The 57,671-nt window shown below is 43.7% G+C and carries 46 protein-coding genes and 1 pseudogene (1 of these 47 running past the window's edge); 43 read left to right on the forward strand and 4 right to left on the reverse strand.

The window, feature by feature from the left end:
• The 14 genes and pseudogenes from G367_RS26590 to G367_RS0105415 all read left to right on the forward strand — a co-directional run.
• A pseudogene (locus tag G367_RS26590) lies at positions 1 to 186 on the forward strand (hypothetical protein); the annotation flags it as partial.
• A gap of 113 nt (positions 187 to 299) precedes the next feature.
• Positions 300 to 686: a DUF2057 domain-containing protein gene (locus G367_RS0105340; protein ID WP_020412076.1), complete on the forward strand. Its 387-nt coding sequence runs from the start codon at positions 300 to 302 to the stop codon at positions 684 to 686.
• 103 nt (positions 687 to 789) lie between these two features.
• Complete coding sequence (locus tag G367_RS23150) at positions 790 to 1,164, forward strand: DUF4288 domain-containing protein (protein WP_020412077.1); 375 nt, start codon at positions 790 to 792, stop codon at positions 1,162 to 1,164.
• Between the two features lie 56 nt (positions 1,165 to 1,220).
• Positions 1,221 to 1,562, forward strand: a complete 342-nt coding sequence (locus G367_RS0105350) for a cupin domain-containing protein (RefSeq protein ID WP_020412078.1) — start codon at positions 1,221 to 1,223, stop codon at positions 1,560 to 1,562.
• 94 nt (positions 1,563 to 1,656) lie between these two features.
• A complete protein-coding gene (locus tag G367_RS0105360) occupies positions 1,657 to 2,172 on the forward strand; it encodes a hypothetical protein (RefSeq protein ID WP_245556661.1) in 516 nt (171 codons plus the stop codon).
• A gap of 101 nt (positions 2,173 to 2,273) precedes the next feature.
• Positions 2,274 to 2,567 (forward strand): hypothetical protein, encoded by a 294-nt coding sequence (locus tag G367_RS0105365; protein WP_020412081.1) that lies wholly within the window; start codon positions 2,274 to 2,276, stop codon positions 2,565 to 2,567.
• A 132-nt stretch (positions 2,568 to 2,699) separates the two neighbouring features.
• Positions 2,700 to 2,975, forward strand: a complete 276-nt coding sequence (locus tag G367_RS0105370) for a DUF7710 domain-containing protein (protein WP_020412082.1) — start codon at positions 2,700 to 2,702, stop codon at positions 2,973 to 2,975.
• A gap of 89 nt (positions 2,976 to 3,064) precedes the next feature.
• Entirely contained in the window at positions 3,065 to 3,295 is a 231-nt protein-coding gene (locus tag G367_RS0105375) for a hypothetical protein (protein ID WP_020412083.1), read from the forward strand.
• 106 nt (positions 3,296 to 3,401) lie between these two features.
• Positions 3,402 to 3,890, forward strand: a complete 489-nt coding sequence (locus G367_RS0105380) for a hypothetical protein (protein ID WP_020412084.1) — start codon at positions 3,402 to 3,404, stop codon at positions 3,888 to 3,890.
• 103 nt (positions 3,891 to 3,993) lie between these two features.
• Positions 3,994 to 4,269, forward strand: coding sequence for a hypothetical protein (locus G367_RS0105385; RefSeq protein WP_020412085.1), 276 nt, complete (start codon positions 3,994 to 3,996; stop codon positions 4,267 to 4,269).
• A gap of 159 nt (positions 4,270 to 4,428) precedes the next feature.
• A complete protein-coding gene (locus tag G367_RS0105390; RefSeq protein ID WP_020412086.1) occupies positions 4,429 to 4,734 on the forward strand; it encodes a hypothetical protein in 306 nt (101 codons plus the stop codon).
• 2,109 nt (positions 4,735 to 6,843) lie between these two features.
• Entirely contained in the window at positions 6,844 to 7,071 is a 228-nt protein-coding gene (locus G367_RS26015) for a hypothetical protein (RefSeq protein WP_157533361.1), read from the forward strand.
• Positions 7,072 to 7,738: 667 nt separating this feature from the next.
• Entirely contained in the window at positions 7,739 to 8,581 is an 843-nt protein-coding gene (locus G367_RS0105400) for a substrate-binding periplasmic protein (protein WP_157533362.1), read from the forward strand.
• An 846-nt stretch (positions 8,582 to 9,427) separates the two neighbouring features.
• The gene (locus G367_RS0105415) at positions 9,428 to 9,745 is read left to right on the forward strand and encodes a hypothetical protein (protein ID WP_020412091.1); all 318 of its coding nucleotides are present in this window, start codon (positions 9,428 to 9,430) and stop codon (positions 9,743 to 9,745) included.
• 707 nt (positions 9,746 to 10,452) lie between these two features.
• Here the strand turns inward: G367_RS0105415 and G367_RS0105420 are convergent.
• Positions 10,453 to 12,063 (reverse strand): PGAP1-like alpha/beta domain-containing protein, encoded by a 1,611-nt coding sequence (locus G367_RS0105420; protein ID WP_020412092.1) that lies wholly within the window; start codon positions 12,061 to 12,063, stop codon positions 10,453 to 10,455.
• A 618-nt stretch (positions 12,064 to 12,681) separates the two neighbouring features.
• Between G367_RS0105420 and G367_RS24910 the strand changes: the two genes are divergently transcribed.
• From G367_RS24910 to G367_RS0105560, 28 genes are all read left to right on the forward strand, one after another.
• Positions 12,682 to 14,298 (forward strand): pentapeptide repeat-containing protein, encoded by a 1,617-nt coding sequence (locus G367_RS24910; RefSeq protein WP_020412093.1) that lies wholly within the window; start codon positions 12,682 to 12,684, stop codon positions 14,296 to 14,298.
• A 499-nt stretch (positions 14,299 to 14,797) separates the two neighbouring features.
• On the forward strand, positions 14,798 to 15,073 hold the full coding sequence (locus tag G367_RS23160; RefSeq protein ID WP_020412094.1) for a transposase: 276 nt from the start codon (positions 14,798 to 14,800) through the stop codon (positions 15,071 to 15,073).
• Positions 15,074 to 15,211: 138 nt separating this feature from the next.
• Positions 15,212 to 15,964 carry an IS3 family transposase gene (locus tag G367_RS23165; protein ID WP_157533363.1) on the forward strand — a complete coding sequence of 251 codons (753 nt, stop codon included), beginning with the start codon at positions 15,212 to 15,214 and terminating at the stop codon, positions 15,962 to 15,964.
• A gap of 498 nt (positions 15,965 to 16,462) precedes the next feature.
• Positions 16,463 to 17,293 carry a glycerophosphodiester phosphodiesterase family protein gene (locus G367_RS0105440; RefSeq protein ID WP_020412096.1) on the forward strand — a complete coding sequence of 277 codons (831 nt, stop codon included), beginning with the start codon at positions 16,463 to 16,465 and terminating at the stop codon, positions 17,291 to 17,293.
• A 1,144-nt stretch (positions 17,294 to 18,437) separates the two neighbouring features.
• On the forward strand, positions 18,438 to 19,202 hold the full coding sequence (locus G367_RS0105445; protein ID WP_020412097.1) for a substrate-binding periplasmic protein: 765 nt from the start codon (positions 18,438 to 18,440) through the stop codon (positions 19,200 to 19,202).
• A gap of 2,297 nt (positions 19,203 to 21,499) precedes the next feature.
• Positions 21,500 to 22,291, forward strand: a complete 792-nt coding sequence (locus G367_RS0105450) for an ABC transporter permease (RefSeq protein WP_020412098.1) — start codon at positions 21,500 to 21,502, stop codon at positions 22,289 to 22,291.
• The gene (locus tag G367_RS0105455; protein ID WP_020412099.1) at positions 22,288 to 22,995 is read left to right on the forward strand and encodes an ABC transporter ATP-binding protein; all 708 of its coding nucleotides are present in this window, start codon (positions 22,288 to 22,290) and stop codon (positions 22,993 to 22,995) included. Before G367_RS0105450 ends, G367_RS0105455 begins: the two co-directional genes overlap by 4 nt.
• 129 nt (positions 22,996 to 23,124) lie before the next feature.
• Positions 23,125 to 24,243, forward strand: a complete 1,119-nt coding sequence (locus G367_RS0105460) for a KpsE/RkpR family capsule polysaccharide export protein (protein WP_157533364.1) — start codon at positions 23,125 to 23,127, stop codon at positions 24,241 to 24,243.
• 93 nt (positions 24,244 to 24,336) lie between these two features.
• Positions 24,337 to 25,971, forward strand: a complete 1,635-nt coding sequence (locus tag G367_RS0105465; RefSeq protein ID WP_020412101.1) for a polysaccharide biosynthesis/export family protein — start codon at positions 24,337 to 24,339, stop codon at positions 25,969 to 25,971.
• Between the two features lie 300 nt (positions 25,972 to 26,271).
• Positions 26,272 to 27,210 carry a glucose-1-phosphate thymidylyltransferase RfbA gene (gene rfbA / locus G367_RS0105470; RefSeq protein WP_020412102.1) on the forward strand — a complete coding sequence of 313 codons (939 nt, stop codon included), beginning with the start codon at positions 26,272 to 26,274 and terminating at the stop codon, positions 27,208 to 27,210.
• A 126-nt stretch (positions 27,211 to 27,336) separates the two neighbouring features.
• Complete coding sequence (rfbC, locus tag G367_RS0105475; protein WP_020412103.1) at positions 27,337 to 27,885, forward strand: dTDP-4-dehydrorhamnose 3,5-epimerase; 549 nt, start codon at positions 27,337 to 27,339, stop codon at positions 27,883 to 27,885.
• 138 nt (positions 27,886 to 28,023) lie between these two features.
• The gene (gene rfbD / locus G367_RS0105480) at positions 28,024 to 28,911 is read left to right on the forward strand and encodes a dTDP-4-dehydrorhamnose reductase (protein WP_020412104.1); all 888 of its coding nucleotides are present in this window, start codon (positions 28,024 to 28,026) and stop codon (positions 28,909 to 28,911) included.
• Between the two features lie 44 nt (positions 28,912 to 28,955).
• Positions 28,956 to 30,065, forward strand: coding sequence for a dTDP-glucose 4,6-dehydratase (gene rfbB, locus G367_RS0105485; RefSeq protein ID WP_020412105.1), 1,110 nt, complete (start codon positions 28,956 to 28,958; stop codon positions 30,063 to 30,065).
• 14 nt (positions 30,066 to 30,079) lie between these two features.
• Positions 30,080 to 31,948, forward strand: coding sequence for a glycosyltransferase family 2 protein (locus tag G367_RS24915; RefSeq protein ID WP_169337096.1), 1,869 nt, complete (start codon positions 30,080 to 30,082; stop codon positions 31,946 to 31,948).
• A 10-nt stretch (positions 31,949 to 31,958) separates the two neighbouring features.
• Positions 31,959 to 33,197, forward strand: coding sequence for a glycosyltransferase family 4 protein (locus G367_RS0105495; protein WP_020412107.1), 1,239 nt, complete (start codon positions 31,959 to 31,961; stop codon positions 33,195 to 33,197).
• On the forward strand, positions 33,190 to 34,137 hold the full coding sequence (locus G367_RS0105500) for a hypothetical protein (protein WP_020412108.1): 948 nt from the start codon (positions 33,190 to 33,192) through the stop codon (positions 34,135 to 34,137). The genes G367_RS0105495 and G367_RS0105500 overlap by 8 nt, the downstream gene beginning before the upstream one ends.
• A gap of 7 nt (positions 34,138 to 34,144) precedes the next feature.
• The gene (locus tag G367_RS0105505) at positions 34,145 to 35,281 is read left to right on the forward strand and encodes a polysaccharide pyruvyl transferase family protein (protein ID WP_020412109.1); all 1,137 of its coding nucleotides are present in this window, start codon (positions 34,145 to 34,147) and stop codon (positions 35,279 to 35,281) included.
• Between the two features lie 36 nt (positions 35,282 to 35,317).
• Complete coding sequence (locus G367_RS0105510) at positions 35,318 to 36,262, forward strand: alginate O-acetyltransferase AlgX-related protein (RefSeq protein ID WP_020412110.1); 945 nt, start codon at positions 35,318 to 35,320, stop codon at positions 36,260 to 36,262.
• Positions 36,263 to 36,272: 10 nt separating this feature from the next.
• Entirely contained in the window at positions 36,273 to 37,208 is a 936-nt protein-coding gene (galU, locus tag G367_RS0105515; protein WP_020412111.1) for a UTP--glucose-1-phosphate uridylyltransferase GalU, read from the forward strand.
• Complete coding sequence (gene galE, locus G367_RS0105520) at positions 37,205 to 38,263, forward strand: UDP-glucose 4-epimerase GalE (protein ID WP_020412112.1); 1,059 nt, start codon at positions 37,205 to 37,207, stop codon at positions 38,261 to 38,263. The genes galU and galE overlap by 4 nt, the downstream gene beginning before the upstream one ends.
• 136 nt (positions 38,264 to 38,399) lie before the next feature.
• A complete protein-coding gene (locus G367_RS24920; RefSeq protein ID WP_020412113.1) occupies positions 38,400 to 38,960 on the forward strand; it encodes a sulfotransferase in 561 nt (186 codons plus the stop codon).
• Positions 38,961 to 39,101: 141 nt separating this feature from the next.
• A complete protein-coding gene (locus G367_RS23180; RefSeq protein ID WP_020412114.1) occupies positions 39,102 to 40,244 on the forward strand; it encodes a glycosyltransferase family 92 protein in 1,143 nt (380 codons plus the stop codon).
• Between the two features lie 124 nt (positions 40,245 to 40,368).
• Positions 40,369 to 42,633: a glycosyltransferase family 2 protein gene (locus G367_RS0105535; RefSeq protein WP_157533365.1), complete on the forward strand. Its 2,265-nt coding sequence runs from the start codon at positions 40,369 to 40,371 to the stop codon at positions 42,631 to 42,633.
• A 270-nt stretch (positions 42,634 to 42,903) separates the two neighbouring features.
• On the forward strand, positions 42,904 to 44,637 hold the full coding sequence (locus tag G367_RS0105540; protein ID WP_020412116.1) for an SLC13 family permease: 1,734 nt from the start codon (positions 42,904 to 42,906) through the stop codon (positions 44,635 to 44,637).
• A gap of 5 nt (positions 44,638 to 44,642) precedes the next feature.
• Positions 44,643 to 45,575, forward strand: coding sequence for a glycosyltransferase family protein (locus G367_RS0105545; RefSeq protein WP_026304935.1), 933 nt, complete (start codon positions 44,643 to 44,645; stop codon positions 45,573 to 45,575).
• A 104-nt stretch (positions 45,576 to 45,679) separates the two neighbouring features.
• Positions 45,680 to 47,617, forward strand: coding sequence for a capsule polysaccharide biogenesis protein (locus G367_RS0105550; RefSeq protein WP_211214884.1), 1,938 nt, complete (start codon positions 45,680 to 45,682; stop codon positions 47,615 to 47,617).
• A 1,029-nt stretch (positions 47,618 to 48,646) separates the two neighbouring features.
• On the forward strand, positions 48,647 to 49,891 hold the full coding sequence (locus G367_RS0105555) for a capsule polysaccharide biogenesis protein (RefSeq protein ID WP_020412119.1): 1,245 nt from the start codon (positions 48,647 to 48,649) through the stop codon (positions 49,889 to 49,891).
• Positions 49,892 to 50,082: 191 nt separating this feature from the next.
• Positions 50,083 to 51,861 (forward strand): DEAD/DEAH box helicase, encoded by a 1,779-nt coding sequence (locus tag G367_RS0105560; protein ID WP_020412120.1) that lies wholly within the window; start codon positions 50,083 to 50,085, stop codon positions 51,859 to 51,861.
• 86 nt (positions 51,862 to 51,947) lie between these two features.
• Here the strand turns inward: G367_RS0105560 and G367_RS0105565 are convergent, their stop codons facing one another.
• Positions 51,948 to 52,487, reverse strand: coding sequence for a cytochrome b (locus G367_RS0105565; protein ID WP_020412121.1), 540 nt, complete (start codon positions 52,485 to 52,487; stop codon positions 51,948 to 51,950).
• Between the two features lie 73 nt (positions 52,488 to 52,560).
• Positions 52,561 to 53,529: a LysR family transcriptional regulator gene (locus G367_RS0105570; protein ID WP_020412122.1), complete on the reverse strand. Its 969-nt coding sequence runs from the start codon at positions 53,527 to 53,529 to the stop codon at positions 52,561 to 52,563.
• Between the two features lie 180 nt (positions 53,530 to 53,709).
• Here G367_RS0105570 and metE point away from each other — a divergent pair, with 180 nt between their 5' ends.
• Positions 53,710 to 55,944, forward strand: a complete 2,235-nt coding sequence (gene metE, locus G367_RS0105575; RefSeq protein WP_020412123.1) for a 5-methyltetrahydropteroyltriglutamate--homocysteine S-methyltransferase — start codon at positions 53,710 to 53,712, stop codon at positions 55,942 to 55,944.
• A gap of 82 nt (positions 55,945 to 56,026) precedes the next feature.
• Here metE and G367_RS0105580 read toward each other — a convergent pair whose 3' ends face one another.
• Positions 56,027 to 57,671, reverse strand: the 3' portion of a protein-coding gene (locus G367_RS0105580; RefSeq protein ID WP_020412124.1) for an amidohydrolase family protein. Its footprint extends 407 nt past the window's final position; 1,645 of the gene's 2,052 nt are visible here — the last part of the coding sequence; its start codon lies off the right edge, out of view; the stop codon is at positions 56,027 to 56,029.

Raw genomic sequence — 57,671 nt, forward strand, 5'->3', positions numbered from 1 at the left:
CATATGGACTATCGCCAAGCATCGCTATTCTATGAGTTTATTCACCCACGAGGGGGTATAAAGTTACTTCGGGCTATAGAAAATGGAGAGAAATTTGGTAATGCATTCTTGTCTGTGTATGGAAAAACACCGGAAGAAATGTTTCGGCAGTTTAAAGCAGAAATTAGTCCAAATGAATCACAGTAAAGCATTTAACAAATGGCGGCAATTCGCACGCTGCGCGTGCCGGACTCAGCACTACGTGCTTCGCCGTTGCGCCAGGCGTTATGTGTAATCGATAAGTTGGTGAGGCCCTAGTAATGAGAAGAGTAATATTGTTAACAGTATTTCTAGCGGCATGTGCTACGACTCCAGAGATGTATCAACCGAATTTAAATAAAGCGGTCTTGGTTGCCCAAAATGATGCTTGGGGAAAGTCATTTATTCCACTAGAAACCCAAGCCAATACACGGATTGAAGCAATTGATGGTGAGAAGGTATCGGATTTCTTCAATAGTACAAAAAATATTTCCATTGATCCTGGAGAACATAAGGTAGTGGTTTCTTGCTATCTACGAAGGGGAGGACTTCATCAAAAAGCGGAGCACGAGTTCATCCAAACTTTCAAGAAAGGCATAGTGTACGTTTTTGCGGGTAAGCTCGGTAAGGGCGCAGAATGTGAAGTTGATATTGAGCAACGTACATAACAATTACAATCAGATTGCTACGGGCCTTTGGCCCTTCGCGGGACGGCCTACGCTGCGCTCCAGCCGACCCTGTTGTAGCCATTATGTTCCCCAAGGGTAAAGTATGAAAAAGAAAGATCGAAGCCCTGTAGATTGGTATCTAGTGTCAGCAATACTTTCCTTCGAGAAAAATACCGAGGAAAGCCATGATTATAGAAGTGTCTGGGAAAACACTTACTTAGTAAGAGCAAACTCTCCACAAGTCGCTTTTGATAAGGGACTTATGTTTGCAAAAAATGATGAAGAGAAAATCGAGTATAAGGGTAAACCCGGCACGTGGAAGCTCAAGGGAATACGAGAAGTTCTTCCAATCTATGAATCACTTGAAGATGGCTCTGAAATAATGTGGACTGATCGAGGAAAAATGAACTTTAGCGAAATAGATTCAAAAGTAATTTCAAAAGAAGAATTTGAACAAAAGCTAAACGAAGAAACATAACCAGCAAAGGCTGTGGATGCTTCGCACCACAGCTTTGGGCGTTAAGCAATCAAACCATGAAACCAGTAAATACGAATAATTCTGAACACTACAAGTGGGGAAACGGCTCTGACGGTTGGCATCTATTAAAATCAGATAAGCTAAGTGTAATTGAAGAAAGGGTTTCCCCTGGTGAATCTGAAGTTCGGCATTTCCATAAACACTCACAGCAGTTCTTTTATGTGCTTTCAGGAATCGTCACCATAGAAATATCGGAAGTTCGTCATACAGTTGAATCAGGCCAAGGCATCCATGTTCCAGCAGGCATTCCCCACCAACTGATGAACCTGAGCACTAGTGAAATCAGGTTTTTAGTTATCTCTGAACCTCGGAGCCATGGAGATCGTGTAAGTGCTTAACAAAACCAAGCAAAATCGGCAGCGCAGAATGCGCGCTGCCTGGACCTCGCAAAAAGCGCTCGGCCTTTGTTGGCAGCGTTAGGTGCTCGTACATATGAGAATCTTCGTATTACTTTTAAGCCTTATTTTTTCACCTGTACTATTCGGTGAAAGTACTGGCTGGAGTACATATATTAGCGAGTATGGCTGGGCTACGGTTTCCGATACACATCAGGGAGAGCGTTCACTCTCAGAAGCAATCGCTCTTGTTCCTGATGACGTTTGGCTAAAGCACTTTCGAACATTCCCATCGGGGGAGGATGTTAAAATGCAAAAGGAGCTGCATAATTTCCTAGTATCAAAATATCCAGAACTTCACAATGAAGCCTTAGCGTCGGCTGGAAATATGCACAATCCTAAGGTGGTCTTCTTACGCGCAGCCTTTCAAGAGGCGTTGATGTCAACAAGCTTGGTCACACGAATTAACGCATCACTCAAGTCGAGGTGCGAGCGCATTACATCGGCCAGCTTCGAGAAGTTTACAATTCGTAAAAACGGCAATCAGCCTACCTATAATGCTATGGTTTGGCTTAGTTCCGAAAAATGCACCCAACAAGGCGATCAAGACTGACGGCTATTCCGTCGCTTGTTTATGTGGCGGTCGCTACGCTGCCACAACACAATCAACTACATAGCTGCAGCTTACCGCGACGTTAAGTTTCAGGAGTAATAATGGACCCAATAGTAATTGGTTTAGTTTATGCAGTAGCAGGATCGGTGATTCTGTGTCTTGCATTAAAACTATTCAAGGTTGAATTTAAATTGTGGCAACCAATTCTAGCAAGTGTTGTTGCAGGGTTGTGTGCAGCGTTAATACCTAATAATGGTGCAGGAATCATATCGCTAGCAGCTTTACTTGCAACTATGAAGTTTACAACAGATGAAGATTGGGAGGACTTGATGTACCCAGTATTCATCACTAGATTCGCATTAGTCCCAGTCTTAATGATGTTTGGCACATGGTAAACTTAACAAATTACTCAAGTGCGTTCCGGCCACAAAAAAGCGTGACCTCCACCGGACAGCCTTTTATGCATTGCTGTCGCACTGCACAAAAGTTTGCCGCTTAACAAGGCGTTATGCCTATGAGAGAAATTAATGAGTAAAGAGTGTGTTTGGGTATTTCATTCCGCTGGTGCTCGATTCGCAGGCGGAACTTTCTCAAGCGTAGAGTCTGCTGAGCTGTGGATTGGAACTCATAAACTAACGGGTGTTCTTACCTCTTATCCTCTTGATACGGGTGCTTATGAGTGGGCTGTTAAAAACGAATATTTTCAACCCAAAAAAGAGAAGCACAGCACGGCAGAGTTTATAGGTGGGTTTACGTCAGCTAATCAGGAGCATTATCACTATGAAAACGGGCAACAAGCATAACAAGGCGTGGTAGCGAGGGCGCTGCGCGCAGGGACAGCTTACACTACGTTCCAGCTGCCCCTGCACTCAGCGTTATAAGTAATAGAAAAATGGAACCTGAAGAACTGAAAAGGAAGTTAGATGTTGTTGCAGCGACTTGCATGCAGCTATCTAGGGAGTTGCAGTCTATCGATGCACAGTTAAGTCTGAATATGGACCGAACGGAGATTCGGGAAATAATTGGTAATCTCCATTGGGCGGCTGAGAATACTACTGTGCTTGGACTCCACCAAGTCGGAGAGGCGCTAGAAGATAATATGGGTACCGGTCTGAATGGTTGAAATTATTTATAACAAGCGCCGGCACAAATGCGCGCTTCGCGCTGTGGGCTCGCAACAAGTTGCTCGCCTGTGCGGCGGGCGTTAGAGCTCTCTAGGTAGTTACGAAATGGTATCTGAAGGTCCTGTGTTCTCATTGGGAGAATATATCTCTGAGCACAAAGATGATGATTGTGGTACGTGGGAGAATGGTCACGCTCCTTATATTGAGTATGTTCTAAATCAATTTAATGAACAGGAATCAAAGGAATTCAGTGAAAAGATATGGATGTGGTCAGATTTTCACTTGTATATGCTGGCAGATCCAATTCTCTTTTGTAAAAATGAATATATTGATCGTTATTTTTTATATTCAAAAATATTTGGTCAGGTTGGTGATGTGGAATACTTGGAATACTTAGCTGAAAACCTACGAGCTGTTATTCTTAACTCGAAAATGAAAAATATGGATAGTGATTTTCTGAGCAGGATAAAGAGCAATCTAGTTAAGATAATTGAAACAACAGATAACCCGAATTGGGCCGATGCACATAATCAATTAATCAACTTATTGATGGAAGAGATTCTGAAGAATGACGGGGAGAAAGCATGTCTCTAGTGGTAGCTAAAATTCGTCAAATTCTAACTCCACCGGACAGCCTACACAGCGTTCTGGCTGCCGTTTAGCAAAGCGTTATGAATCGAGTAGATTTTTGAGGATTATGAGTAATAAAGTTATTTTTATAATGGCCTTTTTTATGGTTGTTTGTGGGGTAGGTTGTGCAAGCCAAGAGGATCTTCTCCATGCTGATCTTTGGTCTGATGATTCATATATAAACACTCCTAAAAACAGTGAGGCTGCACAGGATCTAGGCAAAACACCTCGGGCTAGAATGTTGGAACAACGAAATATTGATAAAGAGAGAAAGAATCAATCATTAAAAGATCAGTTACTTGATGATTTAATTTTGGGTAAAGATGGAAAGATTAATTTTTAGCCTAATGTCAGTAGTACTCAAAGTATAATGTCTCCGGCAAATCCATACAAAGCCATTAGATTCACTCTGGCCAAAAAGTACGTGGCCTCCACTGGACTACCTCCGCGTTGCTCCGGCACCCGTTTATGGCGGCGTTACCTAGAAAAAGAAAATCGAATCATGAAAGAACCAGAACTAATCGTCATCCTACTAAATCTAGTTATCGTGCTTATTGCATATTTCATGATTTATCCTAAGTTAGCAGGGGCAGATGGGAATAAACTAGCAATTAGTGATATTTTTGCATCAGGCATATCGATAATAATAGCTGGCACCTTGTTCTGGAATTCAGGGAAAGAATTTAATGCCTTGTTTTTTAAGCTGAACTGGTTTTGGTTTACGTTATTCACATATGCTGCAATAGAGATACCTTTAATGCTTTGGTATCACAAAAGAAACAATGTTTGGGAATCGTTCAGCAGCTAAGAAGCACATCAAACATCTTCCAGCCGAAATTGGTAATAAAATTATTTTCAGAAACAATCTAAACTTTTGCAGGGGGACTCTTTTCCTGGGGGGTATCCGGAAGAAATGGGAGATGACATCGCCAGCCTATACGACTGGGTAGGATATTTTCCGAAGGTGGCGACTTGAGTGCGAATAAGCCTGTTTTCCCTGATGTCAAAATGTATCTTGTGTTTGGCGGGCTAGACATTGAGTATTGAAACCAGTGTTTTTTCATATAAAATTATAGCGTTACATTTTTGTGTGCGGAAGACTGGCAGTGTTGAGGTCAGCGGTTCGATCCCGTTTAGCTCCACCAAATTTCCCTTGTCTATCAAGGGATTGCGAGAAGAGGTCTGCAGTCTCTTGTCCGGTTGACTAAAATGTGAACAAAAAATCTCAGAAATAAAAAAAGGCCTTGTAGGCTCTTTTTTTATTTCCAAAATTTTCTCTCCTTCAAGCTCCTATCAAGTTCAAATTACTTACATTCTCTGTGATATGTATATTCCAGTGTTATCAATTTTGAATTGGGTTGCTTCCATATTCGTTGTAGTGAGGATTGGAAGGAGTGTCATATATTTTATTTAATTGTATCAATTAAAGGTGGAGAAAAGGTTAGTTACTATCGCTGGTGCTTTCCGGCAATTGGTGGCTGAGATTTTTAGGGATGTTATGCAGAGTGTTATAAAGAAACCTCCAATGAGTTAACAGTCATATATCGGATTGAGTAAAGGGATAGCAATGGAATGTAATTTTCAGAGGTTGAAAGCGCACATTTTACCACTCTCAAATTCGCAGAATTTTCATGCAGCTAAAAATGAATGGAAGTCAGTAGGAATAGAGATTTAAGAGAGTTCGGAAAATTGCCCATGCGGCCCGGCAATTAAAGAGTATTGCGACATTGAAAATTAATTTCAGAAATGTTTGGGGAGCTTTAAATATATGAAATAAACCTTTAAATTCAGGATCAGACTATACACTACAAGGCTCTTTTTATCACTACAGTTGAATACTATATCAATGAGGCGACTGTGTGCCTTAGACGTAGGTTACCTTGCCGATACTACTCGATGTACAAAGCGTCCTTCACCATTGAACCAATAAGAAACCAGTAGAGAGAGGCACAGTTCTAAATCACGACAACCCCAAACGCGGCACACGCTTGCCAGGAAACTGAGTTACAACGGAAAAATTCCGCACCGAAGCCAATGTCTCCGCCCAGGCTTAAATCCCCGAATCCCCGAATCCCCGAATCCCCGAATCCCCGAATCCCCGAATCCCCGAATCCCCGAATCCCCGAATCCCCGAAATTACCGATAGTTTCCCCGATTACTGAATATCCTAGCCCGGCCAGTGAGTGTAAAACTCGATTGGCTCGCCACCTGGCGCAACTGGCTAAAGCGCAAAAAGTACTTAGCTCCGGAACCCTGGACGGTAGGAAGTCGGTCAGTGCTGGGCCTCAGTCATGTAGAAATTGCGACGGACACCAACTGATAAAACCTAATCACTAAGGAGAGCTCACCATTCCAGAAGTTATCGAAAGGAATTCCACAACCAAGCCCAGCAGCCCTCTGGCCGTATTCCACACTAAGTCCACACACCTTGTGGAGGTTGTGTTCGCGAATACGGCGGTTGCTCAATACTAGATAAACCAACCCATTTAAATTCCTAGGCACATATCACCAAGATAATATACACGCGGATGAAAGGCGGTTTCAGGAATATTACGAGAGCATACCGCAGGCTGTGTGATGGGGGACTTGGCTGGTTTTTGGTTTGAGATGAGATTCGATAGTGCTAGACAAGCTTGGCAATACGCTTTTGATGGCTCTATAGTTGCCCTTAATTATGGGGCCATAAATTCGGTTCATATGGGAGCTGGGCGAGCAGGAATGTTGTAGTTCGAGGAGAGTTACAAGGGACGGCTAATCAAGTGATTTGTTGAGTTAATACTCCAGAGATAAGCGCTAAAGAAACCTCGGGAAGTAAGGACAATGGCAACCTCATTGTGGATTCTTGTGAGAAAAACTTTTAATTAAAAGTGTAGTTGCCAAGCTGCGACATAGTAATCCGTTGGCTTACTTCTGGGGTATGGCCGCCTATCTCCGTACAGACTCAAGAATCAAAGAGCGAGCGATGTTACCTCAGTACTTAATGTCTGAGTTTGATAAGTGGAAAGAGTCACTCCCGCGAGAGAGGGTTGGCCAGTACGCATTATTTTGTGTCAATGACTGTGTCTTGCGTGAAGTAAATGGACGCCCGGTAAATATTCGTCATGCACGTAAAGTCTTGGGGTGCGGCAATAAACGCCGGGATTAGGAGTCGGTGAAGTTTTGGAACCGCCTACAGAGGCGTCTGGGCCCCTTGCAAGTAACGGTGATTGAATAAACCAGAGCTATAAAAATTTCCCAGGCATATTGCTCCAGATTGCTTCAAGAGCATGCTAAATATAGCTTGAAAGTGTGCTTGTTTGCTTTCTGGTGTTAAGAGCTTAAAAGGGAGTAGTCCAAAGCTGATCCCGGGTGGGCAGGGGCTTTGGTATTTTGCCTTGTATCGTTGCCTTTGCACGGGAAGAGGGTGCCAACCAATAGTGAATATGTCCTTAGAGCAGTAAAGGGGTGCAAAAGCCAGGATAAGGTAGAGGCTGAGTTAAAGGTATTCTGGCTTCGCTACTTCCGTAGATGGGACCTGCAGGATGTTGTTACGGTGGTTAAAAGTCAGTCGCCATTATTAGGACTTTATGCCAAGTCATTGAGTTGAGTATTTAAATAGCATTCAGAATGTAGGAGAGGTTTCAATGACTTCAGGGAGTAATTTTAGACATCTTATTTAATATATACAGATGTTATTTAAGGCTGACATGAAAATTACTGTACTGGTGGAGTTTGGTGCTAGTTATTGTCTAATTAGAATTCAGGATCCAATATCTTAGCCTACTCTACTATTTAAATCTTCACAAAATTCCAGGTTATTACTGAGTGCTGATATGCAAAACATTAGTTTAAAGCAGCTACTCATGCTCGCTATTCTACTTGGCTGTACTTTATTTACTTTCGCGGCGGATAAATTGGCTCTGGGGAAGCCCTTAAAAGTTGCCATTGAATTTGATACGCCACCTTATGTAGAAAATCATGCAAAGGAAGGATTCGAGGTGGAGGTAATAAAGAGATCCCTACCTATGTATTCAGTAACTTTTGTACAGTTGCCCTGGAAGAAAATCTCGGAAGCCATCAAAGATGGAGTTGCAAATGTTGAAGCAAATGCAACTGAGGGGGTTACACATAAAAATCCTGATGATTATTATTATTCAAAAAACTATATAGGTTTTGTGAACTCTGTGATTAGTCACAAAAGAAAAGCATATGAAATAGAAAGTGTGGAAAACCTTGCTGAACACAAAATCATTATTTGGAGAGGTGCTCATCTTAGCCTGGGTCCTGAATTTAATCGCATTACCGAAGCTTTGAGAGCCAATGAAAAAAAATCAAATAATGTTAAACAAACTGATGCTAAAAAAATGTACATCGAGGCAGACGATTCACCCACTCAAGTTAAATTATTTTGGGGAGATCCTGCTTCAGTAACTATCATGGACGAAGCTATTTTCCGTGAACTATCCGTTAAACTATCCGATAAACAAGAGCGTTCTATGGAAGAAGTGAAATTTCACAAACTTCACCTACCTGTTACTAAGTTCAAGATGGCATTTAAAGATTGTAAGACCAGAGACGATTTTAATAAGGGACTGAAAAAAATTTGTAGTAGTGGTGAATATGCTAAACTAATGGAGAAGTATGGCATTCCGCCAAAGGCGAATATCTGTGAGTGAGGTGTGCATTATGAGTAAAAGCTCAAAATAGATAAGACGGTAGCGTGGTATCTTTGGTGCAAAAAAATCCTGATGTAAATTTATCCCAAAGCTGTCAGTGTTTACAGTTAACTGTGGAATAATTAATCTCTAATGAACTGTCGAATTCTAATGTAGTAAATAAGAACTCCTCCTTAAATCGGCCTTTGAGGCAGTTTATTTTTCCCTGAAAATACACAATTTTTATACTTTGGTGACCCCGAATCTATTTCAGGCGAGTGTAGCCGCCCTACAGTATGGAGCTACAGATACTCTCCGCTATTTCTGCCATTTTAGACCTTTTTGGAAAAGCCATGGATAATGCACTTCCTGACAAGAGTGAGTTTAATCGTCTCAAGACTGAAGTGGACTAAGCTAATTACGATGAACCTGGAGAAGCTTAAGTAGGCCTTTCAGGTGATTACTAAGGAAGCTAAAGGTGATTCATGGATACAGAGAAATTGGCGATAGCTAACAATGTTCAAGTTCGTAGAACTGACCGTGGCACCCTGCTGGGGTGGCCAGCGCCAAACCTCGACAAGAAATAGACCCTTGCTCTCCTGGAGATAGCAAAAATCGGCCTCGGTGGCTAAGTCGTGGGGCGCAGCGCTGAGAAGGCCATCAAAACCTGGAAGCAGCCATGACTTTCCAGGTAGCGGTAAAGGAAATAACAGAAAAGATAGGTTATCTCGCTGTTATTGGAGTGGGCAGTTTTGCCGAGTGGCTTGCAGATAAGCTGGCTTGACGTTTCTGGTGTATTAATAACTACATCAATCCTTACAATCATAAGCGATTAAAACTGCAGGAAAGGCAGCGAGGAAAGTTCTGATGGAAGTCACTGTCACTTTGGATACTTCAGCGTTTGATCATTCTCTTGTTGATTTGCAACGCGCACTAACTTATGCCAGCCCTTTAGATCTAGACAATGTAGCTTTTAAGATCAGGTGGGAAGAGCATTCAGGATTGGGCTGGGTCTTTATGAGCCCAACCAAACTAATCCCGAATTTCGTATTGGTTGAGAAAGCTACCAAGCACTCTAATGTTGACAAAATCTATATAAGTGACCCTACCACCAAGGGCACGGAACCAAGTAAATACTTGGTCTTAACGATAATTGGATTCAGTCGTAATGAGAAAAGGTTTTAGCGAACACTATGCTATACCAAGCTACTGCAGCTGGTGCAGTAAATCCAAGCGAGGATCACCCAAGAGTTACTTTTTTCTCTTTTATAGAGTGTTCTTAGGGTTTTTTAGTGGAAAAGCGCAGAAAATATTATATTGACAACCCAGATAAAGGGTAGTTAGTTGATTAATATCATGCCAGAAAAGTTATAAATGGAATGGACATAGCGAGAAAAATTGAGGGGTATGTCAAGGAGTTTTAGCACGCGCTTCTTGAGGTTGGAGCAGTCGCTTAAAACATGATTTACCACTTACTATTAAGTTGGTGACTGTATATCTTGTTGGCTACCGATGAAGTGAAAATAGCTACTTAGATGTAGTGGATTGAACTGAATCCTAAAGTTATTGGAATTAAAGAGGAAGCTCAGTCTGGAGTTAAATTTATCAGGTGAAATAGAAGAAATAGAATTAGATAGACATTTTCATATGACCTAAAATTACGTAGCGGCAGGAAATTTTGATAATGCAATTTTACATTATAGAGGAATTAAGCGTACGTATTCGTAAATACGATCATATCTATGCTGAATATGGGAAAAGGTTGCTTTGGAGCAACTAGAACTACTAAAAAAAGAAGAGGTGGGGCTAATGTCAACGTAATATTTTGGGTTATGGTCACAGATTTCAACGTAAAATCTTAACTGTGTTGAAATACAGTAAGTCTAGTAAGTTCATATCCAGGGACGAACTTCGAGTTTCAAGCTCCCGGTAATCCCAGGTCGAGACCCTTGTTTAATTGGAATACTATAACTATAACCCAAAACTGTATCACCATCTTTAATCGCAGTGGCCTCTAAAGGCTTGGGATTCATACTAAGGGTATTTTCCCTATCAGAGTACATTATACGCCAACCACCAGGTGCATTAGCGTTCGGAACCGCCTCAATGGGTATCAGCTTGCGAAAGATGAAGTCTCCTTCGTAATGACGCTTCATAAAAAGAACATGGTCTACCTCATAGTCAGGCATCATAACTTTTAAATCAATTGCAAAACAAACTGAGTTTGAGTGTTCGTTATCGATTTCAAGATCTGAGTCTGAACTTTTTTCCGGGTCAAGAAATACGGAAAAGAGATGCGGGCTCATGGAGCGATTAGGAACACGTTTTGAGTTATTACCCTTACTAAAAAGTTCATTATATTTGCGGAATATTTCAGAATTTTCACTCACCATCCGGCGAGTAACTTGCCATTGATAACGACGTATACTCACAGCAACCTCAAATTGATAAGCGGCCTCTATTTTCTTACCTCTATCGTGAGCCTCCTTTAATGGCTCTGGTAGTGTTAAATTATCAATGTCAAGAATTCCATCAACACGTAATTTACCAAATAGAAAGCGGGTAAGATTTTGGTATCCTTCTTCGGAATTAACGATACCGTAATGTCCAGAATGACTGCGATGTACAAACGCTCGAGGGGAGGCTACCTTTTTACCATTCTGATCATATCCATGAGTTGTTGCGTTTTTAATTTGTACTAAACCATCACTTGCGGGGCCAACAGCCCAAGAGGAGCCTCCTCCTAGTACTGTATAGTCATCTGAATTAGTTCCGACTAAATTAAATATTCGATCGGGCGGAAAATTTTCAACAAGAGAGACATCGGAGGTATCATCTAAGTTAAAATAATCAGCCATCTTTCTTCGGTTAAAATTACTTGCGTCACCGAAAGATAGCCAACCTGGTATGTTACGTATAATTCGTATGTCTATTCCACTGTGTGGGGTAGCATAAGTAAAAACTTTATCTACTGCTTTGCGGGCATTATGAGTGCTTAAACTTTCATTCTGTAAGAATGAGCGGCAAATGAGCCCACCCATCGAATGGGCTACAAGGTGAACTTTAAAGTTCGATTTATTAACGTTGTTTACTTTATTTGAACAGACTTTCTCTCGTAACAGGAGAATAAGTTTACCTAGCCCTGCAGCAAAATGTTCAATGGATGGAGTTTTTCCATCTCCGAAGTCTTTTGATGCTTCCTCATAGTATCGATATGTAACAACACAACGATACGGAATGGGATTGTCTTCACATTCTCCCACTACTAAGTCTTCTCCATTTTCAAGAACATCTTCGTAATTGTATTCACTAATCAGCCTTAAAAGGGGTGACTCAAAATAGTAGGCCTTAAATCCCCCATCAACAGCACGCCGCATTTTAGTTGACCCAGTATTGAATCCCATATAAGGGTCGGCTACCGCATCCTCAATAGCAGATCGAGTAAGTGCAAAACCACGGACATAAATAATAGGATGAAAAGGATGGTGTGAATTATTAGTCATCGTATACCTCATCACACATTTACATGACAATTGCAACTACTTTTAGAGACAGAAAGTATATAACAAAAGCTGATAGAAATAAGGATCATAATATCTTCGGATATTAAGAAAAAGAATAGCAGTTTATTGCTTTTTCATATAGATCAATTGAGTATTACTGTGCAAAAAGCAAAGTAAATTAGCTAAGACGAAAATTAAGAGAGTATATTTTCATCTTATGTACAAGACAGTAGGTTAATCAGTTAGTACTTTTTTGTATATCTTGGGGACAGATATATTGTTAAAGGAAATCGACGTTAGTTGGTTAGCCACCTTGTTAGTAAAAATATTGATAAGATGATTAATATCAATTTGTTATAGATGCCAAATTAACTTTGCAAGATAAAAAGAATAACTTCTTCGAGGTGGCTACGATTCGATATCGAATGTTCGATTTGATTGTCAAGGAATAGATCGATAGATATAAATCATGGGATAAATTTACACGAATAATTCTCTTTGGAGCTAAACTATTTTTCAAGATTTTAATTTGTAAAACCTGTCTAATTTATTTCTATCTTTAATCTTACCAACGTTTTTTATGAAAATATATGTATACAATATAAGGTGCTTTTCGCTATGAAAAAGACATGGCTTTGGTTAACGATGGAACTTAAAGATCGCACATTATGGGAGTGGCTGCAATTGCTAATCGTTCCCATAGCCCTAGCACTAATGGGGTTTTATTTCACTATTCATATGGAACGTAATCAGGATAAAATAGAGCAAAAAAGGATTGATCAACAGAAGGAGATTGAAAAAGAAAGGGTTCAACAAAACAGACTAATAAATTATCTAAATACAATGACTGACCTTTTAGTCAGGAGCAACTTGATATGCGTATTAAATAAACGAACCGAAGAAAGTCAAATAAAAGAAATGAGAAAACAAGAGGTGATTAAAAAAGTGTATGAAGAAGCTCAAAAAGAAAAGTTGGCTAAACAAAAAAAAATATTAGAGAAAAAGGGACTAGCTAAACAGCAAGAAGTGGTTAAACAGCAAGAGATATTGGAGCAAAAAGGAAAAGAAAAAAAAGAGAAATATGAACAAAAAGATAGAGCAAAAGAAAGAGAAGTTTCCGAAGAGGGGAGAATTAGCAAAAAATTTGAAACAGCTAAACAACAACAAAGAGCCAAAGATAGAGAAGATGAACAAAAAAATCTTAAGAAGAGATGTGATAAGTTACATCCAGAAGAGAAAGAGAAAGCAGAATCTGCGCTTGATGCAGCTATAGCTCTAACGAAAGTTGTGATAAAAGATATGGATGGGCCAAAGAATTCTGAGGTGTTAAAGTTTCTCTCTGTTTCAAATCTTTCAATGCTGTCACATATAGATAATATGTTCAAAGGGATAGATTTTAGCGGGGGCGATTTAGAGGGGGCAAATTTAAGTTCATTTAATTTAAAGTCAGCTAATTTTAAATGCGCAAATCTGAAGGAGGCCAACCTAACTGATGCCATTCTGGAATCCGCAAATTTAGCATGTGTTAACCTAAATAAGGCAAATTTAAGTTTTTCAAATTTGATGAGAGCCAATCTAACAAATGCTCAAGCTAAGTCGGCTAACTTCTATCAAGCAAACTTAACAGATGCGAATATGAAGGGAGCAGATTTAAGTGAGAGTGCGTTCGTAAAGGCGGCCCTAAAACACACAGACTTAGAGAAAGCGAACTTAAATCATGCGTATTTGGAAAGTGCATCTCTTGGTGGAGCATGGCTGAGATATACAAATTTTTATGGAGCAATATTAAGAGATTCTGATCTACAAGGCGTATTATCATATGGATCTGATTTTTCAAGCGCAGATTTGACCAATGTTAATGCCAGTGTGGCGAAAATAATAAAATCAAGCTTTTCCCGCGCTGTTTTAAGTAATGTTAATTTTACGTGTGCAATAGTTGTTGGATCAGACTTCTCAAATGCTAAAAATATGAATGCTTTTGAACTTCAAAATATTACTTACAGCAGTAAACCTCTATGTGATAGGAAGATATTGTACAAGCTCGCTGGTAATGTTGTTGAAGATGAGGTTGGAGATTGTAGAACCTTATTTCCTGATAATTGGTATTCTAACGAGAATACATTAACTATAACCACAGAAACGTTATGTGATGTTGCATATAGTGATGAATACTTTAAATGTGCATCCAGGTGCCTTAAATTCTATGATAAAAATAAGGGTAAAGATTACTATTAATCAATATAGCTTGTGATAAGGTATCCTATAGTTTTGTAGTGAAGGTTAAATTTTTGAAGCTTTTTTATATACATATAAAACGGATTGTTTTATCACTATAGTAATCCTCTCAGCTTGTATAGGTGTTTTCATGTGTCATTTTTGTAGATTAAATAATGCACTTTAATATGGCCAATCAAAACTCATCGTTAGCTAACTTTTGTTGAATCGGGAAGACAGTAAGAAACTGTGATTTCGACAATAGTTTAAGGTACACTATTAAAACGATGTTAACTTCGTAACTTACTTTTTTCATCATGTTATACCTTTTTTTCAATATTTAAATAGTGCCAATCAAAGTTATTAACTTTCGTTGTATTGTGTCTAAAGCCACATTTTGGCTTTGATTTAGACTTTATTCCCGTCTTTATTTTGGTTGGTTAGGTGTTTAGTGTAAGATTTCCTCACGTTTAATCGACACCTTGTATAGTTAGATTTCGGCCTAATACGGAGGTGTATCATGGACAAGAAAAGAACTCAGGCGTATACGGAGGAGTTCCGTAGAGAAGCAGTTAAGAGAGCGGAAGAGCCTGGAGCAGCAACGTCCTCCGTGGCACGAGAGCTAGGCGTCAGCGCACAGCAGATCTACAACTGGCGTTGTCAATTTAATCGACTGTCTGATAAGCAGTTCAATAGTTTAGACGGCTCCAACTATTCCAAACAGGAAAGCGCTGAAGTTCGCAAGCTCAAGAAGGAACTGCATGAAGCTCGTCAGGGTGTTGCCTTGACAGGTTGAACCTACAGCTGCGTACTTTTCGAACCACCAAGAGTAAAGTACGCACTGATACAAGAGCATGTAGGGTCATTCCCGGTTAGCTTGATGTGTCGTTGTTTAGAAGTCTCAAGATCGGGTTATTATCGATGGTGAGGGCGGTTGCCACCTCCTCGCACGATTAGAAAGATACCAACAATCGAGAAAATCCGAGAGACGTTTGCTGAGTTTAAAGGTCGTTATAGAGCGCCTAGAATCGATTGTGTGCTTCAAGAGTTAGGTGAGTCATGCTCACGGAACTACGTCGTTGTGCTTATGCAACAGGAGCATATTAAGGCGAGAAACGGCAAAGGCTTTCGATATAGTCAGCCCGTAGAGGGGAGCATTAATGTCTCCGCCAACTTACTTAAGCGTTGCTTTGATGTGGATCGACCAAATTGCCGCTGGACCAGTGATATTACGTATATCTGGGTTCTGGAGCGGTGGTTGTACCTCGCGGTAGTTATGGATCTGTACTCTCGACGTATTGTAGGTTGGGCATTCGACTCCCAGATGACCGATGAATTGACACGTCGAGCATTGAAAATGGCTCTAAAGAGACGACAAATAAAGCCTGGACTAATAGTTCACTCTGACAGGGGTGTGCAATATCGATCGCAGAAATACCAGGATCTCGTGTCTGAAAGCAAGTGCAAGCCGAGTATGAGTCGCCAGGCTAACTGTTGGGATAATGCAGCAATGGAATCATTCTTTTGCAGGCTAAAAGTCGAGCTGGTCTATGCCGGAACATTCGAAAGCGAAGAGCAAGCAAAATCTGAGGTGTTTGAGTACATTGAGATTTTCTACAATAGGGTTCGTAAGCACTCTGCATTGGGCTATGTAAGTCCAGCAGAGTATGAGCGTAGCTATACATAGTTAGAGTGTCTACTTTTAGTGGGCAAGACCAATAGTAAAATAACTTAAATTTGATTATAACGAACCCAAATGCAAAGGATAATTAATTGAGCTGAGAACAATCTATTGAAAAATATGTGCGCTAGTACCGATTATTCGGCTGAATCACTGTTGCGTAAACTAAGTATATAGATTTAAGGTGAACTGTCGATTAAACCTTTACAATCTAAATTAAATTTTTATGACAAGAATAAATGTTTAGCGTTTAAGGTTAGTTAAGAATATTCTACTAATTTTCTAGTAAATCTTCTAGAGCGTAATAGAAGTATTTTGTCATCACACTAATTTTTTAGTTCAAGTATTATTTGAACCAGATTGGAAACATGTTTATTAGATTCTTGTTATAGAGCAATATTAAGCACCTAAAGCATAGATTCAATAAACTAGCAGGTTTGATTGGTAGTATATTTGTATTTCATGTAGTGGTTTACCAATTTAATAATAAAGGAAATTCTCTAAATGAAAAAAATGTTAAAAGCCATTGTCTGTCTTGCTTTAGGAGTCGGTTTCTGTAATCAGGCCTTAGCTATAGAGATTCTTGCTCACAGGGGGGCGTCTGGTGAGTACCCTCAAAGTACTTCCCTAGCATTTGATATGGCCATGGAACAGGGTGCAGATATCCTGGAGCTGGATGTTCATTTATCAAAAGATCGTTACATCATTATTAATCATGATGCAGATCTCAAAGACAATGTAGGGGTGTCTGATAAAATTGAAGATTTGACCTTAGGTGAAATTAAATCCCTAGATGCAGGATATGAATTCACTCGTGATAATGGTAACAGTTATCCCTTTCGAAATCAGGGGCTTACTTTGTTAACACTGAATGAACTATTCGAGCGTTATCCTGATGGTTTATTCAATGTAGAGATTAAACCTAATGATAAAGTGCTCTCAGAGGTACTTTGGCAGATTATTTCAGATTATCGGATGCAGGGGCAGGTTACCGTTGCGAGCCAACATAGCAAAGCAATGAATCATTTTCGTGATATCAGCGGGGGTGAGGTTAGAACCAGTGCAACCATAGGTGAACTTATTGAGGCAAGTCTTGCCTGGAGCACAGGGTTCGGTTGGGCTTTCAAGCCTAAGTTTGATGTTGCTCAGCTTCCATATAGCATTACAACTAAGCCCTATGTGCGTTTTTTCCAGAAAAAAGGGGTACTTGTTGATCTGTGGACCGTGAATGATGAAGACCATATAGAGCGCAGTATTTCACTGGGTGTAGACGGCATTATTGGTGATTATCCTGATCGTATTTATCAGGCACTTGTAGATGCTGGAGAACGCTAATTTTTGAACCAAATTTCTTTATACTAATTTACAGCCATAGCAAGCCATCATTAATAGAAGAGGGGCATCGTTGATAATGAAATGAGTAATCCCAGGCAATTTTGGATCATTTTGATGGTTTATGTAAATTTACGATACCGGCTTAAGAGTCGGTTTTTTATTGAAAAATAAATATTAATATATTGAAGTCATAGATTGTAATCAATTCCCTTGATATTTAGCGTCGCCCTTCTGCTTGCTACCCCATCAATTTGATGTTTAATAGAATCGATTTGTAGACGCCAGACAACAGTACAGTATAATTTTAAAGTGTGTAAAACGGTTTCTTCAAAATAAAGAAATTTAATTGTCACCAATTAAAACCGATCAGGAAAGCGGATCCACTTTCAATTTTTAGAATAGTTCCTATGTTTATTTTTATAATTTATCAATCAATTTTTTATTTTAAAATGTGATGGCACCTCTTTAGCTTGGTTTTCTGTCAATTACAGGACTTTGATATGGCCGAATAGATTTTTTCAGTATTTTTTACATTGGCCAGCTTGGTTTCAGATAATGCGCATTAAATAATGTATGATGGGCAGTATCTAACTCTATTTAGGAGTTTTATCTAGGAAAATATTCTAAATTCCGGTGACTAATATAAACCTTTTGGTGATGTGGAATGAAGCGGCTACGAATGTCAAGTTGGGGAGAATGTGCAAAATGAGCGGTGATTTACTTCAGTTTAGGTATATAGCTCCTATTGAATAAAAGTAACAGGAACTTTGATAAGGAAAAGATTGCATTAAAGATGGTTCAATTTAATGCCTCTTACTACGGGAAATTTCAAATATCCGTGAAGGATGGAAGAAGTAGGCAGCCCTCCTAAAGCTTTTAACTGCTGCTTATTTATTTGAAGGAGTAAATAATACCAAAGATGCTGGAAAGATTTTCATGCCAAAAGGGATTAATATTTAATTTTGTATTCCACGCAGGTTAATTATCTATAGAGGTCCACCAATCTATACGCGCCACTGACATCACATTCGACTCATGGGCGAATTTTGGCGCTAGTCCGTGTCCATTACCATATAAGGTATTATTTCATAGCCTAATCTACTATCTAACTTATTCTAATTTCGGTGTCATTCTGAGTATTGTTATGCAAAACAATGGATTAAAACAGCTAGTTTTGATTTCCTTTCTATTTGGTTATGCACTGTTCACTTCCGCGTCAGAGCTTAAAGTAGCGATTGAGGAGGATGCGCCACCATATGTGGGGAATAATGCGGAACGCGGACTCGAGGTAGATGTAATACTAAAGTCACTTCCAGGATATTCAATAACATTTTTACAGATGAGCTGGGGTGATATTCCAAAAGCAATTGGGAGGGGAATTGCAAACGCAGAAGCAAATGCGATCGAACATAGTGGCCCAGAGAAGTACTACTACTCAAAATACTATATCGGTTTTGTGAATTATGCGATTAGTCACAAAAATAAAGGTTATAAGATAGATAGTGTGAATGATCTTGTTGGGCATGATCTCATTGTTTGGCAGGGAGCCCATCTTACTCTCGGACCAGATTTTAAGCGCCTGTTCTCGCCTGGAGCGCCAGGCAGGAAAAACTATGTTGAGGCTGATAACTCAGAGGATCAAGTCTTAGACTTCTGGAGAAATCCAGATTCTATCATAATAGTTGATAAAAGTATTTTTATGAATTTTACTATTGTGGAGGGACACTCAATGGATGAAGTGGATATCCACAAGATTTTTTTGCCTGTTACTAAATTCAAGATGGCATTTAAGAATGAAAAACCTAGAGATGATTTCAATAAGGGGTTAGACCGACTCTGTGCCAAAGGTGAATATGCTAAGTTGTTGAAGGAATATGGTATCCCAGAAAAAGCAAACATATGTGAATGAAATGTAATTTTGAACTAAGACTTTAAATTTTGGATGCGTGAAAAAATAAGTGATATGAATATATTTATAAATTATCTAGATAATAATTGGTTTTTAAGTCATTCTCTCTAAGCAACCTATTCATATATATTGCGATAAATACTCTCGGTTAGTTTTCCCCAAGAATCGCCATGGTAAAAGATTTATAACTGATGACTCTATAGAAAATACAGGCTGGATTGTCGTTGTTGAAGATTAAGATAACTCAAAAATGAAGTCCTTGACGCTTGATTTCACATAATTAGATACTTCAGTAGACTAATCTTAAGAAAAACTGGCTCTCTTCGCCTTACATAGCATCTAGCTAAATATCATTATGATCCGAGCTCTTGTATGGTCGAGAATGCATATTGCCTTATGAGTATCATGTTGAATGATTTATTCATGAGGATATGTATAAAATAAGAGCAATTATTGAGAAGTTAATTTTTATTCTATGGATTCTTGAGTTGACTTTTAGTGAGAGTAACCGCCTCAAATTTTGATAAATTTTAATATTTTCCAAGCCTGTATTTCTTATAAAAATCATAGATGAGCTTGGTTCCCAGTAGATTACGATAAACATGGGAACACTCTAGTCTGCTAAGCAGTTTATTTCATTAAAACGACTGGTCTAGAAAGCTTGACTCAATCTACTAAGACTAACTTCCGTAGAATGGATTGATGCTTATTGGTTAGAGTTTCAAGGCTTACCACAACAAATTGTCTGTAGTTTACAAAGTTTACTTTTTTGTGTGGCAAGCTGCCACCAGTTATCGAACGATAATCGATGCTATGTAGAATAATTGATATTATCCCAAACTGAAAAGAAACAACTGTCTAACAAGCGGATAATTTTTGATGTTAGTGTATACCCATTGATTTGAGCTTGCCCCGAAATACGTAGTCTTTTACCACACACTGAGAGAAAGGGACAGATATCGAAAATGCGTAGTTTTTCAACTAGATTATTCATTGAGCCATTAGGCTTGTAACTTTATAGATCTTGCTGGTGGTAGCTGCGGGCAGTTAAATACGACTAATCTACTAACAAACTTAGCCTGCTTAATAGCTGGTTTACGATGCTTTAAGCTGGGTGTGTATTATTTTGGTAACGTATAGTGACCTTGCAGTATCTATTAAAAGCTCATCGGCGATGATCTCGGTCGGCTGGTTGATTGATTGGGTGGACGAAGTGTTAGCCTAAATTTAGGTTGTTCAGTGACCGTTAACCACAAGGCAACCTTACTTGGATTGTTTTACTAAAAGCCTTTTTAAGGCGTGAATCTTGTTATCACCAACAGAGCGTTGCTGTGAAGCAAATTGAGCTGGTTTGGCTTTTATGAAAAGTCACTCCAATCGGGCACGGGCTTAATTAAGAGATGTCATTTTCACATGGTAGGCAAGCATACGCCTAAGTGCGGATCACAGTGTGAGAACCTTTGTTTATTGCGTGAGTATGGGAGCCTATACCTTTGCAAGGTATGGCGTTGGTCAAGTCAGCCCTGAAGTAAAATCTTATCACTGTAGTTTTGGCATATGGGTACTAACGTATGCAAAAGATTGAGTAGACTTATTGCTTTCTTTAGAATGCAATCGATTGCATCGTTGAGCGACACCCTCTGAGAGCACTACCTCAATCAGGAGCGCCTCTATCGTTGCATAAGATTTGTTCAATTTATAAGGTTTATTAGTACGCTCAATAAATGATCGAATCGTTGGGTCATATACCGTGAATTTAGGTTGGAGCGGAAATTGTAACTGGTAAATTACGAAGAGCTGCACACGTTACGTTGAGGGAATGTTTGAGATTTTGGGTGAAGGTTCTTGCTGGAAATTTGCCCAGAGTGGATGCTTATTCGCCTGCTTGCCATTCAAACCATTTGGTCCAAGATTAGCCATTGGCGACAGGAAGCGTGCGTGCATTGAGTGGATTGATCAAAGAGTGTACCTTTTCAGACTACTCAGTCTGATCTCACCAATTTAGTGTAGGAAAGTTCGTAATGGCGCGTAATTAATTCGTCAAGACGCTGATGGCGGGACTGCGATAGCATACCGCGCCTATTAAGGACGCAACTGGCGTTTTCAGGAAGATTCGCTATATAAAGTGTGTGACCCTAGTATTTTTCACGCTAATAACAACGATCACAGCAAAAAGGCGCGTGTAACAGTTGTAACAATGTGAAGAAAATCCCACCAAATGGAATTGAGTTAATTATCCCAGTTTGTTGCCCTGGTTGGCGTGGAACTGGTTCACATATATCAAAGAAAAAGCTGATATGGAATCCTCCGTTCAACGCACAGTGTGGCAGATCCAGCGTGATGTAATTCATGCGATGCTGGTTAGGGAGATGAAAACTCGTTTTGGTAAGTGGCGGCTGGGCTACGTGTGGGTGCTGCTCGAACCGTCTCTGCATATGATGGTTCTTGTAACAATTTTCAGCTTGGTTAGGGAAAACTTCTACCCTGGTATTCCCACTGCATTGTTCATGTTATCTGGAATTGCGCCTTTCCTTTGTTTCAGCCATTGCTTTGGGAAGGGGCTTACTGCTATTGAGCCGAATAGGGGGCTGTTTAACTATCGGCAACTGAGACCATTTGACGCAGTACTGACTCGCACGCTGTTGGAGTTTGCCATTTATTTGGTGGCCCTGACATGCTTACTTGGCTTGCTAGCGTGGTTCGGAGTGTCCACTCGTTTTAATAACTTCTTGTTGTTAGTAGTCGTAAACTTGCTATTTTTCTGCTTCTGCCTTGGGCTTAGTTTGGCTCTCTGTGTTGTTGGCCAAAGGTTTCCTGAAGCTGCGAAGATGTCCCCAATAATTGTACGATCGCTATATTTTTTGTCTGGGGTGTTTTTCTCACTGGAGCAAATTCCAGAAGAGTATCACCCTTACCTGGTATGGAACCCACTCCTACATGTTATTGAGCTTACTCGAGAGGGGTTATTTGTTCAGTATCAAGGAGCTTTTGGAAACCTTAACTACTTGATATTTATTTCCGTTTCTTTCCTCGCCTTTGGCTTGCTGACATATAGGGCTAACTGGCGTGACCTGGTGAGAAGCCAATGATCAAGTTGGAAAATCTAACAAAGTCTTATCGTACGCCAAATGGCCGTAAAGTACTGTTTCGCAATGTGAACTCGACTTTTCCAGAAGGAAAAAATATCGGTATTTTGGGCCGCAATGGTGCGGGTAAATCAACATTGTTACGCATCATGGGAGGTATTGACTATCCCGATTCAGGGCGGGTGGTAACTGATCGGAGAATTTCCTGGCCCATGGGGCTTTCTGGCGGGTTCCAGGGAAGCCTAACTGGAAGGGATAATGTAGCTTTTGTTTGTGGAATACATGGCATTTGGGGTGGGGAACAGCGCAAGGTTATGGACCGGGTTCAGGACTTTGCCGAAATCGGCGATTATTTCGATGCCCCAGTAAAAAGTTATTCTTCTGGAATGCGCTCGCGCCTCGCATTTGGGCTCAGTATCGCCGTAGATTTTGATACTTACTTGGTTGATGAGGTGATGTCTGTCGGGGATGCGCACTTTAAGAGAAAGTGTGAAGAGATTATTGCCGAGAAGCGCAAAACTTCAACGTTCATTATTGTTGCCCATGCTATGCCATTGTTACGAAAAAATTGTGACGTTGGTATTTATCTTGATGCTGGACAGCTTACCGTATTCGATACGGTGGATGACGCTATTGAAAAATACCAGGGTGAACAACCTAGACCCAAACCCAAAGCTGGCAACGCCAATAAGGCTCTTAAAGTATAAAAGTTGATTATGGAAGCTAGAGACTCGCTCAAAGCAGAGCAAAAAATGGACCTTGCCAAGTATAAAGCGAAAAGCACTCTACGGAACGCTTTTAAGAGCTTAAAGCAATGGGTGGGGGAAAATGCATCAGTGAAAGATAAAACAATTAAAGATCATCTCTATCGGTGGCGTGGTATCACCCTGTTTGTTGTCTTACCACTTATCATGGTCAGTGCTTACTATCTTTTCTGGGTTTCTGAGCGCTATTTAAGTAGCACCCAGCTAATTGTAAAAGATAGCGGTTCCAGTCAAGTGGCCTCACCAGCTCTGGGTTTCCTTATGCCAGGAGTCGGCACAGATAATCAGGATGCCTTCCTGGTGGTCAACTATATCCAGTCTCTGGATATGGCTCTGTATCTCGATGAAAAACTGAAGTTGGCTGAGTATTACCAGAGCGATCGCCATGACATTTTCTCCAGGCTGGCTCTAGAAGCTACGCAAGAAGACTACCTGGAGTATTACCGGAGCCATATCAACGTAGGCCATGATGAGGCTACAGGTATCATCACAATAGATATGCAGGCCTATGACCCTACTTTTGCGCAGCTCTTGGTGGAGACAGTTACTCAAAAATCTGAAGACTTTGTCAATGCGGTGAGCAATCAGCTGGCAGACAAGCAAGTTGCCTTTGTGAAAACCGAAGTCGAACTGGCGCAAAGCAAGTTACGAAGTACTAAACAGGAGATTCTTGATTTCCAGAACAACAATAATGTGGTCAGCCCGGAGGAGTTAACCAAGGGGATAAGCAGCATTATTCAAGGCCTGGAAGCTCGCTTGGCAGAGCAGCGGGCGAATCTCACTGCAGCTAAAACCTACCTGAATACTGACTCCTCGCAAATTGTTTCCATGATGGCCGAAATTGGAGCACTGGAAAAGCAAATTGAAATGGAGAAGGTTCGCTTGGTCGGTATAGGTGAGGAAGAGGGCGACCAGAGGCTTAATAGCTTGGGAGCGCATTTTCAAAATCTGGAGTTAGACCTTCAATTTGCTACTGATGCCTACGCGGCTTCTTTGAAAGCACTGGAAACTGCCCGAATGGAGGCTTCAGGTAAGCTAAAACATTTAATGGTAGTGACTCAGCCTTCTCTTGCCGAGGAAGCCGAATACCCACACAAACTATATAACCTGACAACTCTCGCCATAATACTATTGATGCTATATGGGATAGTAAAAATGTTAGTCGCCAGCATTCGCGATCACAGAGTGTAACCTGGGCAGGGAAGGACCTGGCTCATAGATAGAACCGGCGAATATCGCCCTCTTATTAACTAAGTTAATTTTCATTTACAAAGAATGACGAAAATGATTAAAGGGAAAATAAGAAGCTTTGGTTTAGGAGTAGGGCTACTAGTTTCATTTGTCAGTATACAGTCTGTAGCTCTAGAGACTCAGCTAATAGATGAAGTGGCACCTACAGAAATACCGCGATCAGGTGTGCCAGTTTTTGGTGAATCCCTCTTTAAAGGAGCCTTCAAGGACCAGCCATTTAGCGGTTTTAATCCTGACTACCGGATCACTATAGGTGATCAAATCAATCTGCAGCTCTGGGGTGCTTATAGTTTTAGTGCCACCTTGCCAGTTGATCCCCAGGGCAATATTTTTGTGCCTGAAGTTGGGCCTGTTCATGTTGCAGGCGTTAAAAATGGCGTGCTGAATGATTTTGTCCTGCGGCATGTAAAGCGCGTCTTTAAAAATAATGTACAAGCGTACGCGAATTTAGAGGCTAGTCAGCCGGTAAAAGTGTTTGTTACCGGGTATGTTAACAGTCCCGGCCTATACAACGGCTTTAGTTCTGATTCTATTTTGTACTATCTGGATAGTGCCAGCGGTATTGATGCAGAAAGTGGTAGTTTTGTTGACATTAAAGTCATGCGCCAGGGAGAGGAGATACAAGGAGTAAATCTGTACAACTTCCTGGTGGACGGCATTATGCCAGCTCTCCAGCTTCGTAATGGTGATGTTGTTGTAGTGGGCGGGCGGCATGGATCGGTAACCGTGGAAGGTGCGGTACAGCAACCCGCTCAAATGGAATTCGTAGGGCCTTATACCCAGCTTGGGGAAATGCTACTTGTGACCAAGCCCGACCCACAAGCCAATTTTGCCCGAATTACTCAGGTCATTGGTGGAGTTCAGCAGGCTAATTACATGCCGTTAGCGGATGCTATGACAACGCGATTGTACCCTGGAGCACAAGTAGAGTTAGTACGAGATAACGATATTGAGTCTATTTCGATACGTGTATCGGGTGAGCTGGATGGTCCAGCTACCTATGTTCTTCCCTATGGAGCAACACTCAATGAGTTGTTAGATCAGTTGAGTTTCCGAGGCAACGCTGATGTAGATTCTATTCAGCTTTACCGTAAAAGTGTTGCCGAGAGGCAGAGAGCAGCTTTAGATCGTTCGTTGGATGCCCTGCAAATGGAAGTCTTAACGCGTCAGCCCAATACTGATCTGGAGAAGTCAGCGCAAAAAGACAATGCCATGATGATTCAAAATTTCATTGAGCAAGCACGCAAGGCTGAACCCAGAGGGCAGGTCGTGATTGCAAACAACCCAAACGCGGCGGAAATGCTTCTTGAGGATGGTGATGAACTGGTAGTGCCTCTAAAATCTTCAACGGTTTCAATAGTGGGAGAAGTTATATTTCCAACTTCTCTTGTGTATAGCAAAAAGCGTACTTTAGAGGACTATATCGAGCTGGCCGGCGGATTCGCTAATAATGCTAATCGCGATGAACTCGTTATTTTGCACCTCGATGGCACTATCAGTCGTATTGATGATAGGGACTTTGATAATCGCCTGGGAGATCGTTTGCGCCCCGGAGATGAAATCATGGTGATGCCAAAAATACAGTCTAGTGAATTACAAGTAACCAAAGATGTCACCGAGATACTTTATCGTATCGCAGTTGGCACAGCCGCAGTTCTCTCCTTCTAAATTGGTACGCGGTGCCCGTTATTTTTATTCATATTGGCCTCATTATTGCTGATTAATTGTCAGGAGCCGCGGAGTTTGGCTCCTGTCTTTTACGGTTATGAATATAGCTTTTGGCGAGTGTAGGCACGTGTAATACCGTTTTCATTAATTGTATGTAACTATGCACGTCAAAATTATTTAAATAAATTTTGACTGATAATCGCATTCTGTCCAATTAAACAAACCGGGCAAAAACCCCTGAATTTATCTCTGAGGGGCGTTCTCGGATCATTAAAGGATGTAAATTCAAGGGTGGGCGAAATGGTTGTGAAAGGATCTTCTGATAGAAAGGGGATAATCTTAGCTGGAGGTTCAGGTACTCGCCTGTATCCCCTGACCAAAGGTGTAAGTAAGCAGCTGATGGCTGTCTATGATAAACCGATGATTTACTATCCACTGACAACCCTGATGTTGGCAGGTATCAGAGACATCTTAATTATCACTACACCAGAGGAACAGTGCCTATACCAGCGCTTGCTTGAAGATGGTGCTCAATGGGGTATCAGTATTTCTTATGCAGTGCAGCCCTCACCGGATGGTCTCGCCCAGGCCTTCTTGATTGGGAGAGAGCATGTGGGTAATCATAAAAGTGCACTTGTTTTGGGTGATAATATTTTCTACGCACAGAATTTCAGCCAGATACTTCAACATGCCAATGCTAAAGAGGCTGGAGCCACAGTATTTGGGTACCGTGTTGCGGACCCTCGTGCCTATGGGGTAGTTGAGTTTGATAGCGAAGGCTGTGCCATAAGCCTGGAGGAAAAGCCCGAACATCCAAGGTCCAACCATGCTGTTACGGGTTTGTATTTTTATGACAACCAGGTTTGTGATATTGCCCGGGAAATTAAACCTAGTGCTCGTGGTGAACTGGAAATTACCGATATTAATAAGGTCTATCTGAATGAAGGGCAACTTGACGTAGAGCGACTTGGACGAGGAAGCGCCTGGCTGGATACTGGTACCCATGACAATCTGTTGGAAGCTGCACATTTTGTTCAGACTATTGAGCGGCGTCAGGGTCAAAAAATAGCTTGCCCGGAAGAAGTTGCCTATCGTAAAGGGTTTATAAGCGCTGAAGACTTGGAAAAGCAAGCCCATCCGCTAATGAAGAGTGGTTACGGCAAATACCTGATGCAAATACTGATTGAGAGTGGAGAGAGTTCAACTCTGAATGCACGACGATACGCACTAGGGACATAAAAAGAATTGCTTCGGGATAATTCGAGCCATAAATTTTAGTCAGTAGGCTATTGCAATATTGCCGGTTGTTCATGATAGGCCGTCAGCCGGCGCCTTCCCCTCTTACTTTGTGATTACTAATGTTGTATGAAAATCATTGAAACAAAAATCCCCGATGTAAAAATTATCGAACCCAAAGTATTTGGGGATGAGCGTGGCTTCTTTTTTGAGTCTTTTCGAGATGACGTTTTTAATAGAGAGTGCGCTGAGAGAGTCTTTGTGCAGGACAATCATAGTAAATCTTCTCTGGGGATACTGCGTGGCTTACATTATCAGACTGAGCAGACGCAGGGTAAATTAGTTAGGGTGACTCAAGGCGAGGTTTTTGATGTTGCCGTGGATCTACGCAAAGGTTCAACCACTTTTGGTCTGTGGGTTGGTGTTTATCTTTCTGCAGAGAATAGAAGACAGCTCTGGGTGCCCGAAGGTTTTGCGCACGGGTTTTATGTTACTAGCAAATCAGCCGAATTTGTCTATAAATGTACGGATTATTATGCACCAAAGTATGAGCAGTCGATTGTTTGGAATGACCCGGATTTGAACATAGAATGGCCGCTCGTCGGTGATGAGCAGCCACAGCTATCGCCGAAAGATCGGGATGGGAAATACTTTAAGGATGCTACCTATTTCGCCTGAAATTTAGGACTTATTTCCTTAAAAGAGTGTAATTACCCTTCTGGTTGTAATTCAGTCTCGTTGAATCGGAAACTTCTTTTTTTGAGCGGCAAACTGAGCTGCTTTTAGTGTATTGGTAAGCAGGCACAAGAGACACTTATGAAAATTCTAGTAACTGGGAAGAATGGGCAGCTGGCCACTGAGCTTCAGCAGCAGTGCCCCAATGAGTTTGAACTGGTGTCTCTGGCAAAAGAAGAACTGGATATTTCTGATAGAGCGGCTGTATTTTCGGCAGTCGAGCATTTTTGCCCTGACGTGATTATTAATGCAGCAGCCTACACTGCAGTAGATAAGGCTGAGCAAGAGAAAGAAAAAGCTTTCTCTATAAATACGCTTGGTGCAGAAAATCTGGCTCACGCCTGTAAAGAGTTTAATTTACGTTTTCTACATGTATCAACGGATTTTGTTTTCGATGGTAAAAAATCTTCCCCCTATTTAGTATCAGATACTGTAAATCCACTTGGCGTCTATGGAGCCAGTAAAGCTGAAGGCGAGTCCGCTGTTCAGAGTATAGCTCCTGAAGCAATAATTTTAAGAACAGCCTGGGTCTATGCTGCCCATGGTAATAATTTTGTTAATACGATGTTGCGCCTGATGAGTGAGCGCGATGAGCTAGGAGTAGTGGCTGATCAGGTGGGAACACCGACATGGACCGGATCCATTGCACAAGCTCTATTTTGCTTGGCCGAAAGTAAAGAGGCGTATGGTATTTATCATTGTACAGATCTCGGTGTGGCCAGCTGGTATGACTTTGCAGTAGCTATATTTGAAGAGGGAAAGGCAAGTGGCCGGATTTCCCTTGATAAGGAATTGATCATTAAAGCCATTGCAACGAAGGATTACCCGACCCTTGCAAGAAGACCCGCTTACAGCGTGTTGGATAAGAGCCGTTTAGTTGATGAGCTAGGTATGGAGTTGAGGAACTGGCGTGATTCGTTGAGATTAGCCTTATCTCATAAAGCACTTCAGCGAAATGTTGAGCAATAACCCCCTTTTAATATTTAAGAACTAAAATTAATAGTGATCTTAAGATGAAAAACTTACTGGTAACTGGCGGCGCTGGTTTTATAGGTGCCAACTTTGTGCACTACTGGATAGAAAATTATCCGCAAGATACAGTTATCGTGTTAGATGCATTAACTTATGCAGGTAATCTCAAAAGTTTGAATTCGGTAAAGGATTGTCCAAATTTCCAGTTTTACCAGGGTGACATCTGTGACACTGATCTAGTAGAAACGCTTCTCAGAGAGCATCGTATAGATACATTGGTACACTTTGCGGCGGAAAGCCATGTAGATCGCTCTATCAGTGGTCCCGATGTATTTATTCAGACCAATGTCATAGGTACTCATAGCCTACTTAAAGCGGCAAAAAAAGTTTGGCTGGAAGAGGGGGTCAATCGCGAGATACACCGTTTCCATCATGTTTCAACTGATGAAGTATACGGAACTCTCGAAGCTGAAGATCCGGCATTTAGTGAGGCTACGCCTTACGCACCTAATAGTCCTTATTCAGCGAGTAAAGCCGCATCAGATCATCTGGTACGCGCCTACCACCACACTTACGGACTAAAGGTAACCACCAGTAATTGCTCAAACAATTATGGTCCCTACCATTTTCCGGAAAAGCTGATCCCGCTGCTGATCACCAATATCTTACAAGACAAGCCATTGCCAATTTATGGTGATGGCCAGCAAATTCGTGATTGGCTCTATGTTGAGGACCATGCTCGAGGTATCGATTTGGTAATCCGCAAAGGGGAGCTGGGCGAGTGTTACAACATTGGGGGAATTAACGAATGGACCAACATCAATATCGTAAAAATGATTTGTGAGTTGATGAATAGAGAGTTTAAAAATCAACCAATACTTGCCAACAGGTATCCGCAGGCAACTTCTGTAATAGCTGGCAAAGCCCAAGATCTTATTATTTTTGTGGACGACAGGGCTGCTCATGATCGGCGCTACGCTATAGACCCACGGAAATCCAATAGCCAGCTGGGCTATCAACCGCAGGAGAGCTTTGAAACTGGCATCCGAAAAACGCTCCTTTGGTATTTAGAAAATGAGGATTGGTGGTCTTCAGTGATGGATGGCAGTTATCGACAGTGGATAGAACAGCAATACAGCACCGCTGAGTAAGGATGGATAAATCAATGGGTATTAAGATACGAAAGCGTTTCAAGGCTGCTGGATCCGTGCAGGAAAAAATGTTCTCAGAGCAGGTGCAGGTATGGGTAGACGTATGTGGAGTTATCGGTGGACGACATCTGTTGATACAAGGTTGGGCGTTCCACCCTGAATACAAATCTCTGGACTTTCGGCTTGAATATATCGGCAGTGAAGAGGACAGCAGCTCTCAGGATGTAGGTGAGCTTAATTATTATACCCTGAGAACTACTCGATTAGATGTAAACAGACATTTCAAATTCGAAGGTGATAGCTGCTGGGGTTATAGCCTCCTAGTGGAATGGCCCTATGATGTCGCTGTGGAAAACACTTTCCTGCGCATGACTGTAAGTGCTGACAGCCAGTCTAAAGAGGTAGAGCTTAAGCCATTTGTAGAGTTAACCGGTGAAACCTTATTTGGTCACTGTATGACTTGGCGTACGGGAGAAAAGGCTGAATTACTCAACTTGATGTTTGAGAGCATGGGTAATGGGGTCTTTGAAATTCCGGGATTAAAAAAACTAGAAGAAAGCCAACTCAAGTCTCTGGTTGACTGGCACTGGGATAGTATTCTGGCAGTGCCCGGTCACGGAATATTCCTTTCTGGCTGGCTACTTGATGGTCAGCGGGATCTGGCAAGTTTAGTGCTACGTACTACTGATGGCAGCTACAGTCTCAATTTGCTTGAGGAATCTGCACGTTTTGACCGTATTGATGTCTTAGAGGCCTTTCCCGGTAGAGCTGAGCCAAACTATAAGGCAGGCTTCTTCACTTGGGTGCCTATGCCACATCTGATAGAGCGGGCCAGTCTAGAGATGCTGTTTTTTACAAAAGAGGGCGGCTTGGGCGTAGTGCCAGTTCGGCAGTCTAACGTTCGTGAAGATATCACCCAGGCCAGCCAGCAGGTGCTGGTGAATTTCAATGTAGATGGCCGGGAATACCAGAGCAATATGCGTAAATATATTGGCCCGGCACTGTCTGCGCTTTGGTCCAATCGGCGCTATCTCCTGGAAGATCCCCAAGTGGAAATATTGCAGTTCGGGCAAGAGGTGAAAGAACCCAAGCGCAGTGTGATAGTACCGCTATATGGTCGCTATGACTTCTTACTGCACCAGATAGCCCAATTTACTGAGGATGCCGATTTTGCCGAGACGGAACTGATTTATGTTCTGGATGACCCCAGGCTCTATGATGCGTTTATACCTTTCTGTTATGACACCAGTATGTTGTTCCCTGTAAGTTTTAAGGTGATATACGGCGGTCGTAATTTGGGTTATGCCGGTGCTAATAATCTCGGAGTGCGCTATGCCAGTGCAGATAACTTAGTATTGCTTAATTCAGATATTATCCCTAGCTGCAGTGGTTGGATATCCAGAATCGAACAAAAAGTATCTTCGCTGAAGGATGTCGGTGTGGTTGCACCAAAGTTGGTTTTTGATGATGGCACAATCCAACATGTGGGAATGACTTTTTCCAATAGCGTCCAGTTTGGCAACTTATGGTTGAACGAACACCCAGGTAAGGGTAATCCGGAATGGTTGGTGGACATTGATTCTGTGATGGAATCACCGGCAGTTACCGGTGCGTGTATGTTTATTAGCAAAGCGTTATATGATTCTGCGGATGGTCTGGATGAGACTTATGTACTTGGGGATTTTGAAGATTCTGATCTCTGCTTGAAATTACGCGAAGCAGGCTACCGTCACTATGTTCTTGCCGATGAAAAGCTCTACCACCTGGAGCGGATGTCACAAAATTTGTTCGAAAATAGAGACTGGAAATTTAAAATCACCCTTTATAACGCCTGGCAACATACCGAGCGCTGGGGAAGCCTGATTGAACAGCTGGTTCGTTAAGGAATTATCAATGACTGAACACAGAATACTGATTGTTTCCCACGGTCACCCGGATCACAGCAAGGGTGGTGCAGAAGTGGCCGCCTATAACCTGTTTAAGGAATACGAACGACTGGGCTTGGACACTGTTTTTTTGGCACGTACCGACCAGCCTTCCCATGGAGGATCTGCTTTCTCCACTATTAATTCGGACAAAGAGATTCTATTCCATACTCATATGTCCGATTTTTTCCTGTTCCAATCGGGTTGTAAAAAGCATGTTTGGCAGGAATTTCGTGCATTATTAAAGCGCTACCAACCGACTGTAGTACATTTTCATCATTACATTCATATGGGGTTGGAATTGATCCGTGAGGTAAGAAATACCTTACCGGATGCACGTCTTGTTGTAACACTGCACGAATATTTAGCTATCTGTGCTAATAATGGCCAAATGGTTAAGCCAGGCAAACAGATGAAGCTTTGTTATAAGTCATCTCCCACTGACTGTGCACGTTGTTTCCCCGATCGCTCTGCAGCGGACTTCTTCCTGCGGGAGAAGTATATTAAATCCATTTTTAACTTGGTGGATATGTTCGTCTCACCCAGTCATTTTCTGATTGAGCGCTATAAAGCCTGGGGGATCCCCGAAGAGAAAATGGTAATGATCGAAAATGGCCAGCCGGAGATCGAAACGCCTGCACCTCGCCCCTTAGCAGAAGGAGAAGGGCGCGGCCGTTTTGCTTTCTTTGGTCAGATCAATCCTTTTAAAGGTGTAGATGTATTACTGGAGGCCTTTAAACTGTTGCCCGAAGATATCCAAGAGAAGGTTCACTTGGATATTCACGGAGCTAATTTACAAGGCCAGACGGAAGAGTTTCAGGAGAAAATTCTTGGGTTGTTAGAGGATCTGGGCGATTTGGTTACCTTGCATGGATCCTATGAGTCCCATGAAATAGGTCGCTTAATGGAGCAAGCCGACTGGGTGATTATTCCTTCGGTATGGTGGGAAAACTCACCGATGGTTATTCAGGAGGCCTTTAACCATGGCCGTCCTTTGATCGGTAGTGATATCGGCGGTATGGTTGAAAAAATTTCCGATAATATAAGTGGGCATCATTTCCGTAACGGGAGTAGTAATTCTCTGAAACAGGCAATACTGAAGGCTTGTGGAGAGGATAGTAGCTGGAACCTGATCGCAAGTAATATTCCGAAACCTCTAACTGTTAGTGAATGCGCAGATAAACATATGGGTATTTATCATGGCTAAACTATATCTGCATGTCGGAATGCCTAAGACGGGCACCAGTTATATTCAAGCCTATATGAACCTGAATGCAAAAAGGCTAAAAGGTGATCACGATGTTGATGTTATATCGGGGCGGGATCCACATATTATTGCATGTGAGCATATTGGGGATGCTCGCTTACGAAAGCGCGAAGATATTAACGGATTGTTGCAGGAAAAAAAGTTATCTGAAATATCCAAAAAACTGACTACATTTAGCACAGGCTCTGTAGCTATCTGTTCATCTGAGTATTTTACGCTCTCCGATAAGAAGTCGGTTTTGAGTTACTTCTCTTCCTATTTTGATGAAGTAGAGGTTATCTATACCGTTCGTAGACAAGACAAGTTACTGGCTTCAGGATTTAACCAGGATGTAAAAGCTTTAGGTAGAACTTCTAATCTTGTTTGGTCAAAAAAAGATAGCCTTCTGGATTATTATGCCAACTGTCAGGAATGGGTAGATCTTGGAGCGAAAGTATCGATCATTAATTTTGATCAGGTGCGAAGTTCAAACCAAAAGATAGAGGAACAGTTCTTTGAGGTCTGTGGTATATCTGGAAATTTATCAGGTTACGCTATTCCAGATTCAAAAGGAGCGAATTACTCCCTGAAAAAGAGAGAGGTTCTTTTAAAGCTGGCTCTTAATCGGAGAGGCGTGTCTGCGCCAGAGCTGCTGGAAGAGTTTATCTCCTTTAACAATCAGGATGTTGAGTTTGTACTCCCCAAATATTATGCAAGGATATTGATGGGGTATTACTCTGAGTCAAATAGGAAGTTTGCTGATAAATTCTGTATCGGAACTGATATGAGTGAATTTATTGCCGTTGATCCTCTGGTAAATAATGTAGACAGGTTTGAATGGAATCCTCTATCTGAATCTGAATATCTAGTCGATTTTTTTATCCAAAAATTAATTCCTTAGGTGCTTTATGAAGAGAATAGCATTTATTGGTGCTAATCCAAACGGGTCATCATTTAAAAGAAATACAGATGAAGCATTTTCAGTTTCTGGAAATAACACGGGGAATTATGCATTCTGGAATGCGGTAGATCGGCAAATTTTAGGTGATAAAGAGTATATCGAAGGCTGGAATTTCAATCCTGAGAAGATTCAATGTGAATTTGATCTAGTTGTTCTTCCTGCATCAAATTTTATACATCCTGATAGGGATATGGGTGGGCTGGCAGATAAATTAGAAAAAGTCAATCTACCAGTGTTGGTGGTTGGTTTAGGTGCACAAGCGGCACATAAGAATGAAGGAGTTAGATTTAAGAAAGGCACTGTTCGCTTTGCTAAAGTTTTGAGTGACTTGGCTACGAAAATTGCTGTTCGAGGAGAGTATACAGCCGCAGTCCTTGAGTCATTTGGCATTAATAACGTAGAGGTTATTGGTTGTCCATCGAACTTTACAAACTTAGATCCTGAGTTGGGTGTAAAGAATGAAAATTCTTTAAGTGAGTTAAGGAATACTCCTGAAGAAAATATAAGTATTTTGGTGAATATTGATGCACATAGGAAGAAGTTTAAAGGGGCATTTAAAAAGTTTCATTCTTCAATAAAAAATAATCCTTTTCAAATTGTTTGTCAGAATCCCTTCGAGTTAGTCTCTTTGGCGCGTGGGGAGGTGTATGATGAGGCTAATCATCATATGACTCATCAGGCTGACTTATGGTGTTCTGGGGAGTCTAGAGAGGTGTTTGAGCGCTTCGCCAAAGAAAGGTTTATTACTTTTTTTAACGCTGAAGCATGGATGGAGTATGCAAGAAAATTTGAACTATCAATAGGTACGCGGCTTCATGGGAATATGCTGGCCTTCCAAAGTTATGTTCCTTCATTTTTTGTATCCCATGACTCAAGAACAAATGAATTGGTTGATATTATGATGCTCCCTAGGTGTGATTGGGATGATTTCACCGGAGGACAAGTTCATAAAATAATCGAAAAATGTGAGTTTTCTGGTCGAAACTATGATCAGAACCGCCGCTATTTGGCGGCTAGCTACCAAGTTTTACTTGATAGTTATGGTGTTCCCATTTCGAGAGAATTACGTGAATTCGTTGGTTGACCTTAAGATCTTTCACATATTGAATTGGTGATCATTTTGGATTCAATAAATGTAGAAAATGGTGTATTGGTAGGGAATAATGATGAGCTTTTTCTTGCGAAAGGCAATCATAATCCCTTGGAATATATCTTAGGTGATAAGGTTGTAGACCTTGAATCTATTGAGAGCTTCTGGGCTAATATCGCAGCTAGGGCGAGTTATTGTGCTAAAGCTGGCTGTGCTTTTAAGCATGTAGTTTTTCCAGATAAACATGTTGTTCAATATAAAGATTTTCCATTGGGAAAAGTTGATGGCCTTTTTTCTTATTACATGGAGAAAAAATGGGATAACTCTGTTATTTACCCTGTCTCCGAGCTTCGGGGATTGGTTGAAAAACCATATCTTAAGTATGATACTCATATGAATATGTATGGGAAAAGGTTGGTTTCCTATTTGCTCTTAAAGGAGACTTTAGAGGAGATTTCTTTCGAAGACCATAGAAAGATCCTTGCAGAAAATATTAAGACTGCTCGAACGCAAGGGGATTTGTCAGTTAAGTTGGGCCTTGGTCCGGACGATGTTGAAGTTATTTCTTCCCCAAAAGGTGCAAGATATCTCAGTAATGGTGTCAAGGGCGGGAATAATGGAATTGTTGATATTTATATCAACGAAAAATCTATAACAAATAAGCGCCTTTTGATTTTTGGTGATTCTTTTTTTAGATCTATGTTGTCCATCCTTGCTTATTATTTTAATGAGATTCTGTTTCTGAGAACACCTTATTTTCATACTGAAATGTATAATTTATATAGGCCGGATGTTGTTTTTACTGGCAATGTAGAAAGATACTTGTCGAAAGTAACATGCGACAATGAGGCTCGCCCATTTTTTATGTATCGTTATGCAAAATCTAGTGAAGACTATGGAAATGAAACCAAAGGCTTTTCTGATATTTATGGTTCTTTATTGAGCGCTAAGAATAGCTTTGTAGTCTCCAGATAGATAAGATTTTATGAAAGCAATTTTACCTGTTGCCGGCTTGGGAACCCGTATGCTGCCGGCCACCAAGGCTATTCCCAAAGAAATGCTGCCTATCGTCGATAAACCGCTTATTCAGTATGTGGTCAATGAGGCGGTTGCCGCTGGGATAAAACATATTGTGTTGGTTACCCATTCCAGTAAGAACTCTATCGAAAACCATTTCGATACCAGTTTTGAGTTGGAGGCTACCCTAGAGGCCAGGGTCAAACGACAGCTATTGGATGAGGTTCGGTCCATCTGCCCGAAAGACGTTACTATCATGCATGTACGCCAGGGTGAGGCGAAGGGGTTGGGGCATGCTATCTTATGCGCCCGACCATTGGTGGGTGATGAGGATTTTGCGGTGTTACTTCCGGACGTCATTATCGATGATGCAGCTTCTAATCTCTGTCGGGATAATTTGGCGCAAATGTTATCGCGATTCAATCGGATTGGTGTTAGTCAGGTGATGGTTGAGCCGGTTCCGGAAGAAGAAGTGCATAAATATGGCGTGGCGGATTGTCAGGGAGCAGCGTTGTCTCCAAATGCCTCGCAGCCAATGACAGCCATTGTGGAAAAACCTCCTGCAGCTGAAGCGCCATCGAATTTAGCAGTGGTTGGACGCTATGTATTGTCACGCATGCTATGGCCCTTACTTGAGCAGACATTACCAGGTGCCAGTAACGAAATTCAGCTTACTGATGCTATTGCAGAGTTGATGACACAGGAAACAGTTGAGGCTTATCGTATGGTCGGCAAGAGTCATGATTGTGGCTCTAAGTTGGGCTATCTAAAGGCAAATGTTGAATACGGATTGCGCCATCCAGATTTAGCAGAAGATTACCGGGCTTATTTGAATACGTTGATGCTATCTGGGGATATGGCTTCCGATAGTCAGATCCAGCTTCCAGAGGATGCTGTTGCATGATTGAGAATAGCGAAACGATGGGTAGACGGATATTGGTTACCGGTGGCGCGGGTTACATTGGCTCTCACACCCTGGTGGCATTACAAGAGGCTGGGTTTGAGGCTGTAGTTATCGATAGTCTGTGCAATAGCTCCGAAGTAGCTTTACAAAGAGTACAGGCGATTAGCGGCAAACCGGTTCGCTTCTATCGTGGTGATATTAGAAACCGCAAACTGCTAGACCAAATTTTTACTGAGAATGTGATTCATGCCGTAATTCATTTTGCCGGACTGAAGGCAGTAGGTGAATCTTCACAGAAGCCGATCGACTACTACCAGAGTAATGTTAGTGGCAGTCTGGTAATACTGGAGGCTATGCAGGCGTTTGGAGTTAAGCAGCTGGTGTTCAGCTCTTCCGCCACTGTTTATGGTAGTGAGGCCCCTGTGCCTTATGTGGAAACTCTACAAACTGGTCGCACCAGTAACCCATATGGCACCAGTAAATGGATGGTAGAGCAGGTTTTACGGGATGCGGCCGCTGCGAACCCAGAGCTTTCTGTGGCACTCCTTCGATATTTTAATCCTGTTGGTGCGCATCCTTCTGGATTGATTGGAGAAGATCCTCAGGGAATACCTAACAACCTGCTACCTTATATCGCCCAGGTTGCAGTGGGTAAGCGCAACGAGTTATCGATATTTGGCGATGACTACCCCACACCGGATGGCACCTGTCTGCGGGATTACCTTCATGTAGTGGATTTGGCGATAGGGCACGTTCGAGCCTTGGAGTGGCTGGCAGATAAGTCAGGCGCAGAAGCATTTAACCTTGGGACCGGTCGGGGCACTTCTGTACTGGAAATAGTTCGAGCTTTTGAACGGGCTTCAGGTGTAACAGTTCCCTATCGGCTGTCACCACGTCGTGCAGGCGACCTGCCAGCTTTTTGGGCTGATGCTTCCAAGGCAAAATGTGAATTGGGGTGGGTTGCAAATCTGGGGTTGGAGCAGATGATGGCCGATACTTGGCGGTGGCAGAGTAAAAACCCCCATGGCTATGGCGCTGTTGCTACCAATAAGTAGATGAAAATGGCGCTAGCGATATTTTCTTGAAAATAGCAGAAGAAAATAGAGAATCTCGCGAACGTCTCACTATGCACTGTGTTGACAGCGTTAAGTTAGCTCGGCATTGAATAAACAAGTTTTTTAGATTTTTAGCATGAAAGTATTTCAGATTGGCTTTAATAAGTGTGGTACGACAAGCCTGAACCACTTTTTCTTGCGCAATGGCTATAAAGCTATTCACTGGGATCATGGGAACTTGGCTTTACAGATTGAGGATAACTATCTACATGGACGGCCATTGCTGAGTGGATATGAAGATTTCGATTTCTTTAGCGATATGGAGCTGGTTTCAAGTCGGTGCCTATATGCCTTCGAAAAATACTATCAGGAACTGGACCGACAGTACCCAGGTTCTCTTTTTATATTAAATACACGCCCTGTGGATAAATGGATAAAGAGTCGCCTTAATCACGGTGATGGAAGTTACTTGCGGCGTTTTGAACAAATCTACTCGTGTAACCGTGAAGGCGTTATAGATCGTTGGAAGTACGAGTGGTACAAGCATCATTCAAATGTGCTTCAGTATTTTTATGGGCGTGAGAACTTCCTTCTATTTGATATTGAAAACGATGATGGAAGCAAGATAAAAAAATTTACTGGCTGTTCAAAAATGCAGGCTTCTTTTTACAGACATGATCACCGGACCAGCTGTTAGTGTGATTGGTGCTACGACTGAGATAATGTGTGCCTGCACTTTTCTGATTGTCACTCCTGTTAGATTATACGTTATTTTAATAGTGACCACTTTCGAAACTTTTTTAGAATAGTTGACTAAAGATGGTTTTTTGGAGCGCGAATGAAGTTTGGAATCGCTGCGATTTTTAAAAATGAATATGAGTATATTCTGGAATGGATTGTCTATCACCAGTTGATAGGTGTTGATGCCTTTTATATTGCTGATAATGTCAGTGATGATGGATCCTCACAGTTATTGGAAGCACTGGACAGCCTAGGTGTGATAAAAAGGGTTTATTTCCCCAGAGTTGGTACCGGTGGTCCACAGATGCCTGCTTATAATAATATGTTGCATCGGTTCGGTAACGAAGTTGACCTTTTGTGTTTTATTGATGCCGATGAATTTCTTGTCAGCACAAATGGCAGTAATTTAAAGGATATTTTATCTGGTTTTTATGCACTAGAGGATGCTGGTGCTCTGGCACTCAATTGGCGAAACTTTGGGTCGTCCGGTCATAAATTCAAGGATGAGGGCTTGGTAATTGAGCGTTTTACATATGCTTCAAAACAAGATCATGATTTCAATCGACATATCAAGACGATCTTAAAGCCCTCTATGGTAGAGAGGATGCATGTTCATGAATGTATCCTTAAATCTGGACGTTATTATTCAGGGAATCTTCAACCAACGGTCTTTGAGAATGGCAGTCCGTGTGAGCCCAAGACGAGCAAGGTTCTCTATGATGGGATAAGAGTTAATCATTATGTGGTTAAGTCCCGTCATGAGCATGTTATGAAAAAGGAGCATAAAGGCTCTGGAGCTGGCAGTGCAGAGAGAAAAAAGGGTGAGGCTTACTTTAAGGCGCACGATTTAAATGATGAGAGAGATAAGGCACTGCTCTGCTATGTTGATGACGTCAAGGCAGGCGTTGCAGCCCTGAGGGATCGTATTGGTGCAGAAACCCCATTCCTCTGTTACGGGAAAGCGTTTGTTGATGTTAAGCCTGAGCTGATTACCGGTTGGGCTGTTACAGAGTCTGATTGTCCAGTAAAGATTCGCTTGTTGGTCAATGGCGTAGAACACCTTGTCGATTTGAGTCGGGCGCGCCCCGATGTTGTACGTAAGGGGCTTTCCAAAAGGCTACAATGTGGCTTCAGTTTTAAACCCAAGAAGGTTATCACCAGCGAAGATAAAATTGAGGCGTATATATACGGTACGACTGTTGAAGCGAAGGTTAACTTTAAGTTGGATATTAGCGCTTAGGAAGAAACCTTATATATGGCCGGATATGGCATTGAAACAAGTAGCTAAACTTGAAAGTAAGGTTATTCCGGTACGCATAACAAGCACGGTAAAGTGCACAATTAAATAGCGGGATTTAATACTGGTGTTTAGATTTTTGAAGTCCCTGTTTCGTATTGATTTGATCTCCAGGCTTAAGCCTGCACTTGCTATTAGTCGGGCCAGTGATGCTTCGATGAATTTTGACTGGTATTCTGAGGGAAAAGATCCGCAATTTTTGGTAAAGGGACGGATGCCCAGTGCCGGATGGTATATGGTGGAAATTGCTTTGAAGTATAATCAGTCTTCTATAGATTCAAAGATCTACTTTGATTATGGGGCTGGTTTAAGTGAATCTGACAGCATTTTTATTCCTATTAAATCCGGTAAAGTCACCAAGCGTCTGGTATACCTTTCTGCTCGACCACAGGCAGTACGTTTTGACCCCATGGAATCTGTGGGGCTATTTTCAGTAAAGCGTTTTAACTTAGTCAGACTTTTGCCCCAGTTTGCTTATGATCGCTTGGCTCAGCGTCTCAACAATATGCACTTTAAGTTTCGTAACTTGGGAAAAGCGAATGTGTTGCGGAGCATTCGCGAGGAAGCCTTAGAAAGGAATTGTTGTTGGCGTGATTTGGCGTTAGAACACTACGGGAGAACTTTTATTAAGAGACGTCAGTCTCGCGATTATAATGAGTGGATCAGAACCGTTGAGCTCAAACGCCTCGAATCTGCGGATAAGGGGTTTTCCCTAAATACAAATACAGGCCCCCTGATTTCAATTGTTGTCCCTACTTACAATACTGATTTAAAGCTATTGTGCGCTTGCGTTGACTCGGTACTAGCACAAAGTTACGGCAATTGGCAGCTTTGTATTGCCGACGATGCGTCTTCGGAACCACAGGTTAAGGCTTGCTTGAAGGAATACCAAGCCAAAGATGCACGCATCCAAGTGGAATTCCGGAAAAGTAATGGACATATTTCAGCGGCTAGTAATAGCGCTTTAAATTTGGTAAAGGGCGAATATATCGCTTTACTGGACCATGATGATACTCTGGCGCCGCACGCCCTACAAAGAGTGGCAGAGGAGATTCGGAAGAAACCGCAAGCTCAATTGCTTTATAGTGATGAAGACAAAATTGATCATTTGGGTGAGCGTTTTGATCCGCACTTCAAGCCGGATTGGAATCCTGATCTTCTATTGTCACAAAATTATATTTGCCATTTGACGGTGCTAAGGGCATCTCTAGTGGCACGGGTAGGAGGCTTCCGCTTGGGGGTTGAGGGCAGTCAGGATCACGATTTGCTCCTGCGTTGTTCGCCCTATCTGAATGCTGGTAATGTCGTACATATTCCGGAAATACTATACCACTGGCGAGCGATCAATGGTTCCACCGCCCAGGAGGGCGACGCCAAAAGTTATGCAGTCAAGGCGGGCTTAAAGGCTGTGACTGATTATTTTGAAAGTGAAGGGTTGCAAGCTATGGCAGAGCCGGGTACAGCACCAAACAGCTATCGGGTGCACTGGACTATTCCTCAGCCTGCTCCTTTGGTGAGTTTACTGATTCCAACTCGGGATGGCCTGGAGATTCTTAAGCCCTGTGTAGAGGCGATTCTGTCCAGAACAGATTATCCGAATTATGAGGTGCTGATTTTGGATAATCAGAGCCGTTGCGAGGCAACATTGCGCTTTCTGAAGGAGATTAGTACTTCTAATACAAGGGTTTCAGTGCATCGTTGGGACCACCCATTCAATTACTCTGCGATTAATAATTTTGGCGCTGAGCTGGCCAGGGGTGAGATTATAGGGTTGGTGAATAACGACATCGAGCCTATCAACAGGGGCTGGCTGACAGAGATGGTAAGCCAGGCGCAGCGGCCTGAAATCGGCTGTGTGGGCGCAAAACTTTACTACTCCAATGATACTATCCAGCACGGTGGAGTGATTCTCGGGATTGGAGGTGTCGCAGGCCATTCCCACAAGTATTTCAACCGTAATGAATACGGTTATTTTTCGCGCCTGCACTTAGTGCAAAACCTTTCAGCAGTGACAGCCGCGTGTCTTCTGATACGTAAAGCGGTATTCGTGGAAGTGGGGGGGTTGGACAGTGCTAATTTGGCGGTGGCTTTTAATGATGTGGATTTATGTCTCAAGGTGCGCGAAGCGGGTTATCGTAATCTGTGGACACCTTATGCGGAACTCTACCATCATGAATCAGTTTCTCGAGGCGCCGACAATACCTTGGCTAAACGCCGCCGTGCGCAGCGTGAGGCGCAGTATATGCGCAATCGTTGGGGAGAGTTGTTAGATACTGATCCAGCTTATAATCCTAATCTGACGCTTGTGCATGAGGACTTCTCATTGGCATAAATCTGAAGTAGTAAGGCACCTTAGCTATATTCGCTGATTTATTCTAATGGGGACTTCTTTGCATTTGCCAGCTTGCCATATTAAGAAAGTGGCGCGTATGGATGCTCTTCTGTTGCGCTTGGCGGTAAGGCTGGGGGCTTACGGGCATAACTATATAGGAAGCTTTGGGCGGGCAGCATAACCGGATCAGTTTTGGCATAATCTGTTGTTGCCCCAGGCCTGCAATAAAACAAACTCTCGTATCGGTAACCAGAGCGGTGCCCTGATCTTATGACACTTTCCCAATTTTTTGTTGCGGGTATCTTTACCCTGGTAATCGGTTCCCTGATTTTCACACGTTTCCGCCCTTCTCTGGTCTTTGCTTCAGCTGCAGGAGCCTGTTTTTTGACCGGATTGGTACCTGCGGAGTCGGTGTTACAGAAGGGGGCTAACCCGGGTTTGGTGACATTGATAATTTTATTACTGGTATCGGTGGGGTTGGAGAAGGCCCGTTGGTTGCGGGCTCTTTCAGAAGGGTTGATCAATGGCTCCCTGAGGATCAGCCTTCTGCGCTTAACTACTGCAACAGCGCTAAGTTCAGCTTTTCTCAACAATACTGCTGTGGTGGCAGCTTTGGCGTCCAGCGTCAAAGGACAACGCCGTTTACCGGCAGCAAAGCTGCTATTACCACTTTCCTATGCCGCTATTCTCGGTGGAACCCTGACCTTGATAGGCACTTCTACCAACCTGATTGTTAATAGTTTCGTGCTGGACCGTGGCCTGCAAGGCCTGGAGTTCTTCACTTTTTTGCCAGTAGGATTGGCCGCAACCTTAGTGGGGCTGGCAGTGTTGTTGTTGTGTAATCGCCTTTTACCTGAAGGGGCGGTAACTGAGGAGCCGGTGACTGAATATCTGCTGGAAGCAGAGGTAGTGGCAGATTCACCCCTGGATGGCAAGAGCGTTGAACAGAACCGCTTGCGCCAGCTGGAGACCCTCTACTTGATCGAAATTGTTCGTGGTAATCAAATCATAAGTCCAGTGGCACCTTCAGAGGTGCTCCGTTGTGGGGATAAGCTGATTTTTAGTGGTGATGTCCGAGATCTGGGACGTTTACAGGATATTGAGGGGTTACGCCTTTTCGCTCTGGAAGATGAGAAGTTGGACCTGAATCTCACCGAGGTGGTGGTAACGCCCAGTTCCAGTATCCTTGGCCAAACCCTAAAGGGGTGCAACTTTCGTACTCGTTTCGACGCTGCTGTAGTTGCTATGCGCCGTGGCGGTGAACGGTTGTCAGGGAAGCTGGGGGAGATAGAGCTGCGCGCGGGAGATGCGCTGCTGCTGGCAGTGGGAGCGGATTTCAAGCATCACTTAAATATCGATAAGAACTTTTATGTGATAAGCGGTACTGAAGTACGGCGTGAACTTTCACGGCGGGATAACTGGCTGCTGGGCCTTGGTTTTGCTGCCGTAGTTTCCGGTGCGGCGCTCGGCTATTTTTCGTTGCTGAAAGGGCTGGTGGTATTGCTGGGTGGCATGATAGGGCTGGGTATCGTATCGACTACTGAGATGCAGCGACGCTTCCCTTTCCAGATATGGTTAATTATTGCCTGTGCCTTGGTACTTGCAGAGGCCTTTGCTGTTAGTGGCTTGGCGGACACGCTGGCTGGTGGTTTGAGGAGTATGCTTGCTGGGTGGGGACCGTTGGCTGGTCTGGTGGGTATATTTTTACTGACCTTAGTCCTAACCGAACTGATGACGAATAATGCAGCCGCCGCGCTTACTTTCCCCCTTGCCTGGAGTTTGGCAGAGAGTTTTGGGGTGAGTTGGGTGCCTTTTGTAATGGCCGTGGCCTATGGGGCCAGCGCAAGTTTTTTGACTCCATTTGGCTACCAGACCAATCTGATAGTGCAAAACTTGGGTGGGTATCACTTAAGGGACTTCCTGCGTGCGGGTTTACCTCTCACCATTGCATACTCTTTGACTGTCCTAACATTATTGCCAATCGTATTTCCCTTTGAGAATTGAAGCTTTTGAGAACTGAATTGGATAATGCGAACCGCTGGTTGATCGTTGAAGAGGGCCCAAACCCCTCTACGGATTATTTTGTTATTCCTTATTTGCGGAAGAAAAGGGCACAAGTACAGCGGTTGTCTTTTTCGGAAGTTCTTAGTGGTGATGAGCTTGAGGGCCTGGGATTGATATTTGTACGTTATATCCCCAGATCATGGCAGTCTCTTATCCATAAAAATCTTAGTAAATTGTCAGAAATTTATTTATTTATTGATGACGATTTATTTGATTGGTCTGCCTTTGTTGGCTTGCCCCTCCGCTATCAACTAAAGATTTTTCGTTATAGTTGGTCACGACAAGGTTGGCTGAAGTCCATAGGGGCAGGTCTGTTGGTCTCAACGCCATATTTACAGAGCAAGTATCAGGAATGGTCTCCACAGTTATTACAGGCGCAGCAGATAGATTGTAGTGGAGGTCAACCTCTAACAGTTTTCTATCATGGTTCTGCATCGCATATTGAAGAAATTCGCTGGTTGGTCCCAATAATTCAGAAAGTATTGCAAAGAAATTCAAGTTTGAATTTCGAAGTTATCGGTGATGGGCGTGTAAATAACCTGTTTCGAGGGATGTCAAGAGTAAAAGTAATACATCCTATGAAATGGTCAACCTATCTATCCATGTTGCAAAGGCCAGGGCGAACTATAGGTTTGGCACCGTTGCTAGACACTCCATTTAATAAAGCCCGGTCTTACACTAAGTTTTTTGATATTACACGGGCTGGTGCTGTAGGAATATATGCGAATGGGGATATTTATGGCAGGGTGATTCGTCATCAGGAAAATGGTTTGTTGGTGCCTATGGAGACTTCGGCCTGGGTAGATGGCATTTTACATTTAGCGGATGATAAACAATTACGTGAGAAGTTATTAAGTGGGGCTCGACAATGTCTGTAATCGGATATTGTTCGCTGGGCCTTAGCCGATTGCGCAACCTGGAGCATTTTCTAGGGGCTCCCTGTCAGTATGTGCTGTCAAAACCAGGTAAGTCTGTTACCCATATGGTTGGTTGGGGTCTTAAGGCTACTGCGGTTAAGGCGCAACGTATAGCCGTTCGCTCAAATTTACCTTATTCCTGTATTGAAGATGGATTTTTGCGATCACTGGGTCTGGGGGTTGAGGGCGCTGAACCCCACAGCTTAATTGTTGATCAGACAGGTATTTATTACGATGCCTCCCGCCCAAGTGATCTTGAGTCCTTGATCGGAGAATCTGCTTGTTCGGCAGAAGAGATAGAGCGAGCAGAAGCAGGGCTCCGGCTTTTACGAAGCTATAGACTTTGTAAATACAACTCTGCTGATGATACTCCCCTGGAATTACCGGACAGTCGCGCTTATGTGTTGGTAGTTGACCAAACCTATGGCGACAAATCTGTTAGTGGAGGATTAGCTTCAACAAAACATTTCCAGCAAATGTTGGAAAGCGCCATCTGTGAAAATCCTAGGGCTGAAATATTAGTAAAAATTCATCCAGATGTTATTGCGGGAAAGAAACGCGGATATCTGGAAGAGCTGGCGGAGGAAAAAGGCTGTAAGATACTTACCCAGGATATTTCTCCTTGGGCAATCTTTGATCGAGTTGAAAAGGTCTATGTGGTAAGTAGCCAGCTGGGCTTTGATGCACTAATTGCTGGTAAAGAAGTGCATTGTTTTGGTATGCCTTTTTATGCTGGTTGGGGCTTGACCAAGGATCGCCAAAGCTCAGAACGCCGTGGAATCAAGCGTACTTTGGCGGAGATTTTCGACGCTGCTTACCTGCGCTATTGTCGATATATAAATCCCTACACAAGACAGAAGTGTGAATTTGAGGATACTGTTGGACTCATTGCGGAACAAAAAAGACAGTGGAACCGGTTTCGGGGACAGTGGCAGGGCATTGGGTTTTCAGCTTGGAAGCGTCGATTTATTCCTGATTTCCTTGGAAATAAGGATAGGGTGAAATTCTCTAAAAGGTATAGCGAAGCAAGAAATCTGGATATCGGTACCAATATCCTGGTTTGGGCAAGTCGAGCGTCGAGTGAATTAAAGGAGGAATGTAAGCGCTCAAACTTAAATTTATGGAGGGTAGAGGATGGTTTCTTACGCTCTGTTGGTTTGGGAGCAGATTTAATTTCGCCAAAGTCGCTGGTTTTTGACTCTCGTGGTATCTATTTTGATGCGGAGCAACCAAGTGATCTTGAGGCGCTGTTAAATTTTGGGGTTTTTCCAGAGTCATTATTAAATAGGGCCAGAAAGCTACAAAAATCGCTGATCAGAAAACGCTTAACTAAATACAATTTAAGTGTTTGTAAGCCAATATCCAGTTTAGGTATTTCCTCAGATAAGAAAGTGATCCTGATTCCTGGTCAAGTCGAAAGTGATGCATCCATTGCCTATGGCTCACCAAAATTAAAAAGTAATTTTTCATTGCTTGAAAGAGTAAGGCGCGATAATCCAGGGGCATATATTGTGTATAAACCCCACCCGGATGTGGTAGCCGGAGCTCGACTGGGAGCGCTGCCGGCAGGTGCTGAGTCTTTGTTTGATTTAATAGTAGAGCAGGGTGATTTTTCTTTTTTATTAGAAAATGTAGATGAAGTACATACACTCAGTTCACTGAGCGGCTTTGAGGCTCTGATGCGCGGGGTAAGGGTGGTAACCTATGGCCTGCCTTTTTATGCAGGCTGGGGTCTCACAAATGATAAACTTATAGAAAACAGGGAGATGAGTAAAAAAGACTTATTTGAACTGAAGTCTCGTAGGCAGCGCCACTTAAGTCTGGATCAACTAATTGCGGCTACTTTATTGCTTTATCCGGTATATGTGGATAGAAATACTGGGGAGTATATAGACGCAGAGACAACAGTTGAGCTGTTAGAGTCTGAACGAAATTTGAGTGCCCGAAATAATATTTTCTTTAAGTTTTTCTGTTGGTATCGGAGTAAATTTTTGCGTTATTAGTTTAAGCGGTTGTTGGCTAGGCGTAGACTTCTACCTTAGAAGATATGTAATACAGGTCTTTGTGAAATATATTTTCATTTAGGTTATTTGGTTTTGTGTTTTCTTGATGTTGATCTCGCACCTTTAAATAATCGCATTATTTTCTAATTACAGTCTAATTTTGAGTGGGATTTACGGTATTTGGGTTCTTTTCAGGAATTGCTTCATCTTTTTTAAGTTAATGCCCTTTTCTCTAGTTGCGAGTCCTGTTTTGTTGTTGAAGGTAACTTTATTCTTAAGTTTTCCTGGGATTATCTGTCTCGCTTATGGTTGCTATCAATGCTGTCTTAAAGATTGAGGCGAGTCATAGAGTTTTGCTTTGCAAAAAGAGTTGATCAGTGGTTTTGTATTTAATGGTTTTTCGCTTTTCTGAGTTTTGGCAGTGATTTTATTTAAGGGGAAGATGTTTTATTCAATTCAAGCTGCAAACGATTGCAACTGCGCTGCATCTAGTCTTTGAGCTGCACTAAACTGGTCACCGATGACGTACGGCTGTGCGCAGTGATAAAAATTTGTTGGGTAAAAAACAGGGTGCGGTTATATCTGGACTGTTAGTCTACTTTGAAGGGACACATGCGCTGTATTTGTGTGTGATGGCATATTTTTTTTCTTGATATAAGATGCTTTTTCTCCGGGCACTGGCAATTGGCGGGCGATAGATTTATTTGCGTCTATGAAAATAGGTAAAGGCCTAAATTAATCGACTCTCAATTTCCACTAATACAGACGCTGTCTTTGTAAATAGCTATTAAGAAAGGTTCAATGTATAGGCCTTGGCTTGTCACTGATCTGTAGAGAGCGGTATTGCGGAGTTAGAGGAGGCTTTAGGAGCTTGACTTTAGATGAGATAATACCTCACTGTGGGTTGTTGACTAACTTAGGTTTTGTGGTATCGAAATGCGTAGGCAAGTTTCTGTTCTCTCCTCCTACACTTGCCTACCGACAAGTTGTATTGCGCCAGCTTATTGATACTCAGGGGTAGATCAATTTATGTCTGTTGCAGTATTTCTACAGGGGCCTCATGGTCCATTTTTCGCCAGGGTGGCGAAAAGGCTATCCCAACATGGTGTGATCACCCATAAAATCAACTTTAACGGCGGTGATCGCTTTTTTGCGTGGGCGGATTTCCAGGAAGATTTCGCCGGTAGCGAGGATGACTGGCCATTCTTTTTTCGCCAATACCTGTTAGACAAGGAGGCTGAGGCGGTCTTTGTCTATGGCGATTGCCGACGTTACCACGCCACGGCAAGAGAAATCTGTTCATCACTTCAAATCCCTTTTTGTGTATTCGAAGAGGGATACTTGCGCCCAGATTTCGTAACTCTGGAGTGGGGAGGAGTAAATGCTTTCTCCCAGAGGGATTGGTCTGAGGAGATAATTAACCAGTACGAACCTAATGGACGCCAGAAAGGGCTTCCCGTAGGGCAAACGTTCTGGCATAGAGCACTTTTTGCGATCGAATATTACTTGGCAATGCGTTTTGGACAGTCAGAATTCCCTTATTACCGGCATCACCGCAGTCGTGATTGGCTGGAGGAGGGTACTAACTGGCTTCGCAGCTTTGTTCGCAAGGGACTTTACAAGATTACGGAGCATAAGCTGACTGATCGGTTAACTTCAAATCTGAGTCAGCAGTTTTTCCTGTTTCCCCTGCAGACCCGAGATGATTTTCAGCTTAGGAGGCATTCCGACCTTCTTTCTATAGAAAACGCCATCGATGTAGTGCTGAAGTCCTTTGCCCAGAATGCTCCAGAGGGCACAGTGGTTGTTATCAAACATCACCCTATGGATAGAGGCTTTTGCCATTACCAGAAGCTGATTGATGTGTTGGCCGAGCGGTACAGTATTGTCGGAAGGGTTATCTACTGCCACGATTTACACCTACCCACTCTGCTCGATCATGCCAGGGGGGTTGTGACAATCAATAGTACGGTGGGTATTTCAGCATTGCTGCATAAAGTTCCTACCAAGGTGCTTGGTCGTGCACTTTACGATATCCCCGGATTAACCCATCAAGGTCAGTTAGCCAGCTTCTGGTCATCACCCGAGAAAGTAGACTTTACATATTTTCAGCGTTTCCATACCTATCTTTACGAGCAAACCCAGATTGACGGTAGCTTCTCCAAAGGCATTGATAAGACAATAGACGGAGTGATAAAGCACTTACAATCAGTTGCCGTATTAGCAGCACAGGGACCTGTTTCCGTCGAAACCTGTAGTACAGATGCCGTATAAAGCATGGGTGCTCCCAACTCCCTGCTCCTTCTCAGCCTAATACGGCATCTCCTAAAGGCTTTCAGTTGCACTGGTCACCCTTTGTTTAAAAAATAGGCTGATCTAAATCGACTAACCTGTTAGACTGCGCGGCCTTTTGACCCGCCGCTCCGGTCCCTCGATAGGGACTTTGGCTTCAAGTGAATTCCGAAATGACCGATACCCCTAAACCGGCCGGCTTCGACCAGCTGGGCCTGCCGCCTGAAATCCTCAATGCCATTGAAAAGCTTGGTTATGAGACTCCGTCCCCAATTCAGGCGCAGACTATCCCTTCCTTAATGGAGGGCCGCGATGTACTGGGCCAGGCACAAACTGGTACCGGCAAAACAGCTGCTTTTGCGCTGCCGCTGCTTTCCCAGTTAGATTTGAGTGACCGGCGCCCCCAGGCGCTGGTATTGGCGCCGACCCGTGAACTGGCAATCCAGGTGGCAGAAGCTTGCCAGGCCTATGCAGGCAAACTTAAAGGCTTTCATGTAGCACCGATTTACGGTGGTGCAGACTACCGTGGACAGATACAGCAGCTGAAGCGCGGAGTACAGTTAATAGTGGGAACTCCAGGTCGGGTGATGGACCATATGCGCCGCGGTTCTCTGGACCTCTCCAACTTACGTACACTGGTACTGGATGAAGCCGATGAAATGCTGCGCATGGGCTTTATTGATGACGTGCAATGGGTATTGGAACAAATTCCCGAAGAGCGCCAGATTGCCCTTTTCTCTGCGACCATGCCCAAAGAGATTGCCCGTATCGCCCGAGAGCACCTGCAGGAGCCGGTAGAAGTCAAAATTCGGGTTAAGACCGAGACTGCTGAGACTATTCGCCAGCGTTACTGGCCAGTGGGTGGTCTTCACAAGCTGGATGCACTGACCCGCATTCTGGAAGCTGAGCCAGTGGATGCCACAATTATTTTTGTGCGCACCAAGAACAGCACTGTGGAGCTCGCGGATAAGCTGGCGGCGCGTGGCTTCGCCAGTGCAGCATTGAATGGAGATATGGCACAGAACCTGCGTGAGGCGGTGATCGATAAGCTCAAGAATGGCAAGCTCGATATCGTAGTGGCCACTGATGTGGCGGCGCGAGGCTTGGATGTGAAGCGTATCAGCCATGTGATCAATTACGACATCCCCTACGATACCGAAGCCTATATCCACCGTATTGGCCGTACTGGTCGCGCAGGCCGTGAAGGTGATGCCATCCTGTTTGTGGCACCGCGTGAGCGTCGCATGCTGCGAATTATTGAGAAGGCCACCAAAAAGCCGATTGAAAAGCTGGAGTTGCCAAGCGCGGCGGCGGTTAACAGTGCTCGTATGCAGCGTTTCCGCGAACGTATTACCGCAACATTGGAAGGCCAAACTGATCTGGCTCCCTACCGCCAGCTGGTAGAGGAATTCCTGGCACAAAATGAAGTGGACCCACTGGATGTAGCCGCGGCGCTGGCTGCGATGGCTCAGGGCGATCAGCCTTTGTTGATCAAAGAGCAGGAGCCCAAGCAGCGCAGAGAACGACGCGAGCGCGATGATGACTTCGAAGGGGCGCGCGGCCGCAAGCGAGGTGGTTATGAGAAAGACCGCAAATTGCCGGCACCGGACGAAGGCCTGGAGCGCTACCGTATCGAAATCGGACGCGAACATGGTGTAAGGCCTGGCAGTATTGTTGGCGCAATTGCCAATGAAGTGGAGCTGGATAGTTCCTACATTGGTCGTATTGAGATCTACCCGGATTTCACTACGGTGGACCTGCCTGAAGGAATGCCAAAAGAAGTCTTCCAGCACCTGAAAAAAGTGCGTGTGTCTGGAAAGCCGATGAAGATATCACGCTTTGATGAGGCGAGCTCAAAGCCCAAGGGTAAACCGAAAGGTAAACCCAAGGGTAAGTCGAAAGATAAGCCAAAAGGAAAGCCCAAGTTCAAGCGGGAGAATAGCGGGGAGTAATATAGCCCCTATAAAAAACGGCGCCGAAGGCGCCGTTTTTTATTTGATAAACCATTTTAGTTTATCGCTTTTTCTACTCTCTGGTGCTAGCGCTGCGGCAGCATACGGGTCAGGGTGGTATCGCGCTTCACAAAGTGATGCCACAGGGCGGCGGCAATATGCAGGCCAACCAATATCAACAGCGCCGGCCATAGAACGTCTTTGTGAAGGAAGGCGAGCTGCTTGCCCAGGTCGGGGTTTTTCTCTAGCAGGCGTGGCAATGCGAAGAGACCAAAAAATTCAGTATCCCGGCCAAACAGCTGGCGCATGGCAATTCCGGATACCGGCATTGCCAACAAGACCAGGTAAAGGGCGCCGTGTGTCAGTTTGGAAACGGCCTTCTGCCAAGTAGTTCCCTGAATTTCCGGGCGCTTGTGACGTGCACGCCAGTAAAGGCGAATAGCCAGCAGCATCAGTACAGCAACACCCAACGAGAAGTGCAGGCGTACAAACCAGCCGCGCATGGGGTCCTCCCGGTCGAAGAACTCGTGTAGCTCTACAGCGCCCCATACGGCCAGCAGTAGAATCACAAATAACCAGTGCAAGCCCTTGCTGACTGAATTCCAGCCTTCGTTCGATGTTGACATAGGTAAATCTCCTGTAAAAACAATGCCCGAGAAGAGGCTTATCAATTGTGGCGAGTGTGTGCACCCGCTCCCGTTATGTCTCTGTGGTTAATTCGGCCTGTCGGTTTTTATCCCCAGTGGCAGCGCGAATGCCCTTCAAGTGGGAAAAACAGGTATCCCGCGCTGTTTGAAGGAAGTCAGCCAAGTAAGCCTGCTCCAGTATTTCCTCTCGCACCGCTGCGTAGAGGGTGCTCCAGAGGCCCTTTTCCCCCAAGCGCAATTGCGCAATAAATCCTTTTTGTAGGTATTCGTGTAGGGCCCAGTCGGGTAGGGCACAGACACCACGGCCACTGGCCACCAGTTGCACCATCATAACCGTCAATTCTGCCGTACGCACATCTGCGGGTTCAACACCTGCCGGGTCGAGGAAATGTTGGAATATATCCAGGCGCTCCCGCTCCACGGGATAGGTGATCTGTATTTCTCCGTCCAGGTCATTGGGGGTGACCCAGCGCCGCTTGCCATTTTGTAATAAGGGGTGGTTACGGCTGAGCGCCAAGCACATCTCGAAGCTGAACAGAGGGTAGTAGTGGATACCTTTCAGCTCTGAATCAGGGTTGGAGGTGACCACGAGATCCAGATCGCCGCGAACTAGTGCCGGTAGCGGTGCGAAGTGAAATCCACTACAGAGGTCCAGCTCTACTTCGGGCCAGTCGTCGCGGTAGGTATTTAGGGTTGGCATCAGCCACTGATAACAGCTGTGGCATTCAATGGCGATATTGAGACGGCCAGACTGGCCTGAAGCGAGCCGGGCCAGGTCGCGCTGTGCGACGGCCACCCGCGGCAGTATGTCGTCAGCGAGCTGTAACAGACGCAGTCCTGCGCTGGTAAAGCGTAGCGGGCGGGATTTGCGCACAAATAACGGCTGGTCGTGGCGCTCCTCCATTTCCCGGAATAAATGGGATAGTGCCGACTGGGTTAGATGCAGCCTCTCAGCGGCTCGGACCAGGCTGCCGGTCTCCCTTAGGGTGCAAAGGGCACGTAGTTGGCGCAGCTCAATCATCTTTAAATTTATTCATGTTAACCGCAAAAAATATGAAATTGATTGAATAACACTGTGCCGACACAATCAAGTCTGAATTATCGCGGAGTGTGTGACGGGATCTGGAACCGGCGATTTACCGCGAACAACCGTATACACGGAGCGATGCTCCCTCACAGGAATGGACTTGGTAACAGAGACATGGCGCAGACACATATTCTTGGCTATCCCCGTATCGGGGCCAATCGTGAGTTAAAGAAGGCCCAGGAGGCATACTGGCGTGGGGAAATTTCCCAGCAGCAACTCTTGCAGGAGGGAGAGGAAATACGTCGTAGCAACTGGCAGGCACAGAGTGATGCCGGTCTGGATTGGGTGACAGTGGGAGATTTTGCCTGGTATGACCAGGTACTGAATCACTCTTTGATGTTTGGTGTGGTGGGCGATCGTTTTTCTGAAGGTGCCGCGGAGAACAAACTGGATCAGTACTTTCGTTTGGCGCGGGGGCGAGCTCCCTCTGGGCAGCCGGTTGCGGCCAGTGCCATGACCAAGTGGTTTGATACTAACTACCACTACCTGGTACCGGAGTTTACTGATCAACAGGCCTTCTCCCTGGATAGTGAATGGTTGTTGGATGAAGTGCGTGAAGCTCAGGTTCAGGGGCATAAAGTAAAGCCGGTAGTAATGGGTCCCTTAACCTACCTATGGTTGGGAAGAGGCGTTGATAGCGCTTTGGCACTGTTGCCGAGTTTGTTGCCGTGTTACACACAGTTGTTTTCGCAGCTGGCTGATCTCGGTGTGGAGTGGGTACAGCTCGATGAACCAATCCTGGGTTTGGACTTGCCAGAAGAATGGCGCTCTGTATTTATTGGTGCATACAAGGGGATTGGCGCGGATTCTGGCAGCCTGAATTTACTCCTGGCAACTTACTTTTCCCCACTGCGGGAAAATCTACAGCTGGCTTTCTCTCTGCCAGTGGATGGTGTGCATCTTGACTGTATACGAGCGCCTGAAGAATTAAATACCGCCCGCGATCTCCTTGGTGATAAGCAGGTACTTTCTGCGGGTGTGGTGAACGGACGTAACATCTGGCGTGCAGATCTGGATAAATGGCAGCGTGTCCTGAAGCCAATGGCGGAAAAGCTGGGTGACCGCTTTTGGATCTCAGCCAGTTGTTCGTTGCTACACAGCCCGGTAGACCTGGATACTGAAATCTCCCTGCCCGTGGAGCAAAAGCAAAAACTTGCCTACGCTCGCCAAAAACTGGATGAGCTGGTGCACCTGCAAAGTCTTCTAGATCAAGAGGTAAGTACGACCGTAACCGAGTTGAAGAGCGGTGATAAAAGCGGTTCAGTTGCCCAACAGCTACGGGATACATGGCGTGAACAGGGTTACCTGGAGCGTGTTTCCGTGCAGGCTGAGCGCTGGCAATTACCACTGCTGCCTACAACGACTATCGGTTCATTCCCACAGACTGATCTACTGCGCAAGGTTCGCCGCCAGTATCGCAATAGTGAAATCAGTGAAAAAGATTATCTGGAGCATTTGCGCGCGGAGATTGCTGAAGCGATCCGGCGGCAGGAAATTCTTGGCTTGGATGTTCTGGTTCACGGTGAAGCGGAGCGCAATGACATGGTTGAGTACTTTGGTGAACAGCTTGATGGATTTGTGCATACCGGCAATGGTTGGGTGCAGAGTTATGGTTCCCGCTGTGTAAAACCGCCAGTTATTTTTGGGGATATTTCCCGGCCCCAGGCAATAACTGTGGAGTGGAGCAGCTACGCACAGAGCCTTACCAAAAAACCTGTAAAAGGCATGTTGACTGGCCCGGTAACGATTCTCAACTGGTCCTTCCCGCGAGAGGATATTCACCGCAGTGAGAGCTGCCTGCAAATTGCCAGGGCTTTGCGTGAGGAGGTTCTGGACCTGGAGTCGGCGGGTATCGGTATTATTCAGATAGATGAGCCGGCTCTGCGCGAAGGGGTGCCCCTGAGAGAATCAGAACATGCAGATTACTTCTCGTGGGCGGTGGGTTGTTTCCGCTATACCTGCAGTGAAGTGAAAGCGGAAACGCAAATCCATACTCATATGTGTTACAGCAATTTCAATGCAATTATGGATGCGATTGTTTCCCTTGATGCGGATGTGATTACTATTGAATCTGCGAGATCTGACCTGCGCCTGCTCAGCGCTTTTGCCGACAAGGCTGGTGGTTACCCCAATGAAATTGGACCTGGCATTTACGATATTCACTCTCCCAATGTGCCGGATAGGGGTGAGCTGGTGGAGCGGCTTAAGAAAATTGCACAGGTGGTGCCAGTTGAGAGACTTTGGGTAAATCCGGATTGCGGCCTTAAAACCCGTAACTGGGCTGAGGTGGGGTCATCCTTGCTGAATATGGTAGAGGCTGCGCGTACTGTGCGTACAGAACTGGCTTAGTCAATTTATAAGTAGAAAAACCGGCAATCATTTGGATTGCCGGTTTTTTCTTTTCTGTTTTTTCCGCTACTGTTTTTTTCGCTTACTGGGACTTGGCGGCTACTGTAGTAGTGTTATTTAATTCAAATGGCACTGAAGGGTGGAAAGGTTTAATACCCAAAGCTGTGTAAAGCTCATCCGGGCGATACATATTCTGCCCCTCGAGCACCAGTGCGGTGCGACGCAGCGCGGTAATATCCTCGAGAGGATTTCCCTCCAGTAAAACCAGGTCTGCATTTTTCCCCACCGCAATACTGCCAGTGTACTCGTCGGCCCCCATAACCTGCGCCGGTACCAGGGTGGCTGTGCGTAGCACATCAATATTGGGAATACCGGCTTTGGCATAGAGTTCCAGTTCACGTAACAGGGTAAATCCGGGGATGCCATCGGAGCCCGCGACCATAGTGACCTTATGCTCGTGTAGTTTGAGCATCATGGCCAGCAGGGCTTCCGCTGAAAGGTCGTAGTCATCCCGGTGTTCCGGCTTCACATCCAGTTCGGCCCCAACAAAAGCGCGCTGGATATTCACTGGAAGGTGGTCGGTAATATCGGCAAATTCAGGATCTACTTTGCCCGGTTGGCGCAGTAACATCGAGCTGAATACGGTGGTGGTTGCGTCTACGACAGTGCCTTTCTTGGCTAGCTTATCCAGGAAAGTAGCCACTTCTTTGCTATCCAGATCCAGCTCGTGGGCGTGCTCCCCGATTTCTGTAAAGCGCAGTCTTTTACGGGTATCTATCTTGCCCATAAAATTCAGGAACAGCATATTGATATGCTGAATTTCATCAAAGCCCGCGTCCACGGCTTCCTCGGCGGTCATAAATGCAGGGATATGGCCGGATAAACGCATACCATTTTCGTGGATATGCTTGGCTAAGGGAGCGATCCACTCGGGCTCCATTGAGCTGTAGGTTTTAATTTGCTGATAGCCGCGATCCGCGTACCATTCGACAATATCCTTGGCTTCTTCCAGGCTGTCTGCAGTCTTGCCCATACGCATGGCATTTTCGCTTTCCCGGTCCATAAAGCCCGCGCGGAATAGGTCGCCGCCAATGATTTGCTCTGACTCAAACATCCCTTCAATACGCATGATACTTTCATGGGTATTACCGATGTCGCGAACATTAACAATGCCAGCGGCCATATTCAGAACACCATCGGTAGGGGATAAGTGGGCGTGCATATCCCAGAGGCCGGGGATCAGCGTATGGTTACGGGCATCAATGGTGGTTGCCCCGTTGGCTTTGATCGGTTTTTTACTGATTTTTGCGATCTTTCCATCTTTGATCAGAACATGGTGCTTTCTCTGTAGTTTGCCAGATTCAACATCAACCAGGTTGACGTTGCTGATCAGGATGGGTTGGATTGATGTGTGGGTATGTTTCTTGGCAATACCTTGCAGGTACTGGTCTGCGGCTGCGACTTGCCGGGTTTTCAGTTCTTCGAGGTGAGATTTATCCCAGCCTTTGCGCAGGATGGCGAACCATCCCCCCTCATCGGAGGCAAATAAATCCCCATTGTCATCATACCAGGCGAGATCTGGGGTAAAGCCCAGGCCGCTTACGCCATAAAGGTGGACCGTTTTCTTTTTCTCGCCTTGCTGCAGGGTAACTTTATCAAGCTTATGGAGGCGTGCTTGTCCTTGCGGCAGTAAATCAATATATTGATCTGCATCGGCAATCAGTGCT

The organism is Microbulbifer variabilis ATCC 700307, assembly GCF_000380565.1.
Classification (GTDB): domain Bacteria; phylum Pseudomonadota; class Gammaproteobacteria; order Pseudomonadales; family Cellvibrionaceae; genus Microbulbifer; species Microbulbifer variabilis.

What these genes read in the sequence shown, in the direction of transcription:
- G367_RS23150 (WP_020412077.1), top strand. Translation starts at nt 790, where the DNA reads ATGAAAAAGAAAGATCGAAGCCCTGTAGATTGGTATCTAGTGTCAGCA.
- G367_RS0105555 (WP_020412119.1), top strand. Translation starts at nt 48,647, where the DNA reads ATGTCTGTTGCAGTATTTCTACAGGGGCCTCATGGTCCATTTTTCGCC.
- G367_RS0105380 (WP_020412084.1), top strand. Translation starts at nt 3,402, where the DNA reads ATGGTATCTGAAGGTCCTGTGTTCTCATTGGGAGAATATATCTCTGAG.
- rfbB (WP_020412105.1), top strand. Translation starts at nt 28,956, where the DNA reads ATGAAAAACTTACTGGTAACTGGCGGCGCTGGTTTTATAGGTGCCAAC.
- galE (WP_020412112.1), top strand. Translation starts at nt 37,205, where the DNA reads ATGATTGAGAATAGCGAAACGATGGGTAGACGGATATTGGTTACCGGT.
- metE (WP_020412123.1), top strand. Translation starts at nt 53,710, where the DNA reads ATGGCGCAGACACATATTCTTGGCTATCCCCGTATCGGGGCCAATCGT.
- G367_RS0105450 (WP_020412098.1), top strand. Translation starts at nt 21,500, where the DNA reads ATGGAATCCTCCGTTCAACGCACAGTGTGGCAGATCCAGCGTGATGTA.
- G367_RS0105400 (WP_157533362.1), top strand. Translation starts at nt 7,739, where the DNA reads ATGCAAAACATTAGTTTAAAGCAGCTACTCATGCTCGCTATTCTACTT.
- G367_RS0105505 (WP_020412109.1), top strand. Translation starts at nt 34,145, where the DNA reads ATGAAGAGAATAGCATTTATTGGTGCTAATCCAAACGGGTCATCATTT.
- G367_RS0105565 (WP_020412121.1), bottom strand. Translation starts at nt 52,487, where the DNA reads ATGTCAACATCGAACGAAGGCTGGAATTCAGTCAGCAAGGGCTTGCAC.
- G367_RS0105455 (WP_020412099.1), top strand. Translation starts at nt 22,288, where the DNA reads ATGATCAAGTTGGAAAATCTAACAAAGTCTTATCGTACGCCAAATGGC.
- G367_RS0105390 (WP_020412086.1), top strand. Translation starts at nt 4,429, where the DNA reads ATGAAAGAACCAGAACTAATCGTCATCCTACTAAATCTAGTTATCGTG.
- G367_RS0105560 (WP_020412120.1), top strand. Translation starts at nt 50,083, where the DNA reads ATGACCGATACCCCTAAACCGGCCGGCTTCGACCAGCTGGGCCTGCCG.
- G367_RS0105365 (WP_020412081.1), top strand. Translation starts at nt 2,274, where the DNA reads ATGGACCCAATAGTAATTGGTTTAGTTTATGCAGTAGCAGGATCGGTG.
- G367_RS0105570 (WP_020412122.1), bottom strand. Translation starts at nt 53,529, where the DNA reads ATGATTGAGCTGCGCCAACTACGTGCCCTTTGCACCCTAAGGGAGACC.
- rfbC (WP_020412103.1), top strand. Translation starts at nt 27,337, where the DNA reads ATGAAAATCATTGAAACAAAAATCCCCGATGTAAAAATTATCGAACCC.
- G367_RS0105445 (WP_020412097.1), top strand. Translation starts at nt 18,438, where the DNA reads ATGCAAAACAATGGATTAAAACAGCTAGTTTTGATTTCCTTTCTATTT.
- G367_RS0105440 (WP_020412096.1), top strand. Translation starts at nt 16,463, where the DNA reads ATGAAAAAAATGTTAAAAGCCATTGTCTGTCTTGCTTTAGGAGTCGGT.
- G367_RS0105385 (WP_020412085.1), top strand. Translation starts at nt 3,994, where the DNA reads ATGAGTAATAAAGTTATTTTTATAATGGCCTTTTTTATGGTTGTTTGT.
- G367_RS0105420 (WP_020412092.1), bottom strand. Translation starts at nt 12,063, where the DNA reads ATGACTAATAATTCACACCATCCTTTTCATCCTATTATTTATGTCCGT.
- galU (WP_020412111.1), top strand. Translation starts at nt 36,273, where the DNA reads ATGAAAGCAATTTTACCTGTTGCCGGCTTGGGAACCCGTATGCTGCCG.
- G367_RS0105495 (WP_020412107.1), top strand. Translation starts at nt 31,959, where the DNA reads ATGACTGAACACAGAATACTGATTGTTTCCCACGGTCACCCGGATCAC.
- G367_RS0105540 (WP_020412116.1), top strand. Translation starts at nt 42,904, where the DNA reads ATGACACTTTCCCAATTTTTTGTTGCGGGTATCTTTACCCTGGTAATC.
- G367_RS0105340 (WP_020412076.1), top strand. Translation starts at nt 300, where the DNA reads ATGAGAAGAGTAATATTGTTAACAGTATTTCTAGCGGCATGTGCTACG.
- G367_RS24915 (WP_169337096.1), top strand. Translation starts at nt 30,080, where the DNA reads ATGGGTATTAAGATACGAAAGCGTTTCAAGGCTGCTGGATCCGTGCAG.
- G367_RS0105465 (WP_020412101.1), top strand. Translation starts at nt 24,337, where the DNA reads ATGATTAAAGGGAAAATAAGAAGCTTTGGTTTAGGAGTAGGGCTACTA.
- G367_RS24920 (WP_020412113.1), top strand. Translation starts at nt 38,400, where the DNA reads ATGAAAGTATTTCAGATTGGCTTTAATAAGTGTGGTACGACAAGCCTG.
- G367_RS23180 (WP_020412114.1), top strand. Translation starts at nt 39,102, where the DNA reads ATGAAGTTTGGAATCGCTGCGATTTTTAAAAATGAATATGAGTATATT.
- G367_RS0105550 (WP_211214884.1), top strand. Translation starts at nt 45,680, where the DNA reads ATGGTTGGTTGGGGTCTTAAGGCTACTGCGGTTAAGGCGCAACGTATA.
- G367_RS0105375 (WP_020412083.1), top strand. Translation starts at nt 3,065, where the DNA reads ATGGAACCTGAAGAACTGAAAAGGAAGTTAGATGTTGTTGCAGCGACT.
- rfbD (WP_020412104.1), top strand. Translation starts at nt 28,024, where the DNA reads ATGAAAATTCTAGTAACTGGGAAGAATGGGCAGCTGGCCACTGAGCTT.
- G367_RS0105500 (WP_020412108.1), top strand. Translation starts at nt 33,190, where the DNA reads ATGGCTAAACTATATCTGCATGTCGGAATGCCTAAGACGGGCACCAGT.
- rfbA (WP_020412102.1), top strand. Translation starts at nt 26,272, where the DNA reads ATGGTTGTGAAAGGATCTTCTGATAGAAAGGGGATAATCTTAGCTGGA.
- G367_RS0105350 (WP_020412078.1), top strand. Translation starts at nt 1,221, where the DNA reads ATGAAACCAGTAAATACGAATAATTCTGAACACTACAAGTGGGGAAAC.
- G367_RS0105370 (WP_020412082.1), top strand. Translation starts at nt 2,700, where the DNA reads ATGAGTAAAGAGTGTGTTTGGGTATTTCATTCCGCTGGTGCTCGATTC.
- G367_RS0105360 (WP_245556661.1), top strand. Translation starts at nt 1,657, where the DNA reads ATGAGAATCTTCGTATTACTTTTAAGCCTTATTTTTTCACCTGTACTA.
- G367_RS0105415 (WP_020412091.1), top strand. Translation starts at nt 9,428, where the DNA reads ATGGAAGTCACTGTCACTTTGGATACTTCAGCGTTTGATCATTCTCTT.
- G367_RS23160 (WP_020412094.1), top strand. Translation starts at nt 14,798, where the DNA reads ATGGACAAGAAAAGAACTCAGGCGTATACGGAGGAGTTCCGTAGAGAA.
- G367_RS24910 (WP_020412093.1), top strand. Translation starts at nt 12,682, where the DNA reads ATGAAAAAGACATGGCTTTGGTTAACGATGGAACTTAAAGATCGCACA.
- G367_RS26015 (WP_157533361.1), top strand. Translation starts at nt 6,844, where the DNA reads ATGGCCGCCTATCTCCGTACAGACTCAAGAATCAAAGAGCGAGCGATG.